Consider the following 55786-nt stretch of genomic DNA (forward strand, 5'->3'; position numbering starts at 1 on the left):
TTTTCTTTTCTGCTACAGCGCCGTTTCCGACGCTCCCTTTTGCTCAGCAACGAGTGCCATTCATCGGGGAGGCGTATCATATCAAAGACCGTCGAACTTTGGCAAGCGCTTTTCCAGGAACGCTTGCATGCCTTCTTTCTGGGCCGGCGTACCGAAAGCGGCGTGAAATAAACGGCGCTCGTAAGCGACGCCTTCGGTCAGCGTGGTGTCGAAGGCGCGGTTGACGCAATCCTTGATCATCATCGCCACCGACGTCGGCATCGCGGCGATGGTGGCCGCGGCGGCCAGGGTTTCTTCGATCAGCTTGTCTGCAGGCACCACCCGCGACACCAGGCCGATGCGTTCCGCCTCGGCCGCGTCGATGGTGCGGGCGGTCAGCAGCAAGTCCATCGCCTTGGCCTTGCCGATGGCGCGCGGCAAACGTTGCGTGCCGCCGGCGCCCGGCGTGACGCCGACCTTGATTTCCGGCTGGCCGAATTTGGCGTTGTCGGCGGCGATCAGGAAGTCGCACATCATCGCCAGTTCGCAGCCGCCGCCCAGCGCATAACCGGCGACCGCGCCGATCACCGGCTTGCGCACGCGCAGGATATGTTCCCAGTTGCGGGTGATATAACCATCCTTATAGGTATCCGGATAAGTGTAGTCGACCATCGCCGCGATGTCGGCGCCGGCCGCGAACGCTTTTTCGCTGCCGGTCAGCACGATGCAGCCGATATTGTCGTCGGCATCGAAGGCATGCAAGGCGTGGCCCAGCTCATTCATCATATTGTCGTTCAGCGCATTCAGCGCCTTCGGACGATTCAGGCGTATCAGTGCGACCTTGTCGTGGATGGCGATGATCAGATCTTCATATTGCATGTCAGTCTCCTATGGATGGAACACGGTGTGGGCGATTGTAGCGTTTATCTCAGCCATGCCCACTATATGGAGTCAAGCGCCGCTGTTATTATTGGTGGCCTAAACCTGCCTTGATAGCGAGCACCTTATTCTTGCCTCCCTGCGTACCTACTGGATAACCAAGCTGAGCGGCGACCGCCTGCTGGCCAGCGCCGACTTCCGCCGCTTCTGGTTCAGCAGCGCGCTCCATGGCTTCGGCGCGCAAATCACCACCCTCGCCTTGCCGCTGTGCGCGGTGTTGCTGCTGCATGCGACGCCGGAACAGATGGGCATGCTGGTCGCCTTGCAGGCGGTGCCGTTCGCGCTGTTCGGCTTGCCGGTCGGCGTGTTGCTCGACCGGCGCAGCAAATTACCGATCATGCTGTTCAGCGAATCGATGTCCGGCATCGCGCTGGCCAGCGTGGCACTCGCGTACTGGTGCGGCGTATTGTCGATGCCGTGGCTGTATGTGGTCGGCTTCTTGATCGGCACCGGTTTTGTCGTCGGCGGCAGCGCTGAACAGGTATTCCTGACCTTCCTGGTCGGACGCGAAGGCTTGATCGATGCACAAGCCAAGTTTGCCACCACCGATTCGGCGTCGCGGCTGGTCGGCCCCGGCATTGCCGGTTTGCTGGTGCAATTGCTGAGCGCGCCGGTGGCGATCCTGGTGACGGCGTGCGGCTATCTGGTGTCGATACTAAATTTGCGGCGCATGAGCGTGCGCGATCCGCGCCCGCCGCCATCGAACCGGCATCCGCTGCGCGAAATCAAGGATGGCCTCGTGTTTGTCTGGAACCATCCGCTGCTGCGTCCGCTAGCCTGGGGTGTCGGTGCCTGGCATTTGCTGTTTTACGCCAGCGCGGCGTTGACGATCTTATTTGCCACCCGCGTACTGGGCATGACACCGGGCATGCTGGGCATGGCGCAAATGCTGGGCGGCGCCGGCATTTTCGCCAGCTCGTTGCTGGTCAAGCCATTGACCCGGCGCTACGGCACCGGCCCGACCATCCTGATCGGCCTGGTCGCCACCACGCTCGGCTTCATGCTGACGCCGGCGATTCCAGCGGCACTGTTCGGCAGCCGGACCAATAGCGCGATCGCCTATGCCGTGCTGATATTCTTTTTCGATTGCGGCGTGATGCTATTCTTCATACCGTATATGGGCTTGCGCCAAAAAGTCACGCCGGACGCCTTTCTCGGCCGCATGACATCGACCATGCGGTTCCTGACGGTGGCAACCGCGCCGCTGGGCGCGCTGGCGGCCGGCTTCATCGCCGAACATTTCGGCGTACGCAGCGGCATGGCCTGCGTCGCCGCCGGCAGTGTCGCCCTGACACTGGGAATGATCTTCGGCTCGCCGTTGCGTAGCGTGCGCACCTGAATCGGCGAAGGCGTCTACACTGTTTGTTGACACATCAGCAAAACATACGTTGAGTTTGATTTATATCAAGGTTTTTATTGACCTGTATCCATAAGCTGGATGACTACATCAACCGGAGAACGCCATGTTTACCAAGATCTTATTGCCTACCGATGGTTCGCCTTTATCGGACAGCGCCACAGTCACCGTCATCGAATTCGCCAAACTGAATCAAGCCGCCATCGTCGCCGTCAGCGTGGTGCAGCCGCTGCCATTTGCGCCGCTCGGCGATGGCAGCATCGTGCTCGACGCCAGTGAATATGAGCACCAGATGCGGGTATCGGCGCAGCACAACCTGGATAAAGTGCAGGCCGCCGCGCGCGCCGCCGACGTGCCGTTCGACGGCGTGGTGGCGCTGTCGCCCAGCCCGTATGAAGAAATCGTCGCCGCCGCCAGCAAGTTTAATTGCGACATCATCATCATGGCGTCGCATGGCCGCAAAGGCTTGAATAAGTTGTTTATCGGCAGCGAGACGCAAAAAGTGCTGGCGCACACCACCTTGCCGGTGATGGTCTTGCGCTGACCAGGATCACCGCGCCGGCCGTATCATGCCGGCGCGGCGCATCGCGTGACTTACCGCGATCAGCGGGCCGGAGTCTGCTTCGGCAATAACACCCACACCATGCCGCTCTGTTTCATGCGGCCGGCGTTTTCGGCCGCCTCGGTACCAAATCCAAAGAAATAATCGACCCGGATAGCACCGCGAATCGCACCGCCGGTATCTTGCGCCATCACCAGCCGCTGCATCGGGATATCGCTGAACGGTTGGGTGGTCGCCAGGAATACCGGCGTTCCCAGCGGCACGTAACGAGCGTCGACCGCGACCGAGCGCTGCGGCGTCAACGGCACGCCCAGCGCGCCTTTCGGACCGACTTTCGGGTCCGGCAAGCGTTCTTCCTTGAAGAACACATAACTCGGATTCGCGTTGAACAATTCATTCTGGCGTGTAGGATGGCCGGCGATCCACGCCTTGATGCCTTGCGCCGACGCCTGGCTCGCCGTCAGCTCGCCCTTCTCGACCAGGTAGCGGCCAATCGACTTGTACGGATAACCGTTCTGGTCGGCATAGGCGACGCGCACGGTTTCCTGGCTATCCGTCAATTGCACGCGGCCGGAACCCTGCACTTGCAGGAAAAACGCCTCGACCGCATCGTCGACCCACATCAATTCCTTGCCGCTCACGTCGGCGCGCTCAATCTCGGCACGGGTCGAATACGGTACCACTTTCTTGCCGCTCAGGCGGCCGCGCAAACGCATGCCTTTCAATTCCGGATACACGCTGGCCAGGTCGACGGTCAGCAAATCGTCCGGCACGCGATACAACGGGGTCTGGTACGGACCGCCGCGCTTGCGCGCGCCATGCAGCAGCGGTTCGTAATAACCGGTGACCAGGCCAGTGCTGGCGCCATCCGGCGCGATGACCTGGTTCGGCACGAAGAAACTTTCAAAGAATAAACGAATCGCCTTGTCGTCGCTGCTCTTGACTTGCTTGGCGATCATGCACGGCTCTTTCCAGTCCGCCCGTTTGCTCAAGGCATTACAGGACGCCATGAACGCCGGCCAGGCGGCGCGTAAATCGTCTTTTTGCCAGCCCGGCAAGCTGGAAAAACTGACCGGCGCGAATTGCGGCTTCTCGGCGGCGGCCGCGTCAGGCTTAACGGCCGGCTCCGCAGGTTTCGATGGCGTGGGTTTGACAGGCGGCGTGGCCGGCAATACCGGTGCCGGCGGCAACGGCGTGCTGGTACAGGCGGCCAGCGAAAGTGCGACGACGGTCAATGAAACGAGTAGACTACTGCGTGTGAATAACATAAGGAATCGGTATGTGGGTATTAATCATTGAAGCGTTGGTAGCGTTTTTCCTGCTGGTATTCATCGTGTGGTGGACCATGTATTCGGGCAAGAAGCCGACACCACCGATCCAAAAGAAACAATTGACGGATCAACAGTCCGAGCAAGACAAGCTGAAGTGACGCAATGGCGGCGCACGTCATGGCCATGCGATGCAGGCGCCACTATATAACGTATGGCTTAGAAGCTATCCCAGTAGATGAATACGCCCTCTTCTGGCGCTCGCTACTGGGATAGGTCCTTAATGCAGCGTGCGCGGTAGCGACAGCATGAATTCCGGGATCTCGGCCTCGAAGCGGTGACCGTCTTCCGCCACGCAGAAATATTCGCCGCGCATGGCGCCTTGCGGCGTCGCCAGCGCGGTGCCGCTGGTGTATTCGAATTGCTCGCCCGGCTGCAGCAGCGGCTGATGGCCGACCACGCCGAGGCCGCGTACTTCTTCCTTGCCGTTATTGGCGTCGGTGATGACCCAATGGCGCGAAATCAGTTGCGCGGCTACCGTGCCGGTATTCTTGATGCGGATCGTGTACGTGAAAACATGCTTGCCGCGCTCGGGGTCCGACTGTTCCGGCAGGTACTGCGTTTTGACCGTGACCGTAAATTCATAAGATGCCATCGAAATTCCTCAAATTAGCTGTAATGATGGCTGGCGCGCGGCACGCGTTCACCGGAGTTTTTGTTGTCGTGCCCCACAGTTTATGCCAAATAATGGATTTCAAAAAAGCGTGGCGTGAACGGCAAGCGTAAAATGGCGCATCTTTTTTAATCGCAAGCCCATATCATGACAACATTCCGCATCGCTCCCAGCATCCTGTCTGCCGATTTCGCCCGTCTCGGCGAAGAAGTGCGCAATGTCGTCGCCGCCGGCGCCGACATCATCCACTTCGACGTGATGGATAACCATTATGTTCCCAACCTCACCATCGGCCCGCTGGTCTGCGAAGCGATCCGCCCGCACGTCCAAGTGCCGATCGACGTGCACCTGATGGTCAAGCCGGTCGACCGCATTATCCCGGATTTCGCCAAGGTCGGCGCGAACATCATCACCTTCCATCCGGAAGCGTCGGAACATCTCGATCGTTCGCTGCAATTGATACGCGACAACGGCTGCAAGGCCGGCCTGGTGTTCAATCCCGGCACGCCGCTGCATTTCCTCGACCACGTGATGGACAAGATCGACATCATCCTGATCATGTCGGTCAATCCCGGTTTCGGCGGCCAGTCCTTCATTCCCGAAGCGCTGAAAAAAATCGCCGCGGCGCGCCGCCTGATCGATGAATCCGGCCGCGACATCATGCTGGAAGTCGATGGCGGCATCAAGATCGACAACATCGCGGCGGCGGCAAAGGCCGGCGCCGACACCTTTGTCGCCGGTTCGGCGATCTTCGGCAAACCGGACTACAAGGCCGTGATCGACGCGATGCGCGCAGAATTGGCAGGCGTTTAAGATGGCCGACAGCACCGTGTTGCGCGGCGTACGAGCCGCAATTATCGACCTGGACGGCACTATGCTCGACACCGTGCCCGACTTCCATATCGCGATCAACCGCATGCGCGCAGAATTCGAACTGGAACCAATCAGCGCGGAACGCATCCAACTAATGGTCGGCAAGGGTTCGGAAAACCTGATCCGCGCGGTGCTGGCCCTCGATTTCGAACCAGCCGGCGTGGCCAGCCGCTTCGAGGCGGCGATGGAGGCCTACCAGCGCCATTACCTGGCCATCAACGGCGACGGCAGCACGCTGTATCCGGACGTGGTCGCCGGACTGGAAGCAATGAAGGCGGCCGGCTTGCGGCTGGCGTGCGTCACCAACAAGCCGGTCGCCTTCGCTGTACCGCTGTTGCAACAAAAAGGGTTGTACGGGTTTTTCGAGATTATTTATGGAGGCGATTCACTGGCCAGGAAAAAACCGGACCCGTTGCCGCTGCAGCAAGTGTGCCGCGACTTCGGCCTGGCGCCAGCCCAGGTGGTGGCCATCGGCGACTCGTCGAATGACGCGCAAGCGGCACGGGCTGCGGCTTGCCCGGTGTTGACGGTGCCTTATGGGTACAATCACGGACACTCTATACACGAAACCGATTCCGATGGTATAGTTGACACGCTGCTTCAAGCGGCCAACCTTATTAGCATGCACAATTAAACAGCATACTGACCAAACTAATCATGTTTCCCAACGAAAAACACAATGTTAACCAAACCGGCTCGATTGAGGCCTGGCTTTGGCGACGCTGGCAATCCTGGGCTAAGTAACCCAAGTAGTGATTGCTGCCGGCGGCTTGCACGCATCCGGCAGGTTTTTTGAAAACCCTCCGCCATCCAAACTGGCGGCATGGAGAGAAACATGACCGAACTCGAATTCAAATCCCTGGCCACCCAAGGTTTCAACCGCATCCCTTTGATCGCGGAAGCCTTCGCCGACCTCGAAACCCCGCTGACGCTATACCTCAAGCTGGCGCAGAGCCAGAATGGCGGCAAGAATACCTTCTTGCTGGAATCGGTCGTCGGCGGCGAGCGTTTCGGCCGCTTTTCCTTCATCGGCCTGCCCGCCAAGACCGTATTGCGCAGCTTCGGCAGCCGCACCGAGATCGTCAGGAACGGCGCCGTGATCGAAACCCACAACGGCAATCCGCTCGACTTCATCGAACAATACCAGGCCCGCTTCAAGGTTGCGCTACGTCCTGGCATGCCGCGTTTTTGCGGCGGCCTGGCCGGTTATTTCGGTTACGACACGGTGCGCCACATCGAGAAAAAACTGGCCGCCAGCGCGCCGAAGGATGACCTGGGCTTGCCCGACATCCAGCTGATGGTGACCGAAGAACTGGCGGTGATCGATAACCTGTCCGGCAAGCTGTATCTGATCGTGTACGCCGACAGCGGCGCGCCGGAAGCCTACGCGAAAGCCCGCCACCGCCTCAAGGATTTGCGGATGATGCTGCGCCGCGGCCTCGATGCGCCGGTCACATCGAGCTCGGTGCGTACCGAAACCATCCGCGATTTCAGCAAGGAAGACTACCTGAAGGCGGTCGCCAAGGCCCATGAATACGTGATGGCCGGCGACTTGATGCAGGTGCAGATCGGCCAGCGCATCCGCAAGCCCTACGTCGATTCGCCGCTGACGCTGTATCGCGCGCTGCGTTCGCTGAACCCGTCGCCGTATATGTACTTCTACAATTTCGGCGACATGCAAATCATCGGCGCGTCGCCGGAAATCCTGGTGCGCAATGAAAGCGTCAGCAACGCCGATGGCGAAGACAGCAAGAAAGTCACGCTGCGGCCGATCGCCGGCACCCGTCCGCGCGGCTCGACGCCGGAACGCGACGCCGAACTGTCGGCCGAACTGCTGGCCGATCCGAAGGAAATCGCCGAACACGTGATGCTGATCGACCTGGCACGCAACGACATCGGCCGCATCGCCGAAACCGGCAGCGTCAAGGTCACCGACCGCATGGTCATCGAAAAATACTCGCATGTGCAGCACATCGTGTCGAACGTCGAAGGCACGCTGGAGGCGGGCCTGTCGAATCTCGACGTGCTGCGCGCCACCTTCCCGGCCGGCACCCTGACCGGGGCGCCGAAAGTGCGCGCCATGGAGGTGATCGACGAGCTGGAAATCAGCAAGCGCGGCATCTACGGCGGCGCCTGCGGCTACCTGTCGTTTGGCGGCGAAATGGACGTGGCGATCGCGATCCGCACCGGCGTCATCAAGGACGGCATGCTGTACGTGCAGGCTGCGGCCGGCATCGTCGCCGACTCGATCCCGGAAATGGAATGGCAAGAAACTGAAAACAAGGCGCGCGCCGTATTGCGCGCCGCCGAACAAGTGCAAGATGGCCTGGATGGGGAGTTCTGAGATGCTGCTGATGATCGACAATTATGACTCCTTCACCTATAACATCGTGCAGTATTTCGGCGAACTGGGCGAAGACGTCCGCACTGTCCGCAACGATGAAATCACCATCGCGGAAATCGAAGCGCTGAACCCGGACCGCATCTGTATTTCCCCCGGCCCGAAAGCACCGGCGCAAGCCGGTATTTCGATCGAGGTGCTGAAACACTTCGCCGGCAAGAAGCCGATACTCGGCGTCTGCCTCGGCCACCAGGCCATCGGCGAAGCATTCGGCGGCAAAGTCATCCGCGCCAAGCAAGTCATGCATGGCAAAACTTCATTAATCGCGCATACCGGCGTGGGCGTCTTCAAGGACCTGCCCAGCCCCTTCACAGTGATCCGCTACCACTCCCTGGCGATCGAACGCGCCTCGTTTCCGGCTTGCCTGGAAGTGACGGCCTGGACCGACGACGGCGAGATCATGGGCGTGCGCCACAAGGAATTCGATATCGAGGGCGTGCAATTCCACCCCGAGTCGATCCTGTCGGAACACGGCCACGCACTGCTGAAGAATTTCCTCGACCGCTGAGATGTGAACGGCGCGCCCGCGCCCCTGCCACATTCCGGTTTCGTCCTGCGCCATTACTGAAGAAGGAAGCATCATGCCGATCACCCCACAAGAAGCCCTGCTGCGCTGCATCGAACACCGTGAAATTTTTCACGACGAAATGCTGTACCTGTTCCGCCAGATCATGTCCGGGCAAATGTCCCCGACCATGATCGCCGCCCTGACCATGGGCTTGCGCGTCAAGAAGGAAACCATCGGCGAAATCGCCGCCGCCGCGCAAGTGATGCGCGAATTCTCGACCAAGGTGCCGATGGCGAACACCGCCGGCCTGCTCGACATCGTCGGCACCGGCGGCGACGGCGCGCACACCTTCAATATCTCGACCGCCTCGATGTTCGTCGCCGCCGCGGCCGGCGCGCGCGTCGCCAAGCATGGCGGACGCAGCGTGTCGTCATCGTCCGGCAGCGCCGACGTGCTCGAATCGCTGGGCGCCAACATCAACCTGAAGCCGGAACAGATCGCCCAGTCGATCGCGCAAACCGGCATCGGCTTCATGTTCGCACCGAACCACCACGCGGCGATGAAACACGCGTCGCCGGTGCGCCGCGAACTGGGCGTGCGCACCATTTTCAACATCCTCGGACCGCTGACCAATCCGGCCGGCGCGCCGAACATCCTGATGGGCGTCTTCCACGCCGACCTGGTCGGCATCCAGGTGCGCGTGCTGCAACGCCTCGGCGCGCAGCATGCGGTGGTGGTGTGGGGCCGCGACAATATGGATGAAGTGTCGCTCGGCGCCGGCACCATGGTCGGCGAACTGGTCAACGGCGAAATCCGCGAATACGAAATCCATCCGGAAGACTTCGGCCTGCACATGATCGCCAGCCGCAACCTGAAGGTGGCCGACGCCATCGAGTCGAAAGACAAGATGATGGAAGCGCTGCACGGCGTGCCCGGCGCGGCGTCCGACATCGTCGCGCTCAACGCCGGCACCGCGCTGTATGCGGCCGGCGTGGCCAGTTCGATCGCCGATGGGCTGGAAAAGGCCCGGCTGGCGGTATCGTCCGGCGCGGCCATCGCCAAGCTGAACCAGTTTGTGCAAGTGACGCAGCAACTGGGCAGCAATTAACCGTAGCAACAATGTCATGTCCGGCATCCACGATTTCATCTTGATCTTCTTTGCCGGTATATCTCATTTTCAAGGCATGTTCTGATGCCATTTCCAAGCCTTGCACAATCAAGGCTGGCTCCCACAACTTCTTTACCTGAATCCCATCATGTCCGATATCCTGAATAAAATCCTGGCCGTCAAGGCCGACGAAGTCGCTACCGCGAAAAAGCACCGCAGCCTGGCCAGCCTGCGCAGCGACGTTGAAAACAATCCCGGACTGCGCAAGGACATGCGCGGTTTTGAGGCCAGCCTGCGCAGCCATATCGCGGCCGGTTCGGCCGGCATCATCGCCGAAGTCAAGAAAGCATCGCCGTCGAAAGGCGTGATCCGCGCCGACTTCCGCCCGGCCGACATCGCTGCCAGCTACGCCTCGCACGGCGCGGCCTGCCTGTCGGTGCTGACCGACGAACAATTCTTCCAGGGCTCCGCCGAGTACCTGCAACAGGCGCGCGCCGCCTGCAATATCCCGGTGCTGCGCAAGGATTTCATGATCGATATGTACCAGGTCTATGAAGCGCGCGCGATGGGCGCGGACTGCATCTTGCTGATCGTATCGGCGCTGGACCATGGCTTGATGGCAGAACTGGAAGCATGCGCGCACGAACTGGGCATGGGCGTGCTGCTGGAAAGCCATGACGGCGATGAACTGGAAGCGGCGCTGAAATTGAAGAGCGGCCTGATCGGCATCAACAACCGCAACCTGCGCACCTTCGAAACGTCGCTGCAAACCACGCTGGACCTGATGCAGCGCGTACCGCAGGAAAAGCTGGTGATCACCGAATCTGGTATTCTGACGACCGACGACGTGACGCGCATGCGCGAAGCGAATATCCACTCCTTCCTGGTCGGCGAAGCGTTCATGCGCGCGCCGGATCCGGGCGTGGAATTGAAGCGCTTATTCAGCTAACTCAGCTAACAAAAATGACGGTCCCGGTGAAAAAATTTGCACGCTGCGTTACACTGGGATTGGCCAGCCTGATATTGTCACTGTCGGCTTGCCGGAAAACCCCGCCGCACCTGCCATCGGCGCCGGCCGAAACGCCGCCGCAGCCAGGCGCCGCAGTGCCGCCGCCGACACCGCCGCCGATGAACACCATCGACGACTACAAGGCGCTGGTGGCGCAGCAAATCCTCGATGCGAATACCGCCATCACCTTCAGCGGCCGCTTGCCGGCGATGCTGCCGGCGATCGTGGTAGTCAACCTCAGCATGGACCGCGACGGCAAGCTGGTCAATGTCGCCATCAAGCGTTCGCGCGACAGCGCCGCGTCGACAGTGGCGCTGGCGGCGGTGCGCCGCGCCGGACCGGACTTCGCCAAGCCGCGGCATTTACTGCCGCGCGGACGCAAGACGCTGGATTTCTCCGAAACGTTTTTATTCGACGACGCCTACCGCTTCCAGTTGCGCAGCCTTGCCGGGCCGCAGTAACATCCGTCAAATTCCATCGATTTCAATCCGGTCGCGGCCATTTTCCTTGGCCCGGTACAGCGCGTCATCGGCGCGGCGCAGCAAGCCATCGGCATCCTTGCCGAGCAGCGGCTGGCAGGCGATGCCGATGCTGGCGGTGCAAGGCGGCACACCATCCGTGCGCGGCCGGCGCAGCGCCTGCTGGATATCGCGCGCCGTCAGCATCGCCTGCTCCAGCTGCGTATCCGGCAGCAGCACGATGAATTCCTCGCCGCCGAAACGCGCCAGGTGATCGCCGGCGCGCAGCGTCGCGCCGATCAGGCCGGCCACATGCACCAGCACCCGGTCGCCCATCGCATGGCCATGGCTGTCGTTGATCGCCTTGAACAGGTCGAGGTCGATCGCCATCAACGCCGCCGGCCGCGCGCTGGCGGCTTCCTTGTCCAGCGCGTCGGCAAAGCCGCGCCGGTTCAATACCTGCGTCAGCGGATCGCGGTGGGCGCGCTGCTCCAGCACGACTTGCAGGCGCCGCGTGGCCACCGCCATGAATCCGACCGGCAGCAGCAAGGTCATGAAATTGGTCATCGCCAGATACAGGCTGTGATACGGCCCGCCATGCGACAGGTCGGTGCCGGCGCCGCCATCGGTCAGCGCCATCAGGCCGCGATGCAGCATGCTGGCCGATTGCAGCAATATCATCAAGCCGAAAAACCAGGTCGACAAATGGCGTTCGCCATGGCGCACGATGGTCAGCAGCATGGCCACATGCAAGGACATCATCAGGAAGGAAAAGGCCGCGACGCGGGCCGGGAAGTCGGCAGAAAGATACAGCCAGCGCACCATGCAAGCGAGTCCCAGCAGCCAGGCCAGGTGGAACAGCCGCCAGTCGGGCCGCACGCCATAAAAGCGCTGGGTACCGATCAACAGCAAACCGCCGCCCCACAACAGCACCGAGTTAGCCAATGGCAGCAGGATGATGGGTGCGACCTTGCCGTTCAGGGCGAACAGCGCGCTGGCCAGAATCAGCAGGACCAGCCCCAGCGACCAGTGGCCGATGCCGCGCACGCTGGCGGGAAAACTGCGCCATGCGGCGAACAGCACCAGCGACATCGCTCCCGCCATCAGGGTCGACATCAGGATAACGGTGGCGGGATCGAGTTTCAAGGATGGAGGTGGCAGAAACAGCGCATCTGGCCGGCAAAGAATTACGAGCCGGAAATTGTATCTTGAAACCGCGCGGCGGCGGCACAGGGCCGCCCGCCGGCGCGATGAGGATTACATCAAGATGCCGTAGGACGCTTCAGTCCGGCCGCTTTTTTACCAGCCGGCAACACGCTGAGGGTCACGCCCGGCACCCGGTCGCCCTGCAGCTTGACGCTAAAGGTCATCAATTCGTCGCGCCGGAACGCGTGCACGGCGATGTCGGCGCCGACCTTGTAGCGGCCCAGCAGGGTTTCCAGGTTGTACGGATTGCCCGACACGCGCAAGCCGTCGAACGCCACCAGCACGTCGCCCGCCGACAAGCCGGCCAGGTGCGCCGCGCCGCCCTGGTGTACCTGCGCCAGCTTGGCGTCGTTGCCGTCGCGGCCCAGGCCGACGTCGAGGCTGGGCTTGGCCGGCTTGCGTTCATCCGCATACTTGACGCCGAACGGGGCCAGCAATTTCGCCAGCGGCACGTCGTCGGTGCCACGGATATAACGTTCGAAGAACGGCTTCATCTTGATGCCGCTGATTTCGTCGAACAGCGCCTCGACTTCGGCCGGCGTCACGCCACGGCCCTTGCTCGGATAAAAATCGCGGCCGTAACGCTGCCACAACGCGGCCATCACATCGTCCAGCGATTTCTTGCCGCCGGTCTTGCTGCGGATGGTCAGGTCGAACGCCAGCGCGATCAGCGAACCCTTGGTGTAATAACTGACGATGGCGTTCGGCGCGTTTTCATCCTGGCGGTAGTATTTTGTCCACGCGTCGAAACTGGAATCGGCCACGCTTTGCTTGTTGCGGCCGCTGCCGCGCAACACGCTGTTGACGGTCTTGGACAGCAGCTTGAAGTACGCGTCTTCATCGATCAGGCCGGCCCGCACCAGCATCACGTCGTCGTAATAACTGGTGAAACCTTCGAACAGCCACAGCAGCGGGGTATAACTTTCCGCTTCCAGCTTGTATGGCGCGAACGCGGCCGGCTTGATGCGCTTGACGTTCCAGGTGTGGAAATATTCGTGGCTGCACAAGCCGAGGAATTTCAGGTAGCCGTCGCTCAATTCCTGGTTCGGTGCGGCGGTGCTCGGCAAATCGGCGCGCGCGCACACCAGCGCGGTCGACGCGCGGTGCTCCAGGCCGCCGTAGCCGTCGCCGACCACCATCGTCATGAACACATAACGGTCCATCGGCGCGCGCCTGGTTTTCGGTTCGAAGAATTCGATCTGGGTTTCGCAAATCGCCTTCAGGTCGGCCGACAGGCGGGCCAGGTCCAGGTTCGGCACGCGGCCGGTAAACACGATATCGTGCGGCACGCCATGCGCCTTGAAGGTCGCCAGCGCAAAGTCACCCAGCTCGACCGGATGGTCCATCAATTCATCGTAATTCGACGCCAGGTAAGTGCCGAAGCCGTAGCGCCTGGCGCCCAGTTCCGGCAACGAGGTGGCCACGCGCCAAGTCTTGCAGGCGGCGTCCAGCGGACGCTGGATATCGACCTGGTGCGGTTCGGACTCCTGGCCCAGCACGCGCAGGAACACGCTGCTGCCGTTGAAGAAACCGTGGGTCTGGTCGAGGTGGGCGGCGCGCACCGACAAATCCCACGCATAGACTTCATACAAGACCGTCAGCGGCTCCTTGCATGGCGCGGCTTGCCAGGAATGTTTATCGAGCTTGGTCAGCGCGACGCTCTTGCCATTCGATTCGGCGCTGATGCGCACGATGTTGCGCGAGAATTCGCGGATCATGTAGCTGCCCGGTATCCATGCCGGCAGCGAGAAAATCTGTCCCTGCGCAGCCGGCGACTGCACCGTCAGCGAGACCTGGAACATATGGCCGGCCAGGTCGCTGGCGACGATGGCATACGCGATGCCGGCGGTTTTCTTTACTGGTTTCTTCATTATCATCCTCAGTGTGGAACGCGTCTTTTGATGGATTACAAATCCGCGCGCGTGTCGATGTCTCGTAAAATTCCCATGTCGTCCACGGCCACTTCAACGCTCGCATGGCTCTTGATGATATTGCGCGCGCCCTGGTCGCCATCGAGCGCCAGCAGCAGCGGCAAGTAGACATGGCTGAAGGCGACCGGATTGCCGCGCTTGCCCTGGAAGACAGGCACGGCAATATCGGCGCCGCGCCCTATCGCGGCCGACAAGCCAAGGATTGTAGCCGGTTCCACATGCGGCATGTCGCCCAGCGCGATCAGCCAGCCCGGCGCGCCGCGCGTGTAATCGATCGCATGCGTCAGCGACGCCGCCATGCCGGTGTCGGCATCCGGACAGACCCGGACTTCGCAGCCAAGCGCGCCCAGCGCCTGCGCCACCCGGTCGTCGCCGGGGCGCACCACCGCGACTACCCGGGGCAGCGCGGCCAGCAGATTCCTGGCGCTGGCGACCACCACCGCGTCGCCGTTGGCCAGCGGCTGCAACAGCTTGTTTTGCACACCGGAAGGGTCGAAACGCCTGCCCCTTCCGGCTGCCAGCAAGATTCCTACCGTGCTCACTGGATTACTCACCGCGCTCCCGTCATGCCGTCGCCAGGTCGAACGGCAGCTTGCGCAGCCGCTTGCCGGTCAAGGTGAATACGGCGTTGGCCAGCGCCGGCGCCAGCGGCGGGAAGCCCGGCTCGCCCATGCCGGTCGGCGCGTCGGCCGACGGCACCAGGTGCACCGCGACCAGCGGCATGTCCGGCAGGCGCGCGACCGGGTAGTCGCCGAAGTTTTGCTGCTCCACCACGCCATCCTTCAGCGTGATGGCGGCGCCCGGCAGGGTGGTGCCGAGCGCCATCAGGATCGCGCCCTGCACTTGCGCCTCGATCGTCAGCGGGTTGACGGCCTGGTTGCAATGCACGCCGGCGGTCACCGTGTGCAGCTTCGGCACGCCATCCGTCACCGATGCGGTGACCACGTAGGCGACCACCGAATTGAACGATTCGTGCATCGCCACGCCCCAGGCCTGGCCTTTCGGCAGCGCCGTCTTGCCATAACCGGACTTGGCCACCGCCAGGTCGAGCGCCGCGATATGCCGCACATGCCTGGCGCCCAGCAGCTGCTTGCGGTACGCCACCGGGTCGACGCCGGCCGCGTGCGCCGCCTCGTCGATCAGGGTTTCCATGACAAACGCGGTGTGGGTCGAACCGACCGAGCGCCACCACAGCACCGGCACGTTGTCGGCGGCATTGTGCACCGACAGGTTCAGCGGCACGTCATACGGCTCGCCCATGCCTTCGATCATGGTGCCGTCGATGCCGTTCTTGACCATGAAACCGGCCAGCGGGGTGTTCGAGGTGATCGACTGGCCGACGATGGTGTGGTCCCAGGCCAGGATCTTGCCCTTGCCATCGAGCCCGATCTCGGCGCGGTGCACATGGGCCGGACGGTAGTAGCCGCCCTTGATATCGTCTTCGCGGCTCCACATCACCTTGACCGGGCCGCTGTGGCCGGCCGCGCGGTAAGCCTTGGCCACATTGACCGCCTCGACGATGTAGTCCGAGGTCGGGATCGCGCGGCGGCCGAAACCGCCGCCGGCGGTCATCGTGTGCAAGGTCACCTGCTCCGCCTTCAGGCCGGAGGTGGCGACGATCGCCGCATGGTCGAAGGTTTGCATCTGGGTGCCGGCCCATACGGTGCAGGAATCGGCCTTCAGGTCGACCACGCAGTTCAGCGGCTCCATCGGCGCATGCGCCAGGTAAGGGAATTCATAGACCGCGCTGATTTTCTTCGGCGCCGCCGCCAGCGCCGAAATATCGGCCTTTTTGGCGACCAGGCCGGGAGTCGCCGCCAGCGCCTTGTAGGCCGCCAGCTGCTTGACGCTGTCGGTCTTTTCGACGGCGCTGCTGTCCCAGTCGATCAGCAAGGCGTCGCGGCCCTGCTTGGCCGGCCAGTAGCCGTCGGCGATCACCGCCACGCCGCGTCCGCCGCGGTCGGTCGCCACTTCAACCACTTGCAGCACGCCCTTGATGGCCTTGGCCTTGCTGGCGTCCAGCCTGGCCACCTTGGCGCCGAACACCGGCGGCCGCGCCACCACCGCGACCTTGGTGCCGGCCGGCTTGAAGTCCAGGCCGAATTGCTGCGTGCCGTTCGACTTGGCGCGCGCATCCAGGCGCTTGGTCGGCTTGCCGATGAAATTGAAATCCTTACTGTCCTTGAGCTTGACGCTGGCCGGCACCGGCTGTTTCATCGCCGCGTCGGCGAACGAACCGTAGCTGGCCTGTTGTCCGGCCGGGCCGATCAGCATGCCTTTCGAGGTCTTGACCTGGTCCGGCTTGACCTTCCACTGCTGCGCGGCGGCGGCCACCAGCATGGCGCGGGCGCGCGCGCCGATTTCGCGGTACTGGGTGTACGAGTGGGCGATGGTGCCGGAACCGCCGGTGATCTGCATGCCGAACGCCGGGTCCTTGTAGGCGTCGCCGGCCGGCGCCAGTTCGCCGCGCATTTGCGACCAGTCGGCGTCGAGCTCCTCGGCCAGTATCATCGGCAGCGCGGTTTGCACGCCCTGGCCGAATTCGAGCCGGTTGATGATCACGGTGACGCTATTGTCCGGCGCAATGCGCAGGAAGGCGTTGGGCTGGTACACCGCCGCCTTGGCATCCTGGGCGCGCGCCATGCGGTTGGCGCCGGGGATGAAAAAGCCCAGCACCAGGCCGCCGCCGAGAGCGGCGCCGGCCTTCATGAAACTGCGGCGCGACACGCCGCCGCTGGAGGCGGCCGCGGCGGCGATTGCATCTTGATTGATCCATTCGATACGCATGTCGGTCCCCTTAAGCGAGCGTGCTGGCGGCGTCTTTGATGGCCGCGCGGATACGTTGATAGGTACCGCAGCGGCAGATATTACCGCTCATGGCGCCGTCGATGTCGGCGTCGCTCGGTGTCTTGTTGGTTTTCAGCAGCGCCGTGGCGCTCATCACCTGGCCGCTTTGACAGTAGCCGCATTGCGGCACGTCGTGGCGCACCCACGCATCCTGCACCGCCTTGCCGACATGGTCGCCTTGCATCGCCTCGATGGTGGTGATCTTTTGTCCGGCCGCCGCCGAAATCGGCGTGATGCAGGAACGGATAGGCGCGCCGTCCAGGTGCACGGTGCAAGCGCCGCACAGCGCCGCGCCGCAGCCGAACTTGGTGCCGGTCATGTTCAGGTTGTCGCGCAAGGCCCACAGGATCGGGGTCGAAGGGTCGGCGTCGACCTGTGTGTCGCGCCCGTTGATATTCAGGGTAATCATCTGATGCTCCTCTTTGTTGACTGCGTTTTTGCGGGTGAAAACGGTGGGGGAATCCCGGGTACAACTGCATAACTGTGTGCTGATATAAAAACGGCGCGCCGGATGCGGGCGCGCCGTGCTGCACTGGCGACTGCCCAGGATGTTATTGCTTGATCGAAGACAGCTTCGCTTCCAGTCCCTTCAGGTCGATCGCGCCCGGAATGCGGCTGCCGTCGCTGAAGAAAATCGTCGGCGTGCCGTTGACGCGCAATTTCTGGCCCAGCGCCAGGATCTTGTCGTTCGGCGTGGCGCAAGCGGCCGGTGCGGGCGGCACGACTTTACCGTTCAACATCCAGTCATCCCAGGCCTTGTTGCGGTCGGCCGCACACCAGATGTTTTTCGACTTGACGAAGGAATCGTCCGACAGGATGTTGTACAGGAAGGTGTAGACGGTGACGTTGTCGATGTCTTTCAGCGTGGTCTGGCGGAAGCGCTTGCAATAACCGCAATTCGGATCTTCGAACACCGCGATGACGCGCTTGCCATTGCCCTTGACCAGCTTGAGCGCCTGGTCGAACGGCAGGTCGGAGAACTTGATGCGGTTGACTTCGTCGATCCGTTCCTTGGTCAAGTCTTGCGAGGTCCTGGCGTCGAACACGTGGCCGACGATCAGGTATTGCGCATTCTTGTCGGTGTACAGGATGTCGCCGCCGGTGCGCACCTCGAACAGGCCAGCGTACGGGGTTTCCTTGACCGAGTCGACCTTGGCGCCTTCGCCCAGGCGCGGTTCGATCAATTTCTTGATATTCGCTTCCAGCGGCGTTTCCGCACCGGCGCACGACATCAGCAACCCCGAAAACAGCAGCAACGCGATCTTACTTTTCTTCATAACCTCTCCGGTGACTTCTTTGAAAGAGGATCGCCGCACGTCGCGACGGCAATCCGGTATTGGCATGCGGGATCGGGCTCAGGCCAGTTTCCCCAGGGCGTGGGAAATCAGGCGGCGCTTCAATACAGGTAATTTATCCAGCAAGTTTAATCCCAAATTGCGGACCACGCGCAGCGGCTCCAGATCGGCGCCGAACAGGCGCGCCAGACCGTCGGTGGCGATCTGCATCAGCAGCACGTCTTCCTTCCGCGCACGGGCGTAGCGGGCCAGCACGCGCGTGTCGCCGATGCCCCGATGGGATTCGCGCCGGGTGACGGTCTGGATCAGTTGCGCGACGTCGGCAAAGCCGAGGTTCATGCCGTGGCCAGCCAGCGGATGCACCACGTGCGCCGCATCGCCGACCAATGCCACGCGCGGGCCGACCAGCGCATGGGGACGCATCAGGGAGAGGGGAAAAGCGCGCACCAGTTCCGGCAGCAACGGCGTCAGCGCGCCCAGCGTATCGCCGCAAAACACGGCCAGCCGGTGCGCCAGCTGCTGCGCCGATTCGCGCAGCAAGGTCTCGGCCAGCACCTCCGGCGCCGACCAGACCAGCGACACTTGATTGTCCGGCAGCGGCAGCAAGGCGATGACGCCTTCGGCGCCGGCAAACCATTGATGTGCCGCGCCATGGTGCGGCTTTTCGCAGCTGAAGTTGGCGACCACGCCGCGCTGGCCATACGAGCGGTAATCGTAGCCGATGTCGCACTGGCCGCGCACCCACGATTGCGCGCCGTCGGCGCCGACCACCAGCGACGCCGTCACCGCATCGCCGCTATCCAGGTGGACCGTGGCCTGTTCATCACCGTTTTCAAGGCGCTGCGCCCGGCCTTGCACCAGGTTGACGTTTTGCGCGAACTTCAGCGCGGCGTCCAATGCCTGGTTCAGGTTGCGGTCTTCGACGATCCAGGCCAGCGTGCCGACATGGGCGCCATACGCGTCGAAACCGAGGCCGCCGGCTTGCGCGCCGTCGCCATGGACCAGCATCGCATCGACCGGCTGCAGACGGGCCGCGTCGAGCGCGCCCCATACCTTCAGCGACGACAGCAGATTGTGCGCGGTGTGATTCAGCGCGAACACCCGCACATCCCAGCCCGGGACGGCGGGCGCCGGCGATGGCGGCGAGGCGGGACTGAGCAAGGTGACGCTCTGGCCAGCCTGGGCGAACGCCAGCGCGGTGGTTTTTGCGATGGCGCCGTTGCCAACGATGCAAACGTCGCTGTGACTATGCATGAAGCGCCGCATGGTTGGGGATGATGGACTGTTCATCCGACCATTATAGCGTTTGCGGGCAAAATGCTGCGGCAGCCGCCTTGCTTTCCTGGTAAGTTAGCGGGCCGGCAGCGCCGCATGAAAATCCGGCCAGACAAATGCGGCGACTTCCCGCATCGTCTTGCTCAACGTCTTGTGCATGGCATTAATCCCACACTGGCGCCAAGCCGTCCGGATTGACCAGGCGGTCATTCGCGTCCAGCGCCGCGATACGCGCCATTTCGTCGGCGCTCAAGACGATACGCGGCAGGTGGAAATTACTTTCCAGGTTAGCCCGCCTGGTCGACGACGGGATCGCCGCAAAACCTTGCTGCAGCGACCAGACCAGGGCGACTTGCGCCGGCGTCACTTGGTGCGCGGCCGCGATCCGCAGCATCACCGGATCGCTGATCACCTTGCCGTAGGCCAGCGGCATGTACGCGGTGACATGGATGCCCTGGCTGCGCACGAAATCGACCACCTTGCGGTTTTGCAGGAAAGGATGGATTTCCACTTGCTGGGTGGCGATTTGCGCCGCGCCGACGGTATCGATCGCCTGCTTCAATTGCGCATTAGTAAAGTTCGACACGCCGATCAGTTTGGTCAAGCCTTGCGCCTTGGCTTCGGCCAGCGCCGCCATGTATTCGGCGACCGGGATGGCGTCCTTCGGCGACGGCCAGTGGATCAGCGTCAAGTCCAGCTGTTCCAGGCGCAGCTTGTGCAGACTATCTTTCAGGCTGGGAATCAGCTTGTCGCGCTGCAAATTCTCGATCCATATCTTGGTCGTGACAAACAATTCGCTGCGGGCCACGCCGGATTCGGCGATGGCCTGGCCGACTTCAGCTTCATTGCCATAAATTTGTGCCGTGTCGATATGGCGGTAGCCGACCTCGATGCCGTTCCTGACCGAATCGATGACGACCTGGCCTTGCAGGCGGAAAGTGCCGAGGCCGATAGCAGGAATAGTGCTGCTCATGATGTAATCCTTTGGAGAAGAGGAATGACAAGGGTTCATGCCTGCCGACGCCGCTCTGTACGCGGTGCGGCAAGCCCATGAACAACACTATGCGCCGATAATTTGTTGAAAAAAATACTCGTGCGATCAAATAATATTTGAGTGAGGAGCAAGAATTTAGCCGCTGAACAGGAAAATTCCTACCCTGCCCTTGCAATTCGATTTTGGTCTGCTATAATTCGCCACCTTGGCCTGGTAGCTCAGTCGGTAGAGCAGAGGATTGAAAATCCTTGTGTCGGTGGTTCGATTCCGCCCCGGGCCACCAAGAACAGTGTCAAACAGAACGCCAACCGATGCCGGTTGGCGTTTTCGCTTCTGAAATCAGAAGTTCTCATACGGGTCTCTTTCCGATTTTTCGTTCCCCGTGTTCAGTCAGCGACCGGTTCGAAACGCAGCTCAGCCCACATCGACCTCGTGGACGTGGATGGATACCAGTACTCGCTCCAGAATCGGTTTGTTATCGGCGCCAATCGAATACACACGCCGGTTGGTAGGAAACACCATACCGCCGAACGACTTATGCTCGTCCGAATAATGGGCGCTAGTCGTACCGCTACCAATGATGTCGACACGGTAGTCGTTACGCCGCAGCAAACCTTTTGAATCGTAGTAAAACACTTGCTCACTGCAGTGCGCATGGATCTCAGCCGGGAAGGTAACTTTAAGGCGGCGCCAGATTTCTCCATTCTCATCCCAAGGTTCAATCTCTTGCGCGTGGAAACCTGGGTAAGCAAACAGGTAGGGGGCCGTGAGATATCCCCACATCGCATAGCCGCTGAAATAGGCCAGGTGCAGCGCGTCCCAGGGAGTCTGAATACTGTGGCCTTCAAACGCCTGGCGGGGTGAACCGCGCTGTTCGATAATATTTCCGTCCGTTGCCACGATGGCGACGCGATCCGGCTCCACCAGAATGTGCTGGCCCAGGTTACCAAAAGGTGAAAATTCGATGTGCTGACGACGCGGATTGATGACAACGTTCGCATCAGTGAAGACGCCAGGCCAGCCTTTCAGGTGCCAGATGCCGCCGCCGATCGAAACATGTGCGTTCAGTTTAGTAACCTTTTGCCACCGCTCCCAGCCCCCATGAGCCTTGATGACTGTCTTTAGAAGATTGTCCATATGAAAATTCCTTTCAAATCGTATTGGTTTATCTTTGCAACCATTCGACAATTTAGAGCAAATGGTTTAAATTTGCAACTTCAAGATTCGATAGAGTTGGGAGATGCGCAATGAAGGGAAAGAGGATCGACCTCACGGAGGCGAACTGCGGCATTGCTCGCTCACTGCAGATCATTGGCGATTGGTGGTCGCTGTTGATACTGCGCGAGGCCTTTAGCGGCAAGGAGCGCTTTAGCGAGTTTCAGAAAAGCCTAGGGCTGGCGAAGAACATCCTTTCGTCCCGGCTGAAGAAGCTCGTCGACGCAGGCATTTTCGCAACGGTGCAGGATGCCGGCATGTCCACGCGCAGCCGCTATGTCATGACAAGCAAGGGCGAAGAGCTCTATATTGTCTTAATTGCCTTGTGGCAGTGGGGCGAACGGAACTGTTTTGAAGCGGATGAATTGCAGTATGCAATGGTGGACCGCGACCAACAGCTTCCGCTTACCCAGCTGGAATTGCATGCGCAGGATGGCCGCCCCCTGGGGCCACGCGACTTTCGCACGGTGACCAAGGGTTGTTAAACCTCAGGCCGGCTTTGCGGCTTGGCTTTTGTGCGTGTGGCATAGCGTCCATTCCAGCAAGTTCATGCCAGCTTGCCGCCACCACGTCCCAGCGACTTACTGGCCGCCATCGACACCACCCGGCTGCGCTTGGCAACCGCGCCCCGCCCGCTTGACACCGCTCCGCGCCACCTGGCCCGCGCTTGCTGGCCAGTAAAGGGCACCGGCGCAAGCGCATGCCGGCGCGGCGCCTGCATCGGCACATCCGCATATTCCGCGCCATACTCCGGCACAGGCAGCGCCGCCGGCCGCACCTTGAACAGTTCCGCCTGCAAATCGATGCCAGCCTCATGGGCAGACGACAGGTAATTGTCCGGCAATGCCTCTTTCACGCTGTCGAGCGCCGCATCGACGCCGGCCTGCAATTGCCCCGCATGCTGGCGCACGGTGCGGTCAACCATGTTTTGCACATTGGCCACTTCCTGTTCGATATCGCCCTTCATCTTGCGCAATTCGTCGAGCTTGATTTGCTCGGCGACTTCCGCCTGCACGCTATGGAGGTAGCGCTGCGCGCGCCCCAGCAGCGTGCCCAGGGTACGCGCGACACGGGGCAGCCGCTCGGGACCGAGCACCACCAGCGCCACCGTGCCGATGACGGCCATTTTGGAAATGTCGAAGTCAAACATGACTCCCCTCCCTTCAAATTATTGCGGTATCAATCCTGTGCAGGCGTCACTGTTTCGGCGCGGCGTGGACATCCTGCGCATCGATCAGCGCGGCAGCCGGCTTCACATTGGCGCCATTGGCAATATTTGCGGCGCTATCGGCTGGCGCCGGGTCGGTTTCGCGCATGCCATCCTTGAAACCCTTGATCGCTCCGCCAAGGTCGGCGCCAAAGCTGCTGATCTTCTTGGTGCCGAAAACCAGCGCGACGATTACCAGGACTATCACCCAGTGCATAGTGCTAAAGCTACCCATGGTCCATCTCCTTTTCATGTATCAGAATAATTAACTTGGCAATAAGTTGCTCGAAGTTATGCGCTGATCTTAACGACATTGGCAGGCGCCGTGTATCAGAGCTTCTTATGGTTTCCCCAAAGAAATACTGAATATGCGTTTGGGCCGCCCGGCCCTACGATTCACGGACTGGAGCGGCTGGCGATATCCACGGTATCCCACGGTACCGGCCACGCCGGCTCCTGCTCATACCTGCGTCATCCAGGGTTCACCCTGACCAGCGGGGATTTTCGTAAGACCATTTAGGAGAAGCAACCATGACTGACATGAAACGTCGCAGCGTCCTCGCCGGCGCGGCCGCCGGAGCCGCCGCACTCGGTGCAACGGTGGCTGCCAAGGCGGCCGAATTCGGCAACCCGGACCGTCCGCCGCAAGGCGCGATCAATTCGACCCCGATCGCCAATGCCGAACCCGGCCCGCAAAACCCGCAACTGCGAGACGTCCTGCCATCGTTCAACAATCCGCCGCCAACCGACGTCGGCGGCATGCCGATTCCATGGGCCTCGTTCAACCTGGCGCACAAGCGTATCCAGGATGGCGGCTGGGCGCGCGAAGTGACCACCAAGGCGTTCCCGGTATCGAAGGATATCGCCGGCGTCAACATGCGTCTCGGACCTGGCGGCGTGCGCGAATTGCACTGGCATCAGCAAGCCGAATGGGCCATGATGGTCAGCGGCGAAGTGCGCATCACCACCATCGACAGCAAGGGCCGCGCCGAAGTCTCCGACGTGCAAGCCGGCGACATCTGGTACTTCCCGCCAGGCTTGCCGCACTCGCTGCAAGGCCTGGGGCCGAATGGCGGCGAATTCATCCTGGCGTTCGACAATGGCGCGGCCGGCGAATTCAATACGCTGATGGTGTCCGACTGGATGGCCCATACGCCACCGGAAATCCTGGCGCAAAACTTCGGCGTCCCGGCCGACAAGTTCAAGAACATCCCGCTCGATCAATTGTGGATTTACCAGGGCGCCAAGGCCGGCCCGCTGGCGGCCGAGCAAGCCTATGTCGCGTCGAAGGACGGCCGTCCGGACCATCCATTCATCTTCCGCATGGGTTCGATGACGCCGACGCTGGCCCAGCCGGGCGGCGAAGTGCGCATCGTCGACAGCAACAACTTCCCGATTTCCAAAACCGTGGCGGCCGCGATGGTCACGCTGCGTCCGGGCGGCTTGCGCGAGATGCACTGGCATCCGGATGCGGATGAATGGCAGTACTTCATCCAGGGTACCGGCCGCATGACGGTGTTCAACAGCGGTCCGGCAGCGCAGACGGTCGACTTCAATCCGGGCGACGTCGGTTACGTCGAGAAGAACCTGGGCCACTACATCAAGAATACCGGCACCACCGACCTGGTGTTCCTGGAACTGTTCAAGTCGGACCACTTCTCCGAAGTGACGCTGTCGCAGTGGCTGGCCAACACGCCGCGCCAACTGGTGCGCGAGCACCTGCGCGTCGACGACGCCACGCTCGATGTGATCCATAAATTGAAAAACCGCCGCGATGTAATCGCGTAAGCGAAGCAGCACGCATGGCGCGCCGTGTGCAACCGTGCACGCGGCGCACTATCCAGTTTCAATCAATACCATCCAGCAGTCTGAAGGGACCCCTTCCATGTTCGCAGCCATCAAACGCGGCGCCAGCTACGCGCTGTCCGAGGACGCCACCACCGACACCGTCGCGGCGATGCGCGACGCGCTCGACAACCAGCGCGGCAGCGTCCGCTCATTGCTGTCGTTCGCCGGTCCGGCGGTGGTGGCCTCGGTCGCTTACATGGACCCCGGCAATTTCGCCACCAATATCCAGGCCGGTTCGACCTATGGTTACGAACTGCTGTGGGTGGTGCTGCTATCGAGCCTGGTGGCCATGCTGTTCCAGGCGATGTCGGCAAAACTCGGCATCGTGACCGGCCGCAACCTGGCGGAAATCTGCCGCGACGAGTTTCCCCGTCCGCTGGTGATACTCATGTGGATCGGTTCCGAAATCGCCGCCATCGCGACCGACCTGGCCGAATTCATGGGCGGCGCGATCGGCATTTCGCTGTTGTTCGACCTGGCGATCGGCTGGGGCTTGCTGATCACCGGCATCATCACCTTCGGCATCCTGTCGCTCGATAAAAAAGGCTTTCGCCCGCTCGAAATCGTGATCGCGGCGCTGGTCGCCGTGATCGGCCTGAGCTACCTGGCCGAGCTGCTGATTGCGCCGCCGGACTGGCACGCCGCCATTTTTCATACCTTCGTGCCGCATTTGCATGGCAACGATGCGCTGATGCTGGCCGTCAGCATCGTCGGCGCCACCATCATGCCGCACTCGATTTACCTGCATTCGGGCCTGACCCAACACCGCGCAATGGCGCGCAACAACCAGCAGCGCCGCAAGCTGGTGCGGTTTTCGAACCGTGAAGTGGTGATCGCGCTGGGACTGGCGGGGCTGGTCAATATGGCGATGGTGGCCATGTCCGCCTCGGTGTTCAGCAAGACGGCGCCGGGCATCGCCGACATCGCCACCGCGTATCACACGCTGGCGCCCGCGCTGGGCGCCGGAGCGGCCGCCGTGTTTCTCATTTCGCTGCTGGCGTCGGGCATTTCCAGCTCGGTGGTCGGCACCATGGCCGGCCAAAATATCATGCAGGGCTTTGTCGGCTTCAAGATACCCGTGCTGGTGCGCCGCCTGATCACGATGGTGCCGGCGGTGCTGGTGTGCATGATGACCAACCCGATGAAGGCGATGGTCGACAGCCAGATCATCCTCAGCATCATCTTGCCGATGCCGCTGATCGCGCTGGTGGTGCTGTCGTCGCGCCGCTCGGTGATGGGCCGTTTCACCGCATGCCGCAAACTGACCGGCGCGGCGGTGATCGCCACCGCCGCGATTGTCGCGCTGAATTTAGCGCTTATCTGGCAGGCTCTGGCCGCGTAACGGCGCCGGCGGGCGCAGCGCGAGGTCGTAAGGGACGTCGCCGGCGCCGATCATGCCGCCTCCCAGGTCGTCGTCGTCATGCAGCGGCCGGTCCCTGCAAATACCTTCGATACCCGTGAAATGCGCCAGCCAGGCACCGGCCTCGGTCAACAGGAATTGCTGGAAATCGCGCGCCGCCGGCGGCAACGGACGGTCTGCGCGATGCACCACATTCCAATGCCGCTTCAACGGAAAACCCTGCACGTCGAGCACCTTCAGCAGGCCGGCGCGCACTTCGGACTGCACCTCTTGCGCGGCCAGCAGGCTGATGCCCATGCCGGCAATCACCGATTGCTTGATCGCCTCGGCGCAGCCCAGCTCCATGAAACGGGGCGACGCTTCCTGGCTGCGGAACGTTTCGTCGGCGACGCCGCGGGTGTCGGTACCGCCCTCGCGCACGATCAGGCATTCGGACGCAATCCGCGCATACGCAATATTGTGTTCGAGGGCCAGCGGATGCGAGGCGGAAGCAACCAGTACGAAGGGATTGGCGCCGAACGGCCGTGCGGCGATGTTGGGGAATTCCGGCGGGTGCACCATCACGGCGAGATCGATCTGCTCGTCGCGCAGCATGGTCAGCAACTGATCGCGGCTGCGCACCTTCATGTCGAGATCGATGGTGGTCTTGCCTTGCATGAAAGAATGTATCAGGTGCGGAAAAAAATGGCTGCCCGAAGTAATCAGTCCCACCCGCAGGCGCTGGATGCCGCCAGCCATCAGGTCGGCCAGTGATTGTTCTGCGGCGTTCAGATCGGCAAGAATCACACGACAGTGACGCAGGATCAGGCTGCCGCCCTCGGTCAGCGTTATCCGCTTGCCGTGATGCTGGAACAGCGGCAAGCCGGCCTGCCCTTCCATCTGCTTGATCTGCATCGATACCGCTGGCTGGGTCAGGTGCAGATCCTCAGCCGCGCGGGAAAAACTCAGGTTGCGCGCCACACTTTCGAAAATCTTAATTTGGCGAATTGTTATATGTTTCATATGAAGCAGTGTCTCCCTTGACGAACCCAACAACGTCGACGAAAAGTTGGGGACTCACCAGCATGGCGTTCCTATCGTCTGCTGAATCGAACTGTCCGGCCCCACTTGATCATATACGCGTTTAACAAACCACTTTGCACTCCAGCTCCCATCATCTTATTATTCCCTTAATATTTCCTTAGGGAATCAATATATTCCCTAGCAATATGGTTTATGTGTGGTGCGATGTGGTTTTTAGTTCTTCGAACCTATCCCCACACTTGAGATACCAGGCTGATGCCGGACTGATGAAAAAGTTCTTGAATATAGTCTTATATGAGACTATATTGACAGCCATCGATCTGACTACCGCAAAAATAATGGCAACTCCAGCAGCTACCTTAGCTCCCGCTCATGATGAACAGCCTGGCCGCTGCAACAATACCGCGATCCGCAAGGCGGCGCGCCACCTGACCCGGTTTTACGATGCATGCCTGGCCAAGGTCGGACTGCGCGCGACCCAGTACGTGATCTTGAACTTGCTGGCCCAGCATGGCCCCGCCACGATGGCGGCGCTGGCGGCGCGCCTGACGATGGACCGGGCCACCATGGGACATAATTTGCGCCCGCTGGAACGCGACGGCTTGATCACGATCCGGGTCGGCCAGGCCGACCGGCGCGAGCGCGAAGTCGACTTGTCGGAGCTCGGAAGACAGCGCGAACTGGAAGGCCGCTCCGAGTGGAGCACCGCGCAAAAGCTGTTCGAGCAAGCGTTCGGCGTCGACGATGCGCTGGCGATGCGGCGTGTCATGAGCCGCATCGCGCGGATCGAGTTCCCTGCCGTGTAGAGACGAGACATTGGCTGAGTAAAACACGCGCCCCGGTCATGCCGGGGTAAAAAATAGCAAATACGGGCATATAAGCTCATATCAAAGGAAAACATCATGAAAACTTATTGTAAGAACCTCGCTATTGCCGCCGCTGCCATCGGCACGGTATTGGCCGCCACGCCAGCGATGGCCGCGGCGCAAGTCGACGCCAGGGACTTGCAGGAAATCCGCGCCCTGTTCCTGCGCCAGGCGGCCGGCGAACGCGCGCATGACATCGGCGTGCTCGACAGCGTACTGGCCCATGCGGCGCCGGGCCAGCCGGACCCGGTCAGCTTTGTCGCGCGCGCCTACCGCTTCTGGGGGCGCGATGCGGTGCTGGATCATTTCCGCGCGACCTACAAGGGTACCTGGGATTTCGAGGTCGAGCCCGATAGCATCCGCATCATCCCGCTGGGCCCGGATACCGCACAGATTTACGCCCCCGTTCGCATTACGCTGGGCGCCGCCGGCCAGCCGCCAAAAACGGCGCCGTACCTGATCAATGAATTTGCCATCCGCACCAGCGAAGGCTGGCGCATTTCCGCCATCATTCCAGTGCCGGCGCAGTGAGTTTCCATTTTAAACAAGGTGAGATATGAAGCGTCGTGAAATGATGAAGTTGGCATCGCTGGCCATGGTTCCGCTGTTGCCGGGACTGGCCCGCGCGGCCGTGGACAGCCAGCCGTCAATGTTGCAATACAAGGTGATGACCGTAAAACGGCCCGGGCTGAACCGTGATGTGCCGCCGGGCAAGGAGTCGCTGAACTGGGTCGCCAATTCGTCGACGCTGATTTATGGCCGGCGCGACGCGGTGCTGGTCGATACCTTCCTGACGATTGAACAGAGCCATGGCCTGGCGGATGCGATTATTGCCAGCGGCAAGACGCTGAAAACCATCTACATTACCCACGCCCATGGCGATCACTTCTTTGGCTTGAAAATCCTGCAAGACCGCTTCCCCGACGTCCAGGCGCTGGCGACGCCGGTGGTGGCCGAGAAAATGACGTCGCAAATCACGCCCGATAAATTGAACAGCCGCTGGCGCAAGCTGTTCCCAAACCAGATTCCCGACATCATTTCCACCGCCGACGCGATGCAAGGCGATCATTTCGAGCTGGAAGGCAATCCACTGATACCGATCAGCGTCGGCCATACCGACACCGACGATTCCACTTGCCTGCATGTGCCGTCGATCGGCCTGCTGCTGGCCGGCGACGCCGTGTATAACGGCATCCACCCGTTCCTGAACGAATCGAACCGGCAAACCCGGCTCGAATGGATCGCCGCGCTGGACCGGATCGATGCGCTGAAACCGCGCGCGGTGGTGGCGGGGCACAAGATTCCCGAGAACGACGACAATCCGGAAATCGTCGCAGAAACCCGGCAATACCTGCGCGACTTCATCCGCCTGAACGACAGCACCGGCACCGCCCGTGCACTGTACGACCAGATGCTGGCGCTGTATCCGGAGCGCGCCAATCCTGGCTCGCTGTGGAGCGCCGCCAATACCGCCAAGTCGCAAGCCTAAAACCCGCAGCCACGGCATGGGCGCCGTCCAGCGCACCCATGCCGCCCCCCGCCCCTATACAGGTGCAGACCGGCACCGCCATCCCCTTCTCCGCACACGCCGGCCAAACACCGTCATGGCCCACGCAGGGTCATTCGACAGAGCTTTATTGCATCATTAAGGATAAGGAAATCGAATAAAACAGAGGTTTTTTTCGCTCCCGGCATCTCGTCAAAACGAGCTGTTTTCTTCAGTTTTTTTGTGCAAAATTTGGTGGTAGAGTGGCGCCGGAATCATGCATGGCAATGCACATCCATAACCCCGATCGATTCCATCCCTTGCGAAGCCGCATGACAAGCCGCTTCCGCACACCCGGTGTCCGCACGATCCCTGTTTTTCTTGAACCTTTGATGGTTCGGACAGTATCAACGGACAGAACAACACACTGACACAATTAAATTCAACCGCACCCGGAATGCGTCCGATGACAACAATCAGCGACAACGGAAAGCGAACATGAAACTGGTATCGGCAACCATCAGACCCGGTGCACTGGACGATGTTTATCGGACGCTGCTGCGCATCGGTATCGATGACATGAACGCAACCATGATCAAGACCGCCGGCTGCCAGCCGGCAAAGGCTGAACGATACGGTGACGACGCCTATCTGGTGGGCGACACCGATGCCGTCAGGCTGGACATCGAAGTCAGCGGCTGGCAAGTGCGGCAAGTGATCGACGCCATTGCCGTTGCGGCAGGTGCAAGCCAGTGTGTGGTGCATGACTTGATGCGCAGCGCCGGCATCGACATCGACATCGACATCAACGGCGGCACTGATGCAATCCTGCCTCCCATTCAATCCATGATAGAAGAAAGCACCTTGAGTATATGTTAAGTAAATTTTTCTCCGCTTGCGGCTTGCTGATTCTGATGAATCTGATGTCGCCGGCAAGCGCCGCGGATACTGCCGCCCCGCCGGCCAGCGCCAGCGTCACCGCGGCGGCGGCGGCGACACCGCTGGTCACGCCGGCCGCGCCCGTTGCGGACACAGTCAGCGTTGCCCAACCATCCGCGCCCACGCCAAACAAGGGCGACACCGCCTGGATGATGGTCGCCACGATACTGGTGATCTTGATGACCATCCCCGGTCTGGCGCTGTTCTACGGCGGCCTGGTGCGCTCCAAAAACATGCTGTCGGTGCTGATGCAGGTATTCATGATTTTCGCCCTGATCGTGGTGCTGTGGTGCTTGTATGGTTATTCGCTGGCTTTCACCGAGGGCAATGCGTTTTACGGCACGTTCGACCGCGCCTTCCTGAACGGCATCTGGGATCCGGCCAAGGCCACCTTCTCGACCGCCGCTACTTTCAGCAAGGGCGTGGTGCTGCCTGAATTCGTCTATGCCGCGTTCCAGGCCACCTTTGCGGCCATCACTTGCGGCCTGATCGTCGGCGCCTTCGCCGAGCGCGCCCGCTTCGGCGCCGTGCTGGCTTTCGTGGTGCTGTGGTTCACCTTCGCCTACCTGCCGGTGGCGCACATGGTCTGGTTCTGGACCGGCCCCGACGCCATCAAGGATGCGACCAGCGCCGCGATCGAAGGCGCCAAGGCCGGCTGGCTGTTCCAGAAAGGCGCGCTCGATTTCGCCGGCGGCACCGTGGTGCATATCAACGCCGCGGTGGCCGGCCTGGTCGGCGCCGTGATGATCGGCAAACGCATCGGCTACGGCCGCGAAGCCATGGCGCCGCATTCGCTGACCATGACCATGGTCGGCGCGTCGCTGCTGTGGGTCGGCTGGTTCGGCTTCAACGCCGGCTCGGCGCTGGAAGCGGGCGACATCGCCGCGCTGGCTTTCATCAATACCCTGCTGGCGACCGCCGCCGCAGTGATCTCGTGGGTCACGGTCGAATGGGGCAGCAAAGGCAAGGCGTCGATGCTCGGCGGCGCGTCCGGCGCCGTCGCCGGACTGGTGGCGATCACCCCGGCCTGCGGCTTTGTCGGTCCGATGGGCGCACTGGCCATCGGCTTGCTCGCTGGCGTGGTATGCCTGTGGGGCGTGAATGGCTTGAAACGCCTGATCGGCGCCGACGATACGCTGGACGTGTTCGGCGTGCATGGCGTGGGCGGCATCCTGGGCGCCTTGCTGACCGGCGTATTCGCGTCGCCGGCCCTGGGCGGCCAGGGCGTGTTCGATTACGTCACGAACAAAATCTCGGTCGATCCGTATTCGATTCCCCATCAAGTATGGGTGCAGGCCCAGGCCGTCGGCACCACCGTGCTGTGGTCCGGCATCGTCTCGCTGATCGCCTACAAGCTGGTCGACCTGGTCATCGGCTTGCGCGTGCCGCAGGAAGAGGAACGCGAAGGACTGGATATCGCCAGCCATGGCGAGTCGGCCTACCACCCGTAACAAATCGGCCATCAGAAATCAGCAACAGCAACGCAACATCATTCCGGCGCATTGCGTGCGCCCCATCTTGAAGGAGTTTTACATGGCAATCACAGCCGTAGAAGTAATGAAAATGGTACAAGATCATGAAGTCAAGTTCGTCGACTTCCGTTTCGCCGATACCCGCGGCAAGGAGCAGCACGTGACGGTTCCCGTGTCGCACTTCGACATGGACAAATTCGTTTCCGGCCACGCCTTCGACGGTTCGTCGATCGCCGGCTGGAAGGGCATCGAAGCGTCGGACATGCTGTTGCTGCCGGATCCGAATACCGCCAACATCGACCCGTTCATGGAACAAACCACGCTGTTCATGCAGTGCGACGTGATCGAACCGGCGGACGGCAAGGGTTACGACCGCGATCCGCGCTCGATCGCCAAACGCGCCGAAGCGTACCTGAAATCGTCCGGCATCGGCGACACCGCCTACTTCGGCCCGGAGCCGGAATTCTTCATCTTCGACAGCGTGCGCTGGAACATCGGCATGGATGGCTGCTTCGTCAAGATCGGCTCCAACGAAGCTTCCTGGTCGACCGGCAAGCATATCGAAGGAGGCAACAGCGGCCACCGCCCTGCCGTCAAGGGCGGCTACTTCCCGGTGCCGCCAGTCGACAGCTTTCAGGACATGCGTTCCGAAATGTGCCTGCTGCTCGAAGCGCTGGGCATCCCGGTCGAAGTGCACCACCACGAAGTGGCCGGCGCCGGCCAGAATGAAATCGGCACCAGGTTCTCGACGCTGGTCGAGCGCGCCGACTGGACCCAGAACCTGAAATACGTGGTGTTGAACGTGGCCCACAGCTACGGCAAGACCGCCACCTTCATGCCGAAACCTGTGGTCGGCGACAACGGTTCCGGCATGCACGTGCACCAGTCGATCTGGAAGGACGGCGTCAACCTGTTCGCCGGCGACGGTTACGCCGGCCTGTCGGAAACCGCGCTGTTCTACATCGGCGGCATCATCAAGCACGCCAAGGCCCTGAACGCGATCACCAATCCCGGCACCAACTCCTATAAACGGCTGGTGCCGGGCTTCGAGGCGCCCGTGAAACTGGCGTACTCGGCGAAAAACCGCTCGGCGTCGATCCGCATTCCCTACGTCGCCAATCCGAAGGGCCGCCGCATCGAAACCCGTTTCCCGGACCCGCTGGCCAACGTCTACCTGTGCTTCGCCGCGCTGCTGATGGCCGGCCTGGACGGCATCCGCAACCGCATCCATCCGGGCGAAGCCGCGACCAAGGACTTGTACCACTTGCCGCCGGAAGAAGACGCGCTGATCCCGACCGTCTGCTCGTCGCTGGAAGAGGCGCTGGACAACCTGGATAAGGACCGCGCCTTCCTGACCCGCGGCGGCGTGTTCAGCGATGCGATGATCGACGCCTACATCGAATTGAAGATGCAGGACGTGCAGCGCATGCGCATGACCACCCACCCTGCCGAATTCGATATGTATTACTCGCTGTAGAGCCATCATGAAGAAGACCGATCACCATCCCGCTCCTCCGGGCCCGGCGTCGAAAGACGCCGGGGCGGCACTCAACTCGATCGAGGCGATCCTGTTCAACTCGCTGGACATGAGCAAGAAAGACTTGATCTCGAAAAACACCCTGATCGAGCATTTGCATCAGGCCGGCATAGAAAAGGACGATCCGCGGATTGCGCAATTGATGCGGCGCCTGAACGATGCGCTGGACAACCGGCCGGAAATCGATCTGGCCTACTTCGTCGAGCTGACCCAAAGCTGTTCCGTGCTGCTGCAAAAAGCATTGCAGGGCCGCCTGGCGATTCCCGATTTCGCCGCCTTTTGCGCCAGGCTGGCCGAGATCTTCGACACCGTCAAAAACAATCATGGCGGCCAGGTCGCCAGTTACATCCCGCAACTGGCCAAGGTGCCCGCCGAAAAATTCGGCGTCGCCATTTGCAGTGTCGACGGCCAGCGCTTTTCGCTCGGCGATGCGAAAGAACATTTCAGTATTCAATCGATTTCCAAGACTGTCGGCTACTGCCTGGCGCTGGAAGAGTTTGGCGAAGAAGTGGTGCACCGCCATGTCGGCCGGGAAGCGAGCGGCAGCGGCTTCAACGCCATCACCCTCGATGCGCAAGGCCGGCCGCACAATCCGATGATCAATGCCGGCGCCATCATGGCGTGTTCGCTGATCAAGCCGCAAGCCAAGCCGGCCGAGCGTTTCGATTATGTGCTGTCGATGTGGGAAAGGCTCGCCGGCCACATCAAGCCGATCTTCAACAACGCCGTGTACCTGTCCGAAAAGCAGACCGCCGACCGCAACTTCGCGCTGGCTTATTTCATGAGCGAGAAAAAGAAATTCCCGCTCAATACCAATCTGCTGGAAACGCTGGACCTGTATTTCCAGTGCTGTTCGATTGAAATGACATGCGACGCGATGTCGCTGCTGGCCGGCACCCTGGCCAAGGGCGGCGTGCACCCGCTGACCGGCGAACGCATCTTCCAGCCGAATACCGTCAAGAACTGCCTGTCGCTGATGAATTCCTGCGGCATGTACGATTTCTCCGGCGAATTTGCGTTCACCATCGGCTTGCCGGCCAAATCCGGCGTCGGCGGCGGCCTGATGGTGGTGATCCCCAAAGTGATGGGGATCTGCATCTGGTCGCCGGCACTGGACCAGAACGGCAACAGCGTGCGGGGCATCGACTTTTGCCGCGAGCTGGTACGCTCATTCAACTTCCACAATTACGACAGCCTGGTGGTCAGCGACACCACCAAGACCGATCCCCGCAAAAAGCCGCTGCAAGCGAAACTCGACGGCGTGGTCGCCTTGTGCTGGGCCGCGTCGCAAGGCGATGTCAGCGAGATGCGGCAACTGCTGGCGGCCGGCGTCAACCTCAACGACGCCGACTACGACGGCCGCACGCCGCTGCACCTGGCGTCGTCGGAAGGACATGTCAAGGCGGTCGAATTCCTGATCCGCCATGGGGCGCTGACGGATGCCCGCGACCGCTGGGGCAACCGGCCGGTCGACGATGCGGCACGGGGTAAATATGGGGCGATCGAGGCATTGCTGGCCGCCGCCTGAGCCAGTTGTGCGACGCAAATCCAGGGCATCAACGGTAATTCCAGTGTGACATGAACAAAACACACTGGTATTCCTGCCAGCGGGGGCTAGCCAGGCCGCTTTCCTGTCTGCTATAATTGTCCGCCTTGGCCTGGTAGCTCAGTCGGTAGAGCAGAGGATTGAAAATCCTTGTGTCGGTGGTTCGATTCCGCCCCGGGCCACCAAGAATAAGCAAACGCAACCTTTAGGTTGCGTTTTTTTTCAGTGCGTCACCTCCTCTCACACGCTTCATTTTCGGCTGGTCCATGCATCCCGATGCCCGGCTGAGTATTAATTGCTGAGCCTTGGACTGGATTGCGACAAGTTTCTCAGACAGCAGCGAGCCGTTCAAAATGCGTGCGCTCGAACTCAGTTAGCGAAAGCCTGCGATTGAATCCGTGATGGCGCTGCGGATTGAAAAATATCTCGTGTAATCACGTATATCCTGCATTGCACTTTCAACGACGGCATTATTGTGGCAGTTTCCGTGGCAATTTCCGCGCCGGCTCATGCCTGGCTCGATTCGATGCTCCCTTCAGAAGTCGCGCCAAACCTTGCTCATGAACTGCGCCTCCCTGATCGGAGATCAATTCTTAGTGTCCGATCACGACTTTGCCAAAGAGCTTGCGTTGATAAAAATGAGACCAAGCGACTTTGATGTCGTCCAAAGAATAGACGCTGTCGATAATGGGCTGGATATTGTGCTGAGACATTACCTTGATCATATCTTCCAGGTCGCGCCGGCTGCCGACAGCCACCGGCCTGAAGCTAGCCTGGCTCATGAACATGGACATAAAGTCGATATTGCCGGCCACGCCCGCCAGCACGCCAACCAAGGCCACCTGTCCCCCCAGCGCTACTGCCTTGATCGATTGACTCAGGGTATTCGGTCCGCCAACTTCGACGACCAGGTCGACGCCCCGGCCATTGGTCAGTGCGCGCGCTTTGTCCCCCCAATCGGAGGTGGCACGATAGTCGATGACGTGATCCGCACCTAGCGCAAGCAGTCGCTCCGCCTTTTCCTTGCTGGAAGTCGTGGCGATCACGCGAGCCCCGAGCGCTTTGGCTAACTGCACGGCAAACAACGATACGCCACCCGTCCCTTGAGTCAAAACAGTGTCGCCCGCGCCGACACCTGCGAGCGCTGACCATGCCGTCACACCCGCACAAGGCAAGGTGGCAGCTGCCTCGAAAGAGAGGTGGCCGGGTATCGCAACCAGCGCTTCCGCATCGACAACTTTATATTCTGTCAGCCAGCCGTCCTGGTCGGCGACATATTGCTGCGGCATGCTGTTGAACGTGCCGCCAAACCAATTGGGAAAGAAGCTGTTGACGACCCGATCGCCAGCCTTGAATCGGCTCACACCCGCCCCCACCGCCTCGACTTCGCCAGCCGCATCGGAGAGCGGAACAACGCCAGGCTTGACCGGAATCGGATACCAGCCATCGAGGATGGCGATGTCTCGGAAATTGAGGGAACTGGCACGAATACGCACCAGTACTTGGCCGGCTCCCGGTGCCGGAACCGATTCCTGGTTCAAGGCAAGGCCGTCGACACTGCCAAATTGTTCAATACGATAGGTACGCATAACTTTTTCCTTAAAATTCTGGTGAGAGAAATTAAGTGTAAGGATCAGTCAATTGATTGACAATACTGAACATTCTGAACAATATATGTAGATGAACTTACCAATTAACAAAACTTATCTGGACGGCCTGGTGACATTTACCACTGTGGCCGAGCAACGCAGCTTCAGGGCGGCGGCAAAAATTCTTGGCGTCACGCCATCGGCGATCAGCCAGGCGATCCGCGCGCTGGAGCTGCGCGTCGGTGCACCCCTATTTTTCCGCACCACGCGCAATGTCAACCTGTCTGAAGCGGGAGAGCATCTGTTAGCTCATATGCGGCCGGCAATGGAACTACTGACGGCGGGCTTGAACGCAGCCACTGGCCTGGGCAGCAAGGCCAGTGGACGCTTGCGCATCAACGTGCCGCGATCGGCGCTGCCGCTGCTGTCCAATCGTTTATTGCCTGATTTTTTTTTGTTGTATCCGGAAGTCGAACTCGAACTGATAGCAGACGATGACCTGGTCAATATTGTGGAGCACGGATTCGATGCAGGAATCCGCCTCGGAGAACTTGTGCAGCAGGACATGGTGGCGGTGCGCCTGACGCCGCCGCTGCGTTTTGTGGTGGTGGGAACCCCGACGCTCTTTGCGCAGCACGGCCGGCCGGTCGAACCACAGGACTTGTTACGCTATCCCTGCATTCGGCTGCGCCAGACGGCGCATAGGACACGTCCCTGGGAGTTCGTGGTCCAGGGACAGCGTATGGAAGTCGATGTGAATGGGCCGCTGATTGTCAACGATGTCGGCATGTGTGTCAGTGCCGCGTTGCGTGGGACTGGTTTGTTCCAGATGCCACTGCCGCAGGCAATGCGCCATGTGGAGAGCGGCGAGCTGGTGACTGTGCTGGATAATTTTGGCATGGAAACTGCCGGCCTGTCGCTCTACTATCCCGGCCACAGCCAGTGTTTGCCCAAATTGCGGGCATTCGTCGATTTTGCTCGCGACAGAATGCGCCGCGCTTTCGAGGCCGCCGACTATTTCCCCTAGAGCGCAATATCCCAGTCACGCCGGCGGAAATCAGATCGGATTGGTGACATACTAATACCTGGCATTAACAAGCTGCCACCGGCATCACCACATCAAATCATCCGGAATCTGGAACGCCGCATACGGATCGTCCTCGTCGACCTCGGTGCTGGCTTTTTTGTTGACCCGCACCACCAGCGACGCATCGCGCTCGGCGATCTTGTCGGCGATCACTCGCGGCACCAGTTCGGTAACGCCGCCCAGGCAAACGATCACCAGGCGCCCTGCCATCAAGTGCTCCTGCACCGCCGCCGACACATAGATCCGTTCGATCTTGCTGCCGTGGGTGTAGTTATAGGCGATATCGCCGGCGCCCTTGTTTTGCCGGTTCTGCTGCACCATCTGGGTAATTTGCGCCACGATCGCCTTCTGGGTCGCGGCCGCGTCGCGCTGCGCATTCAGTTCGCGGGCCCGCTCGGCATTCTTGCGCTGCACATCGAGCGCGGCCAGCTTCGCTTCATCGACACTTTGCGTGCCGGTGCGGCGCTCGACCTTCTTTTGCTTGCTCTTGTCCTGGTTGACCAGCTTGGCCTTGGTTTTGTCGACCAGGCCGGATTTCAAAAACTGTTCTTGTAAAGACGCCATCTGCGCTACTCCGTAAATAGGATGCGCCGGTCGATGCGGTATCGGCCGGTGCAAAAACGCTAGCATAGCAAACCGGCAGCGCCGCGACGAAATTAGTTTGCATTGAACCTAGGACAGTTTCCAAGTATTAACAGGCTGGGCAAGGCCGCCGTCACGAGCCGGCAGACAGCCGGCTGCGGCAAGCTCACCAATGGGATAGTTAGTCTATATAAAAAGGTAAAACATGAACAATATAACAATACAAGAGGCGGCGGCGCCGGTGACCCCGACCGCCCTCAAGGAACGCACTTTCAGTATCGATGTGCTGCGCGGCATGGCCTTGCTGGGCATTCTGATGGCCAATATCGAAGTTTTCGGCACGCCCACGGCGATGCATGCGATTCCCATCGGCATGCCCATCCCGGCGTTCGAAGGCCCGCATCGCTGGATCCACGTGGTGATACTCACGCTTAAATGGATTGTTATCGAAGGCAAAATGCGCGGCCTGTTTTCACTGCTGTTCGGCGCCGGTGTGATGCTGATGACCAGCCGCGCCGAACGGCGCGGTATCGATGGCGGCCGCATCGCTGAAACTTTTATGCGCCGCAATCTGTGGCTGATGCTGTTCGGCTTGCTGCATTGCTGCCTGATCTGGGACGGCGATATCCTCTTGTACTACGGCATGATCGCCTTGCTGTTTTTATACCCTTGCCGCAAGCTGAAACCAAAAACCTTGCTGGTGGCCGGCACCCTGATCGGACTGACCTTCGGCACGTTCTCGTTTTTGAATTTCTTGGGCGCCCCCCGTGATATTTACCTCGACAAGCAGGTCACGGCCATCAGCGCCGCGCAACATGCAGGCAAAACCATCACCGACCAAGACAAGCAGGTATTAAAAGCGTGGGATGAACGGATGAAATCGAGGGTCATCACCAGGGATGGCCCGCAAGAGGCCATCGCCGAGGCAACCAAAGACTATTTTTCGGCGATGGGCGACCGCTTGCAAATCTATCTCGGTCCGATAGCGGGCGCTTACCTGTTCCTGAACATTGCGGATGAAGTCGGCATGATGCTGATCGGCATGGGCTTGTACCAGCTCGGTTTCCTCAGCGCGGCAAAACCGTATGCGACGTATGCCTGGACCGCCGCGGCCGGCTTGTTGTGCTCGGTTCCGCTGTATTTGCTGGGTATGTGGCAAGTAGTGAAGAGTGGATTTGATTTCCTGACGATTGAAAAATGGCTGTTCATCCCGTATTACCTGACCCGCGAGATGAGTACGCTGGCCATCGTATCGCTGGCATTGCTGGTCGTTAAGAGCGGCCGCTTCGGCCGCTTGCAGCGCGGCTTGGCGGCGGTCGGCAAAACCGCGCTCAGCAATTATCTGATGACCAGCCTGATTTGCCAGTTCGTTTTCGTCTGGGGACCGTGGCAGTTGTATGGCAAGCTGGAATACTATCAGTTGCATTATGTGGTGTTCGGCGTCTGGGCAGTCAACCTGATCGCCAGCCCGCTGTGGCTGCGCGCCTTTCAATTCGGTCCGATGGAATGGGTATGGCGTTCGCTGACCTACAGGAAGGCGCAAGCGATGCGACTGCACCAGGTCGCCGCCTGAGACCGGACGCAATCCAAGCAAGTGATTCTTACGGGGAAAGCTGGCTAGCGTTGCGGTAATGTTTGGGAGAACTGCCGGTGCTGCGCTTGAAGGCATTGCTGAATGCGCTCTCCGAGCTGTAACCCAGCGAGTGCGCCAGCACCGCCACCGGCGTGGCGCCCTCGCGCAGCAGGCGTTGCGCGAGGCGCATGCGCCATTCGGTCAGGTAAGCCACCGGGGCAATCCCGGCCACCTTCTTGAAATAAGCGGCAAACGCCGCGCGCGACATCGCGGCGGCCTTGGCGAGTTCGCCCAGTTCCCAGGCCCTTCCCGGTTCGCCATGCATCAGCCGCAGCGCCGGCGCCACCCGCTTGTCGGCGACCGCGCGCAACCATCCGGGCGACTGCGGCGCCGCGCTTTCAAAATGGGCCCGCAAGATCTGGATGAACAGCAAATGCGCCAGTTGCGACGACACCACGGCGGCACCCGGCAAGATATCGTCGCGTTCGCGCACCAACTGTTGCAGCAGCCAATGCAGGATGGGCGCCTGGCGCGAGGCGGCGTGGATATGTATCAACGGAACCAGCGCATCGGACAGCAGCCGGGCGCAATCGGGGCTCAATTCAACCTTGCCGCCGATCATGAAAAAATCGTCGCCAGCGCCATGCTGAACGACCGCGCCGGTGCGTCCGTCCAGCACGTCCGACAGCGCGACCGGCGTGGCCGACAAATCGCTGGCCAGCAGCAATGGACGCGCCCGCGACAGCAAAAATACATCGCCCTCGGCGATCCGCACCGGCGTCTCGGCGCCTTCCATCAGCAGCCAGCAACTGCCGCGCATGACGCCCCAGAATTTGACCCGCTCCGACGGCGGAAAATTGATCGCCCATGATCCGCCCGCGACCAGGCCGCCGGACATGATCGAGCGCGCGTCCATGATTTGAAGAAAATCTGAAAAAGGGTCATTCATCATGACTGGATTTTTACGCATGAAAACAAGACTGTCAATCATTCAAAGTCTTGTTTTCTTCTTTTATGATGGATGCATTGGCGGACAATACCGCCATCCACCTTGAAAGGATATAACCATGCAACAACGTACCTGGCTGATCACTGGAGCGAACAGCGGTTTCGGCCGCCACATGACGGAACAATTGCTGGCGCGCGGCGACCGCGTCGCGGCCACCGTGCGCCAACTGGCGGCCATGGACGACTTGAAAGCCCTATACGGCGACCGCTTATGGCTCGCCAGCCTCGACCTGACGGACCTGCCGGCCATCCGCCCGCTGGTCGACCGGGCGTTCAGCGAACTGGGCAAGATCGATGTGGTGGTCAGCAATGCCGGTTATGGTTTGTTCGGCGTCGCCGAAGAAGCGACCGATGCACAGATGCTGCATCAACTCGGCACCAACCTGACCGGTTCGATGCAACTGGTGCGGAGCGCGCTGCCGCATTTGCGCCAGCTCGGCGGCGGACGCATCCTCCAGCTATCGACCATGGGTGGCCAGGCGGCGTTTCCGGCCGGTTCGATGTATCACGCAGGCAAGTGGGGCATCGAAGGTTTCATCGATTCGGTGGCGCAGGAAGTCGCGGTCTTCAATATCGGCTGCACCCTGGTCGAGCCAGGCAGCGCGCGCACCGGTTTCCGCTACCGCGGTGCGCGCTGGACCCCGAAGATCGACGCCTACGATGCATCGCCGGCCGGCATGGCGCGCCGCATGATCGAAGCTGGTAACAGCGTGCAGATCGGCGATCCCGCCAAAATGGCCGCCATCATCATCGCCAGCGTCGAGCAGCACCCGGCGCCGAAGCGCATTGCACTCGGCAGCGATGCCTACAACATCATGCACAAGCAGTTGAGCGAACGGCTGGCGGCGCTCGAAGCGCAAAAGGAACTGGCATTTTCGACCGACTTTCCGCTCGACGCATAAGCAAACTGCCCACGGCATTGCCAGCGCCGCGGCCGTGCCATGAGGACGCGCGGCCGATCCGCTACCCGGATTGGCCGGCAACAAGGATCGCCTGTCACGGCACACCACGCTGTTCGGCCATGCGTGTAAATGGAGGCAATACTTTGACGAGGCACCGCTCGGCAAAAAAGTGACATCCGTAACCGGTTCGGCAGGATTTTTGGTCAAAAATGTCATATAGTTAGTTACGCACCGCATATTGATTGCAGACATTAATTTCCATTTACCCACAATCGCTCTCTATAAGGACTTGTCATGAAACAACTCTTCGCCGCCTGTGCCGCTGCCTCGCTCCTTAGCTGTGCGTTTGCCGCCGCCCCCGATGCGGCGCCCGTTGCGAAAACGGCGCAGCAAACCAGGATGACCACTTGCAACGCCGATGCCACCGGCAAGAAAGGCGATGAACGCAAAGCCTTCATGAAGGAATGCCTGAGCGCCAAGCCGGCCCTGGCCGCCGCGCCTAGCCAGCAAACCAAGATGAAGACGTGTAACGCCGATGCCGCCGGCAAAAAGGGCGATGAGCGCAAAGCCTTCATGAAAAGCTGCTTGAGCGCCGCCAAGTAAGCAGCGCCAGCCCGATCCGACGCCAGCAGATGCTGGCGTTTTTTTTGCCTGAAAAAAAGGCTATGGCAAAAATTACTTAAAAGAGAATTATTTGAAACAAGAAACATTTTATTAATTTCCCTGACGAAATCTGTGCGCTAGAATAATGCCTCGCCAGCTCTCACCCTGCTGTTTTTCCACCTCGTCAAAGTGATACCGATGCGTCTGGTTCTTACGCTGCTCGCCAGCCTGTTATGCGCCCATGCCGCCCTGCCGGCACTGGCCCATGCCGCTACTCCCACCCCGATCACGCTGGACCAGGCCATGGCCCAGCCCGACTGGATCGGCACGCCCGTCGAGTCCGCATGGTGGGGCTGGAATGGGCAGGTTTTCTATCAACAAAAACGCAGCGCCTCGCCGCTGCGCGATATCTACCAGGTCGCCCATGGCGGCGCCAAGGTGGTCGGCGACGCCCAGTTGTCGAAGCTGGACGGCCCGGACGTGATCTATAACCAGGCGCGCACGCGCGGCATCCTGCTGCGCAATGGTGACCTGTTCGAACGCGATTTGAAAAGCGGCGCCTTGACGCAAATTACCCGCAGCAATAACAAAGTCAGCGATGCGCAATATTCAGCCGATGGCGACGCGGTGCAATTTCGCAGCGGCAGCGACTGGTTCAGCTGGAACCGGGCCGAGCGCCTGGTTTCGCCGGTGGCCTTGCTGGTCTTGAAAAAAGATCCGGACGCGGTGCCCGACGACGATAGCCAGCGCGACTTGCAGTTGCGCCTGATCTCGACGCTGGCGCGCCAGAAGGACGAGCGCGACATCCGCCGCGAACGCAGCCGGCAGGAACGCCGCCTCGATCCGACCCGCGCGCCGGAACCGCTCTACCTCGGCGACAAAGTCACGCTGGAAGGCAGCTCGCTGTCGCCGGATGGCCGCTGGCTGCTGGTCGTCACGCAAGACAAGGCTGGCGACAAGGGCAAGATCGGCAAGCTGGCGCGTTATGTGACCGAGTCCGGTTATCCGGAAGGCGAAGACGAGCGCACCCGCGTGGCGCGCAACATGCCGCTGCCGCAAAGCTTGAAACTGGTCGATTTGCAGACCGGCAAGATCAGCGAACTGAGTTATGACGTGCTGCCGGGCATCGCCACCGATCCGCTGGCGGCGCTGCGCGCGGCGCAAAAATTGCCTGCGCTGAAGGGCAACCGCGGCGTGCGCATCGATGCCGACCGCGACGGTATCAGCTGGAGCGCCAACGGCGTCCAAGTCGCGCTGCAAATCCATGCCATCGATAACAAGGATATGTGGTTTGTCGGCATCGATTTGCCAAAAGCCAGCCTGACGCCGCTGCACCGCATCAGCGACGAAGCCTGGGTCAACCGCCGCTACACCGATTTCGGCTGGCTGCCGGACAATCAAACCTTGTGGTATCTGTCGGAAGAAAGCGGCTATTCGCACCTGTACCTGCGCGACGCGGCCGGCCAGACCCGTGCGCTGACCGCAGGCTCCTGGGAAACCAGCGCGGTGCAATGGTCGGCCGATGGCAAGACCGCCTATTTCATGTGCAACCGGGAAGCGCCGGGCACTTATGAAGTGTGCGCGGTCCCGGCCAGCGGCGGCACGGTGCGCGAATTGACGTCGCTCAAGGGTGTGGAAGATTTCAGCGTGTCGCCGGATGGCGGCAAATTGCTGCTGCGCTATTCGGCCAGCTACCTGCCGGCCCAGGCCGCCACCGTCGATATCAAGGGCGGCAAGGCGGCCATCCTGACCGACACCCGCACGCCGGCATTCAAGGCGCGCAACTGGATCATGCCGCAACTGGTGCAAATTCCATCGACCCATGGCGCGGCGCCGATCTGGGCCAAGCTATACCGCCCGGCGCAACTGCAAGAGGGTAAAAAATATCCTATCGTGATGTTCGCCCACGGCGCCGGCTACCTGCAAAATGTGACCCAGCGTTATCCGGTATATTTCCGTGAACAAATGTTCCACAACCTGCTGGTGGAACAAGGCTACCTCGTGCTCGACGTCGATTACCGCGCCTCGCAGGGTTACGGCCGCGCCTGGCGCACGGCGATTTACCGCCAGATGGGCCATCCGGAACTGGAAGACTACCTCGACGGCGTGCAGTGGCTGGCCGCGCAGCACCAGGGCGACAGCAAGAATGTCGGCATTTATGGCGGCAGCTACGGCGGTTTCATGAGCCTGATGGCGCTGATGCGCGCGCCGGATGTGTTCAAGTCCGGCGCGGCCTTGCGCCCGGTGACCGACTGGACCACCTACAACCACGGCTACACGGCCAATATCCTGAACACGCCGGACCTGGATCCGGAAGCGTACCGGGTATCGTCGCCGATCGAATATGCCGACAAATTGAAAGGCAACTTGCTGATCGCCCACGGCATGATCGACGACAACGTGTTTTACCAGGACTCGGTGCGCCTGGCGCAGCGCCTGATCGAATTGAAAAAAGACCACTGGGAACTGGCCAGTTATCCACTGGAACGGCATGGCTTTGTTCAGCCAGAAAGCTGGTATGACGAATTCCGCCGGATTGATCAATTGTTTGAACGTACCTTGAAGTAGCCGTAGCAACGGCGAAATCAACAGAAATGTGAAAAGAGTCGGTGACAAGTCATTCAAGCGCAAAATCGCAGTATAATTTGCGCTTGAATCACATGAATTTACAGTAGCGATTCGGTCTGCACTGAACCTATCAACGTCACCACGTTTCGGCAACGGGTTTTTTCAGGGAATACATCATGACACGAATGACTGTGGATCTCACCAGCGAAATCGACGATAGGTTGAACGACATTGCCAAGCGCAAGGGTGTAACGAAAGCGGAAATCATGCGCAGGGCTTTCGCCTTGCTGTCCGTGGCCGATAGTGAAATTGAAAAAGGCAATACGCTGGCTGTGGTCAAAGAAGGGCCGAATCAGGAATTACAGACAGTAGCGCGCCTGGTTGGTATTTTCTGATGTCGCAGGCAGCTCATGCCGTGCCTGATATCAATGTCGGCCAAGAACTTGGCTTGGTGAACGATGTCAAGGAAGTGACTGGTACCGATCGCCTGAAATTTGCCCGTCAAATCCTGTTTTATCTTTTCCTGACTTGTTTGCTGGTGTTCGGTGCTTACATACTCCAACCCGATAACAAAGGTACGGCGGAGATTTTTGAATTAGTGAAGGTGGGCGTGCTGCCCCTGGTGACCTTGGTCATCGGGTTTTACTTTCCAAATAGCAACAGCAAATAAATATCCCGAAGCGCCTCAAGAACGCACCGGGGTATCGTATCAAGCTTGCCATGTCGCCTCGATTGCAGCATCATGAGGCATGAATCCATCTATTTTCCCCACGCTATTACGCCCCCTGTTGCGCGGTACTTGCGCGGCCCTGTCGCTGCTGTTGCTGGGCGCCTGCGGCAGTGCGCCCGCAGAGCCGGCAACGCCGGTACCGGAAGTTTCGAGCGCCCAATTGCTGCAGAAAATCCAGGACCAGGCGGCCAACACCGATTGCGATGGCCCCCAGCAATGCCATACCGTGGCGCTGGGCGCCAAGGCGTGCGGCGGACCGGATATGTACCTGGCCTGGTCGTCCAAAAACAATGACGGCAAAACGCTGCGCGAACTGGCGGCCCGCTACGCCGAGGCGAGCCGGCTGGCCAATCAGACTGGCGGCATGCTGTCGACTTGCGCTATCGTCAGCGACCCGGGCGCCACTTGCCAGGCCGGCCATTGCGTCTTGCTGAAAGCGGGACCGGGCGGCGTGCCGGCGGTGTAATCGTGCGCATCAACCATGGCGCTGCGTCTTGCTGCGCAAAAAAGCCAGCGCCATCTCGCTGAGCAAGGCCAGCGCCAGGCCCACTGCGGCAATCAGGAATAACAGACGGTAATTGCCGCCGCTGGCATTGAAAATCGCCGAATACGCATACCCGACCAGCGCCTGGGACGCGGCGAAGATGACCGTGATCCGGCTCCATCCCCGATTTTGCGCCGCCACGTCATGCGGCAACATGCCATGCATACGCGCCAGCATCAATGGCACTATGCCTGGCGGGAAAGAACCGATGATGATCGTCAAAGCGCCAATCAGTACATAATTGCTGGACAGATAAATACCGGCCAGCGCCAGCACTTGCACCAGCAACACCAGCCGCATGCCGTCGCGCGGGCCAAGCCGGTCGCCCAGCCAACCGTACGACAGCGGGCCGGCGATCGCGCCGACGCCATACACAATCCAGAACAGCGAAGCAAGGTGCGCGCCGGCGCCTAGCCCGCGCGCAATAAAGTCGACCAGGAACACCATTGTCGGCACCAGCCCGACCGCCATCAGCGCATATTGGAGGTACAAAATGGCGACCGATGGCGCAGCCCGGCCAGCCGTCCCGGCCGGCGGCTGGCCGGGCGCGGCAGCCGCCATGGGCCAGCCCGACCAACTGGCGGCCGTCAATAGCAGCGCCAATATCCCGAGTCCGATCCAGGTTGCCCGCAAACCCAGATTAAGCAATAGCGGCACCAGCGTGCCGGACGCGGCGATGCCGAGCCCCAGGCCGAAAAAAATCGCGCCGCTGGCCATGCCCCGGCGGGCCGGCGCAATATGCGGCAACAGCGTCGCCGCGACCAGCACCATGATCGAACCGCCGGCCACCCCGGACAAGAAGCGCCAGCCGAAAAACCAGCTGACCGATACCGGAAACGCGCATGCCAGGAAGGACGCGCAGACCAGCAGCATCATCAGGCGCAAGGTGTGGCGGTTCGACAGGCGCGCAGCGATGGGCCGGCCGAGCAGCGCGCCAACCAGATAACCGGCCAGGTTGGCGGCGCCCAGATACACCACGGCGGCGGCGGCAAACCAGTGCGCCTGGATCAGCGGCGGAATCAGCGGCGTGTAGGCAAAACGGGCCAGCCCGATACCGACCAGGCTGGCGCACAGCCCGGCGAAGACCGGATACCAGAACGAACTGGGGCTGGAAGAGGATGCAATTGGCGAAGCTTGGTCGGCAGACATCATGGATACCTTGTAAGTCCGGCCCAACAGCCGGTCGTGAATGGATGACGGGTAGCCGGCACATTCTTGACACACCCGTCAAATTTGACAGTGTAGTCAAACTTGACAGCTGTGACAAGAATAATTTACAGTGAGCCGTCTGCACCAACTACGGAGTAAAGAAATGGCCGGAATACGTCAGTTCGACGAGGAAGCGGCGCTGGACAAGGCGCTGGCCCTGTTCTGGGCCCAGGGTTTTGAAGAAACCACGATGCCGCAATTGGCCGCCGCGACCGGCGTCCAGCGCGGTTCGCTGTATCACGCCTATCAAGGCAAGGAAACATTGTTCCTGCGCGTCTTCGAGGTTTACCGCGAGCGTTTCCTCGGCGGCATGCGGCAGGCGCTGAGCGCGCCCCGGCTACCGCAGGCATTGCAGGATTTCTTCGATTTCGCGATCGACTCGATGACCACCGGCTTGCCGACCCGCGGCTGCCTGTCGACCAAGACGGCGCTCGGCGGCGGCGATATCGACCAGCCGGTCCGGCAAGCGCTGCAAGCGATGCTCGACGGCCTGGAAAACATCCTGACCGAACGCCTGGAACAGCCGGAAGCAGGCGTATCGCTGACGCTGGCGCCGCGCGACGCGGCCAGAATGATCGTCACCTTCACCCGCGGTCTGGTGGTGATCGAACGCGTGTACCAGGACAAGGCGCGCTTGCAGGCCAGTGCCGGGATGCTGGTCAAGTTGCTGTTGCCGACGGCTGAATGAAAAATCAGCGCTGCAACGGCAGATAACTTTGCTTCAGCTGGCGCAGCACAAAGCTCGATTTGCTGTGGCGGATGCCTGGAATTTTATACAGCCGCTCGCGCAGCAGGCGTTCGTAGTCGCGCGTGTCGCTGACCGCGATGCGGAGATAATAATCGTAGTCGCCGGACACCAGGAACGCTTCCAGCACTTCCGGGATCATCGCCAGCGCGTGGCCGAATTCGAACAGGGCCTGGTCGGAATGGTCGTCCAGCGTCACTTGCACGATGACGGTATCGGCCAGCCCGACCTTGGCCGCGTTGACGCGCACCGTGTAGCCCTCGATGACGCCGTTTTCTTCCATGCGTTTGACGCGCGCCCAGCACGGCGACGAGGTCAGCCCGACCTTGGCGCTCAATTCATTGAGGCTGATGCGCGCGTCGAGTTGCAGCGCGGCCAGGATGGCAAGGTCGAATTTATCGAGTTTCATATCGGACTTTGATTCTTTCGCAGCAAATTTTGCTGAATGTTGGCTTTTTAACGAGAAATATGGAAGCCTTTTCTCTGTATTATCCAACAAAATCGATGTCATGAATACTACTGCCACCGCCACCGCCCCTGCCGCCTCCAGCGCCACACCGCCCGCCCCCTACGTCGCTCCGCGCAACGGCGCGGCAGTGCTGATCGAAACCTTGCTGGCGCTCGGCGTCGACACCGTGTTCGGCTATCCGGGCGGCGCCGTCCTGCCGCTGTACGACGCGCTGCACGCCGAACCGCGCTTGCGCCATGTGCTGGTGCGCCACGAACAGGCCGCCGTGCACGCCGCCGAAGGCTACGCGCGCACCACCGGCCGGCCCGGCGTGGTGTTCGTCACGTCCGGGCCCGGCATGAGCAATACCACCACCGGCTTGCTGGATGCGTTTTGCGATTCGATTTCAGTGATCTGCATCAGCGGCCAGGTCGCCACCGTATCGATCGGCACCGCCGCCTTCCAGGAGTGCGACGCGATCGGCATTTCGCGCCCGGTCACCAAGTGGAACCGCCAGATCCGCGACGCCGAAGAAGTCGGCCCGACCGTGCTGCAGGCTTACCGCATGGCGACCCAGGGACGGCCCGGCCCGGTCTTGATCGACTTCCCCAAGGATTTGCAATTGACCCCGGTACGGGCCGCGCCCTGCGTGCCGCAGCCGCTGCCGAATAGCTGGGCGACGATACGCTACGACCTGGTGCGGCAAGCCGCGCAATTGATCGCGGCGGCGCGCCGGCCGGTGTTTTACGGCGGCGGCGGCTTGATCAATTCCGGTCCGGCCTCGTGCGCCATCTTCCGCGAGCTGGTACGGGCCAGCCAGGCGCCGTGCACGCTGACCTTGCTGGGCCTGGGCGCCTTCCCCGCGTCCGATCCGCAATTTGTCGGCATGCTGGGCATGCACGGCACGCTGGAAGCGAACCTGGCGATGCACCATGCCGACCTGGTCATTTGCGTCGGCGCGCGTTTCGACGACCGCGTCACCGGCCGGCTGGACACCTTCTGCCCCGGCGCCAAGGTGATCCATGTCGATATCGATCCGGCCTCGATCAATAAAGTGGTCAAGGCCGACGTCGCCTTGCGCGGCGATTGCGGACAAATCCTGGTCGCGCTGCAACAGGCGATGACGGCGCCGGCCGACCTGGCGCCCTGGTGGGAACGCATCGCCACATGGCGCGCCAAACAATCGCTGGCTTTCGTCGACTCCCCGGAGCATATCGCGCCGCAAGCGCTGATGCAGCGCCTGAACGCCGCCATCAGCGGCCTCGACGCGATCGTCGCTACCGATGTCGGCCAGCACCAGATGTGGGCCGCACAGCACATGGCCATCGAACAGCCGGGCCGCTGGCTGACCTCGGGCGGCGCCGGCACCATGGGTTACGGCTTGCCGGCCGCGATAGGCGCGCAAATCGGCCAGCCGGACAAGCTGGTGGTGTGCATCAGCGGCGACGCGTCGATCCTGATGAATATCCAGGAACTGGCGACCGCCACCCAGCACCGCACGCCGGTCAAGGTGGTGCTGTCGAATAACGGCTACATGGGCATGGTGCGCCAGTGGCAAGAGCTGATCCACGGCGGGCGCTACAGCCACAGCTACACCGAGGCGCTGCCGGATTTCGTCGCGCTGGCGCGCGCCTTCGGCTGGCAAGCCCGTTCCGTGAGCAAGCGCGAAGAGCTCGACGCGGCGCTGCGGGAATGTCTGCAAGCCGATGGCCCGTTCTTCCTGGACGTGCACGTATTTGCCGAAGAAAACTGCTTCCCGATGATCGCACCGGGCGCGGGCCATCATCAGATGATGCTGGCCAAGGATGTGGCGTATCAAGAGTGACGGTATCAAGAATAACGTTTACGACCAGATGCGGTAGACCCAGTAACTCTCATCCTGCTCGCTGGCCCTGATCAATTCGGTCGGCGTCAGGCCGGTGATTTCGCGGGTTTCGCGGCACAGGTGCGCCTGGTCGGCATAAGCGCTGCGGGCCGCGATCTCGGTCCACGCCACCTTGCCGCCGATGCTCTCGGTGCGCGATGCGAAGAACGCCTGTTCGGCGCGGCTCATGCGGCGCAGCGTGCGCATCGGCTGGCCGGCCCAGGCCTTGATGCGCCGCTCGATACTGCGCGCGCCATTGCCCAAGCCGCTGGCGGCCGCCTGTACGCCGAGCCGGCGCACCCAGTCCGCGACCCGGCCGCCATCGTCGCCGGTGCGCACGGCGGCCCACAACGGGTCGAGGAAATCCTCGATCAGGGCGACCCGCGCGGCATCGTCCGGTGCGGCGGCCACGGCCTGGAACATGGCCAGCCACGACGCATCGAAAACCTCTTCCGGCAGATAAAATTGATCGAGCTGGGTCGAGATATCGATACCGGTCAGGCGGTGCAGCGCCGAGGGGAAAAACAGCAGAAAAAAACTGCGCACAGGACCGGGGTTGTAGCTGACCATTGGCTTCGATTGCGGCCCGTTGTACAAGATCGCCGGCATCTTGATGTCCAGCCCCAGGCCCGGCGCCGCCACTTCCGACTCGCCCTGCAGCACCCAGCCGATGCCGCACAGCGGCGTGGCCGGAAAACGGTTCAGCCGCTGGCCCGGCGGCAGCAAGGGACTATCGATGGTGCTGCGTCCCAGATAGGCGCGCACGCAGGAAGCGAGCGACAGGCGCGGCGCGATCAAACGCGTGATGGGTAAACTCGGCATGCTCGAATCCCGTATGAAATTACAAACATTGTACCGAATGTCGGAAACGTTCAATACCGATAACATGCAGCGCTCTACAGTTGCCGGCATAGAGGTCAAACCACTTTGCCATCCGGAGATCGTCATGCATACCGATACGCCCGACACCACCGCTGACCAGCCCTTGCGCCGCATCAAGGACTTGCCGGGGCCGCGCCCGCTGCCCTTGATCGGCAACGGCCATCAAATCAAGCCGCAGCGCATCCACCAGCATGTCGAACGCTGGTCTCTCCAGTACGGCCCGCTGATGCGCATGTATTTCGGTGCGACGCCGATCCTGGTGGTGGCCGACCATGAAATGGTCGGTGCGGTGCTGCGCGACCGGCCCGACGGTTTCCGCCGGCCCAGCATCAGCGCGACAATTTCCAATGAAATGGGCGGCATCCCCGGCCTGTTCCTGGCCGAGGGCGCCGACTGGCGCAACCAGCGTCGGATGGTGATGGCCGGTTTTGCGCCGACCGCGATCAAGGCCTATTTCCCGGCACTGGTCGCGGTAGCGCTGCGCTTGCGGCGGCGCTGGCAAGCCGCCGCAAGCGCACGCAAGGCGATCGACCTGGAGTCGGACCTGAAGCGCTACACCGTCGATATCATCGCCGGGCTGGCCTTCGGCAGCGACGTCAACACGCTGGAATCGGGCGAGGACGTGATCCAGCGCCACCTGGACGACATCTTGCCGGCGGTGGCGCGGCGCAGCCTGGCGCTGGTGCCGTACTGGCGTTATGTGAAGCTGCCGGCGGACCGCCGCCTGGACCGCAGCGTGGCGGTGCTGCGGACGGCCGTGCAAGACCTGATCGGCCAAGCCCGCCAGCGCATGCTGGACAATCCGGCGCGGCGCGAGCGGCCGCCCAACCTGCTGGAAGCGATGATCGCCGCCGCCGACCAGAGCGGCAGCGGCGTGACCGACCTGAATGTGGCCGGCAATGTGACCAACATGCTGCTGGCCGGCGAAGACACCACCGCCAATACGATTTCGTGGATGATTTATCTGCTGCAGCGCCATCCGCACACGCTGCAAAAGGCGCGCGACGAAGTACGCCGCAACGCGCCGGACGCGGCCCGCTTCACCATCGAGCAGCTCGACAGCCTGGACTATCTCGGCGCGTGCGCCAACGAAGCGATGCGGCTGAAGCCGGTGGCGCCGTACCTTCCGCTCGAAGCGCTGCGCGACACGGTGATCGGCGATGTCGCGGTGCCGGCCGGCACCATGATCTGGTGCGTGCTGCGGCATGACAGTGTCGCCGAAAAACACTTCCCGGATCCGCTGCTGTTCGATCCGCAGCGCTGGCTGCAGGCCGACGGCAAGCCGAACAGCGACAAGCGCGTGACGATGCCGTTCGGCGCCGGTCTGCGCACCTGTCCGGGACGTTATCTGGCGCTGTTGGAAATCAAGATCGCGATGGCCATGCTGCTCGGCTCTTTCGACATCGCCGGCGTCGATACGCCGGACGGCAAGGAAGCGCAAGAGTTGATGGGTTTTGTCATGTCGCCGGTCGGATTGTCGCTGCGGCTGGAGTGAAGTGATACCATGGCGCATGCGCCGCGCTCTGGTGTCGCGGCGCCACTTCTGCCAACGTGAACTGACATGACTATTCAACTTGAATCCCCCGACCAGGCCGACGTGATCGACTTGATCGATGCCCTGCACGCCTACCAGCTGACCTTGTATCCGCCGGAATCGATGTACTCGCTCGACCTGGACGCGCTGATGGAGCCGAACGTGCTGTTCGCCGTCGCGCGCGACCAGGCCGGCCTGGCCATCGCTTGCGGTGCGCTGGTGCTGACGCCGGCATTCGGCGAAATCAAGAGCATGTACGTGCGGCCTGAACACCGCGGCCAGGGATGGGCGCGCAAGATCCTGATCCTGCTGGAAAACCAGGCCGTCGCCAGGGGCTGCCAGCAGATCAACCTGGAAACCGGCCATGAACAGCCGGAAGCGATCGCACTGTACAGCAGCCTTGGCTACCGCCGGCGCGGTCCATTCGGCGATTATGACGACGATCCGCTGAGCTTCTTCATGCACAAATGGGTAGGCGCACAAGAAATCCAGCAGCAGCAGCAGCAGCAGCAGTAACCGGAGGGGAGATGGACAGCCTGATCGAATTACGCGACCTGATCCGCCAGTTTTCCAGCGAGCGCGACTGGCAGCAATTCCATACGCCGAAAAACCTGGCGATGGCGCTGTCGGTCGAAGTCGCCGAACTGGTCGAGCATTACCAGTGGCTGCCGACCGGCGCCGAGCATGAACTCGATGAACAAAAACGCACCGGCATCCGGCATGAAATCGCCGACGTGCTGGTGTACCTGATCCAGCTGGCCGACAAGAACCAGGTCGACTTGCGCAGCGCGGTGCTGGAAAAGATGGAGCTGAACCGCACCAAATATCCGCTCGAACCAGTGCGCGGCGACGCCCGCAAATATAATCAGTACTGATCGGCCTCACGGCCCAGCCGCCGTATCGTATCGCACGGTCCAGCCGCCGTATCGTATCGCACGGTCCAGCCGTGCGAGGCGCAAAACGGCATCGGTATAAGATTGCCGCATGCCTTATTCTTTTGTTCACTTGACGGCCTGGCTGCGCTGTTCCGGCGTGCTGATCTTTGCCGGCCTGTGCACGCCGCTGCACGCCCAACAAGCCGGCATCCCGACCGTCACCGTGCAATCGACGCGCGACCCGGTCGATAAATCCTATCGCAAGATGGTCAAGGGCATGGATCGTTTCGAGCGCGACCATGCGTACGCGCCGAACGCCAGCCTGCGCTTCCGGCTGCTGCCGCGCCAGCCCGGCATCGACATGCATGGCATCGCCCTGAAAATCGTCGGCGACACCCTCAGCGTGCCGGTGCCGCTGGCGCCCGACAACAGCTTTGCGCCGCCGCGCAACGCCCAGGCGCTGCGCGAGGATGCGGCGCTGGTGGCCAACCGCAAAGCCACCAGCATGAGCTGGCGCGCACAGGTCGTTACGCCGGGCCTGCCGCCCGATACGCGGCGTCTCGGCGACTTGCGCCTCGAATGCCGGGCCGGCATGGATTCCGGCCTGATTTCGAACGATCCGGAAATCATCGCGTGGCTGGCAAACATGTTTTACGACACTGACAAAATCTGTTCCACGCCGGATGGCAATTACCTGTTCTTTACCGACCGGCCACTGTTCGGCGTGACGCTGCATGACGGCGAACGGCGCGCGGCGCTGCCGTTCAAGCTGCTGTACGCCGGCGGCGAACAAACTCCGGCCTCGCTGGTGTATTGCGATTGCCAGGTCATGCTCGACAAGACGTATTACGCGCCGTTGTGGGATAAAAGCTGGCCCGACGACACCTTGCTGGAATTCGAGTACATGGACGATGCGCCAGCCGAACCGGAGGCGCAATGAAGAACCTGCTGCCGATATTGCCGCTGCTGATGCTGGCCGCGTGCGGCACGCGCGCGCCGCTGGCCGCCAGGACCATCCCGTACGCCACGCTGGAACACAACGTCATCGTCGGGCAAAGCACCAGGGCGCAAGTGCTGGCGGCGCTGGGGCCGAGCACGGCGCTGGTATTCGACAGCGGTTATCAAGTGTGGATGTATGCGTATCCGCTCGGCTCGGACGGACACGGAGAATATGTGATCTTGTTCGATCCGGATGGCCGGGTCAAAAAGACCCGGCGCAGGGAATCGGCAACGGACTAGCGAGCCTGAACGTTGATTAACGAGCTTTCAACGCCGGCCGCAATTTCAGCCCCGCCGCGCGCGCGGCGCCGCCCGCCTTGTGCTTCGGCACCGATTTCAATTTGAAGATGCCGATCGATTTGGCCACGCTGTCGGTGCGCTGCGCCAGGCTGGTCGCGGCCGCGGCCGCTTCCTCGACCAGCGCGGCATTTTGCTGGGTGATGCCGTCCATGTGGATCACCGCCTGGTTGACCTGGCCGATGCCCAGGTTTTGCTCGCGCGTGGTCGAGGAAATCTCATCCATCACTTGCGTCACGCGCGCCACCGAGGCGATCACTTCCGTCATCGTCGCGCCGGCGTTGCTGGTCAGGACGGTGCCGGCGTTGACGGTGGCGATCGAATGGTCGATCAGTTGCTTGACTTCCTTGGCGGCCGTCGCCGAACGTTGCGCCAGGCTGCGCACCTCGCCCGCCACCACCGCGAAACCACGGCCGTGTTCGCCGGCCCGCGCCGCTTCGACGGCGGCGTTCAGCGCCAGGATATTGGTCTGGAACGCGATGCCGTCGATCAAGCCGATGATGTCCAGGATCTTGCGCGACGAAGTGCTGATTTCATCCATCGTCGTCACCACTTGCGTCACGAT

General features: G+C 61.2%; 58 protein-coding genes and 2 tRNA genes (1 of these 60 only partly in view). 38 read left to right on the forward strand and 22 right to left on the reverse strand.

Annotated features, from left to right (window positions below; translation table 11 throughout):
* Window positions 1-81: 81 nt before the first annotated feature.
* Window positions 82-858 (reverse strand): enoyl-CoA hydratase, encoded by a 777-nt coding sequence (locus tag GJA_RS21765; protein ID WP_038496515.1) that lies wholly within the window; start codon window positions 856-858, stop codon window positions 82-84.
* A 181-nt stretch (window positions 859-1039) separates the two neighbouring features.
* Here GJA_RS21765 and GJA_RS21770 point away from each other — a divergent pair, with 181 nt between their 5' ends.
* Both GJA_RS21770 and GJA_RS21775 read left to right on the forward strand, forming a co-directional pair.
* A complete protein-coding gene (locus GJA_RS21770) occupies window positions 1040-2257 on the forward strand; it encodes an MFS transporter (RefSeq protein ID WP_242404684.1) in 1218 nt (405 codons plus the stop codon).
* Between the two features lie 124 nt (window positions 2258-2381).
* Window positions 2382-2819: a universal stress protein gene (locus tag GJA_RS21775; RefSeq protein WP_038496518.1), complete on the forward strand. Its 438-nt coding sequence runs from the start codon at window positions 2382-2384 to the stop codon at window positions 2817-2819.
* Between the two features lie 59 nt (window positions 2820-2878).
* On the opposite strand, the gene mltA is transcribed toward GJA_RS21775, so the two are convergent.
* A complete protein-coding gene (mltA, locus tag GJA_RS21780; protein WP_242404685.1) occupies window positions 2879-3895 on the reverse strand; it encodes a murein transglycosylase A in 1017 nt (338 codons plus the stop codon).
* Between mltA and GJA_RS28365 the strand changes: the two genes are divergently transcribed.
* A complete protein-coding gene (locus GJA_RS28365; protein WP_242404693.1) occupies window positions 3795-4136 on the forward strand; it encodes a hypothetical protein in 342 nt (113 codons plus the stop codon). The two genes, mltA and GJA_RS28365, sit on opposite strands and share 101 nt — an antisense overlap.
* Window positions 4117-4266, forward strand: a complete 150-nt coding sequence (locus GJA_RS27885) for a hypothetical protein (RefSeq protein WP_167541140.1) — start codon at window positions 4117-4119, stop codon at window positions 4264-4266. Before GJA_RS28365 ends, GJA_RS27885 begins: the two co-directional genes overlap by 20 nt.
* A gap of 119 nt (window positions 4267-4385) precedes the next feature.
* Here the strand turns inward: GJA_RS27885 and apaG are convergent, their stop codons facing one another.
* Complete coding sequence (gene apaG / locus GJA_RS21785) at window positions 4386-4760, reverse strand: Co2+/Mg2+ efflux protein ApaG (RefSeq protein ID WP_038496519.1); 375 nt, start codon at window positions 4758-4760, stop codon at window positions 4386-4388.
* Between the two features lie 165 nt (window positions 4761-4925).
* Between apaG and rpe the strand changes: the two genes are divergently transcribed.
* From rpe to GJA_RS21820, 7 genes are all read left to right on the forward strand, one after another.
* The gene (gene rpe, locus GJA_RS21790) at window positions 4926-5591 is read left to right on the forward strand and encodes a ribulose-phosphate 3-epimerase (RefSeq protein ID WP_038496521.1); all 666 of its coding nucleotides are present in this window, start codon (window positions 4926-4928) and stop codon (window positions 5589-5591) included.
* A gap of 1 nt (window position 5592) precedes the next feature.
* Window positions 5593-6285 carry a phosphoglycolate phosphatase gene (locus GJA_RS21795; RefSeq protein ID WP_038496524.1) on the forward strand — a complete coding sequence of 231 codons (693 nt, stop codon included), beginning with the start codon at window positions 5593-5595 and terminating at the stop codon, window positions 6283-6285.
* A gap of 201 nt (window positions 6286-6486) precedes the next feature.
* Window positions 6487-7995, forward strand: coding sequence for an anthranilate synthase component I (gene trpE, locus GJA_RS21800; RefSeq protein WP_038496527.1), 1509 nt, complete (start codon window positions 6487-6489; stop codon window positions 7993-7995).
* 1 nt (window position 7996) lies between these two features.
* Entirely contained in the window at window positions 7997-8560 is a 564-nt protein-coding gene (locus GJA_RS21805) for an anthranilate synthase component II (protein WP_038496530.1), read from the forward strand.
* 73 nt (window positions 8561-8633) lie between these two features.
* Window positions 8634-9668 (forward strand): anthranilate phosphoribosyltransferase, encoded by a 1035-nt coding sequence (gene trpD / locus GJA_RS21810; protein ID WP_038496533.1) that lies wholly within the window; start codon window positions 8634-8636, stop codon window positions 9666-9668.
* Window positions 9669-9816: 148 nt separating this feature from the next.
* The gene (trpC, locus tag GJA_RS21815) at window positions 9817-10617 is read left to right on the forward strand and encodes an indole-3-glycerol phosphate synthase TrpC (RefSeq protein ID WP_038496536.1); all 801 of its coding nucleotides are present in this window, start codon (window positions 9817-9819) and stop codon (window positions 10615-10617) included.
* Window positions 10618-10643: 26 nt separating this feature from the next.
* Window positions 10644-11138 (forward strand): energy transducer TonB, encoded by a 495-nt coding sequence (locus GJA_RS21820; RefSeq protein ID WP_144241618.1) that lies wholly within the window; start codon window positions 10644-10646, stop codon window positions 11136-11138.
* 6 nt (window positions 11139-11144) lie between these two features.
* Here the strand turns inward: GJA_RS21820 and GJA_RS21825 are convergent, their stop codons facing one another.
* From GJA_RS21825 to dkgB, 8 genes are all read right to left on the reverse strand, one after another.
* Entirely contained in the window at window positions 11145-12281 is a 1137-nt protein-coding gene (locus tag GJA_RS21825; RefSeq protein WP_242404598.1) for a GGDEF domain-containing protein, read from the reverse strand.
* A gap of 116 nt (window positions 12282-12397) precedes the next feature.
* Entirely contained in the window at window positions 12398-14212 is a 1815-nt protein-coding gene (locus GJA_RS21830) for a M61 family metallopeptidase (protein ID WP_038496545.1), read from the reverse strand.
* A 35-nt stretch (window positions 14213-14247) separates the two neighbouring features.
* Entirely contained in the window at window positions 14248-14814 is a 567-nt protein-coding gene (locus GJA_RS21835) for a nucleotidyltransferase family protein (RefSeq protein ID WP_038496548.1), read from the reverse strand.
* 22 nt (window positions 14815-14836) lie between these two features.
* Window positions 14837-17059 (reverse strand): xanthine dehydrogenase family protein molybdopterin-binding subunit, encoded by a 2223-nt coding sequence (locus tag GJA_RS21840; protein ID WP_038496552.1) that lies wholly within the window; start codon window positions 17057-17059, stop codon window positions 14837-14839.
* A 10-nt stretch (window positions 17060-17069) separates the two neighbouring features.
* Window positions 17070-17528, reverse strand: a complete 459-nt coding sequence (locus tag GJA_RS21845) for a (2Fe-2S)-binding protein (protein WP_038496553.1) — start codon at window positions 17526-17528, stop codon at window positions 17070-17072.
* Between the two features lie 142 nt (window positions 17529-17670).
* Window positions 17671-18396 (reverse strand): DsbC family protein, encoded by a 726-nt coding sequence (locus GJA_RS21850; RefSeq protein WP_038496555.1) that lies wholly within the window; start codon window positions 18394-18396, stop codon window positions 17671-17673.
* A gap of 78 nt (window positions 18397-18474) precedes the next feature.
* Window positions 18475-19668 carry an FAD-dependent monooxygenase gene (locus tag GJA_RS21855; RefSeq protein ID WP_242404599.1) on the reverse strand — a complete coding sequence of 398 codons (1194 nt, stop codon included), beginning with the start codon at window positions 19666-19668 and terminating at the stop codon, window positions 18475-18477.
* Between the two features lie 184 nt (window positions 19669-19852).
* Window positions 19853-20662 (reverse strand): 2,5-didehydrogluconate reductase DkgB, encoded by an 810-nt coding sequence (dkgB, locus tag GJA_RS21860; protein WP_038496559.1) that lies wholly within the window; start codon window positions 20660-20662, stop codon window positions 19853-19855.
* 228 nt (window positions 20663-20890) lie between these two features.
* On the opposite strand from dkgB, the gene GJA_RS21865 reads away from it, so the two are divergent.
* Window positions 20891-20966: transfer RNA gene (locus tag GJA_RS21865), tRNA-Phe, on the forward strand.
* Window positions 20967-21097: 131 nt separating this feature from the next.
* On the opposite strand, the gene GJA_RS21870 is transcribed toward GJA_RS21865, so the two are convergent.
* Entirely contained in the window at window positions 21098-21820 is a 723-nt protein-coding gene (locus tag GJA_RS21870; protein WP_038496562.1) for a hypothetical protein, read from the reverse strand.
* Window positions 21821-21930: 110 nt separating this feature from the next.
* On the opposite strand from GJA_RS21870, the gene GJA_RS21875 reads away from it, so the two are divergent.
* Window positions 21931-22383, forward strand: a complete 453-nt coding sequence (locus GJA_RS21875; protein ID WP_038496565.1) for a winged helix-turn-helix transcriptional regulator — start codon at window positions 21931-21933, stop codon at window positions 22381-22383.
* Between the two features lie 62 nt (window positions 22384-22445).
* On the opposite strand, the gene tatB is transcribed toward GJA_RS21875, so the two are convergent.
* Both tatB and tatA read right to left on the reverse strand, forming a co-directional pair.
* The gene (tatB, locus tag GJA_RS26345; RefSeq protein ID WP_051781235.1) at window positions 22446-23048 is read right to left on the reverse strand and encodes a Sec-independent protein translocase protein TatB; all 603 of its coding nucleotides are present in this window, start codon (window positions 23046-23048) and stop codon (window positions 22446-22448) included.
* A gap of 46 nt (window positions 23049-23094) precedes the next feature.
* Complete coding sequence (tatA, locus tag GJA_RS21885; RefSeq protein WP_038496568.1) at window positions 23095-23340, reverse strand: Sec-independent protein translocase subunit TatA; 246 nt, start codon at window positions 23338-23340, stop codon at window positions 23095-23097.
* A 296-nt stretch (window positions 23341-23636) separates the two neighbouring features.
* Here tatA and GJA_RS21890 point away from each other — a divergent pair, with 296 nt between their 5' ends.
* Both GJA_RS21890 and GJA_RS21895 read left to right on the forward strand, forming a co-directional pair.
* A complete protein-coding gene (locus GJA_RS21890) occupies window positions 23637-24893 on the forward strand; it encodes a cupin domain-containing protein (protein WP_038496571.1) in 1257 nt (418 codons plus the stop codon).
* Between the two features lie 97 nt (window positions 24894-24990).
* The gene (locus GJA_RS21895; RefSeq protein WP_038496574.1) at window positions 24991-26295 is read left to right on the forward strand and encodes an Nramp family divalent metal transporter; all 1305 of its coding nucleotides are present in this window, start codon (window positions 24991-24993) and stop codon (window positions 26293-26295) included.
* On the opposite strand, the gene GJA_RS21900 is transcribed toward GJA_RS21895, so the two are convergent.
* Window positions 26263-27315 carry a LysR substrate-binding domain-containing protein gene (locus tag GJA_RS21900; protein ID WP_081905527.1) on the reverse strand — a complete coding sequence of 351 codons (1053 nt, stop codon included), beginning with the start codon at window positions 27313-27315 and terminating at the stop codon, window positions 26263-26265. The genes GJA_RS21895 and GJA_RS21900 overlap by 33 nt on opposite strands.
* A 359-nt stretch (window positions 27316-27674) precedes the next feature.
* Here GJA_RS21900 and GJA_RS21905 point away from each other — a divergent pair, with 359 nt between their 5' ends.
* From GJA_RS21905 to GJA_RS21940, 8 genes are all read left to right on the forward strand, one after another.
* The gene (locus GJA_RS21905; protein WP_038496579.1) at window positions 27675-28142 is read left to right on the forward strand and encodes a MarR family winged helix-turn-helix transcriptional regulator; all 468 of its coding nucleotides are present in this window, start codon (window positions 27675-27677) and stop codon (window positions 28140-28142) included.
* 96 nt (window positions 28143-28238) lie between these two features.
* Entirely contained in the window at window positions 28239-28733 is a 495-nt protein-coding gene (locus tag GJA_RS21910; protein ID WP_051781237.1) for a YybH family protein, read from the forward strand.
* Window positions 28734-28758: 25 nt separating this feature from the next.
* A complete protein-coding gene (locus GJA_RS21915; RefSeq protein WP_197539807.1) occupies window positions 28759-29691 on the forward strand; it encodes an MBL fold metallo-hydrolase in 933 nt (310 codons plus the stop codon).
* Window positions 29692-30186: 495 nt separating this feature from the next.
* Entirely contained in the window at window positions 30187-30567 is a 381-nt protein-coding gene (locus tag GJA_RS21920; protein ID WP_038496582.1) for a P-II family nitrogen regulator, read from the forward strand.
* A 35-nt stretch (window positions 30568-30602) separates the two neighbouring features.
* On the forward strand, window positions 30603-32078 hold the full coding sequence (locus GJA_RS21925; RefSeq protein ID WP_051781480.1) for an ammonium transporter: 1476 nt from the start codon (window positions 30603-30605) through the stop codon (window positions 32076-32078).
* 82 nt (window positions 32079-32160) lie between these two features.
* Window positions 32161-33576 carry a type I glutamate--ammonia ligase gene (gene glnA / locus GJA_RS21930; protein WP_038500742.1) on the forward strand — a complete coding sequence of 472 codons (1416 nt, stop codon included), beginning with the start codon at window positions 32161-32163 and terminating at the stop codon, window positions 33574-33576.
* Window positions 33577-33583: 7 nt separating this feature from the next.
* The gene (gene glsA / locus GJA_RS21935) at window positions 33584-35164 is read left to right on the forward strand and encodes a glutaminase A (protein WP_051781238.1); all 1581 of its coding nucleotides are present in this window, start codon (window positions 33584-33586) and stop codon (window positions 35162-35164) included.
* A gap of 127 nt (window positions 35165-35291) precedes the next feature.
* Window positions 35292-35367 (forward strand) — tRNA-Phe (locus tag GJA_RS21940).
* Window positions 35368-35775: 408 nt separating this feature from the next.
* Here the strand turns inward: GJA_RS21940 and GJA_RS21945 are convergent.
* Complete coding sequence (locus tag GJA_RS21945; RefSeq protein WP_038496585.1) at window positions 35776-36771, reverse strand: zinc-dependent alcohol dehydrogenase family protein; 996 nt, start codon at window positions 36769-36771, stop codon at window positions 35776-35778.
* Between the two features lie 91 nt (window positions 36772-36862).
* Here GJA_RS21945 and GJA_RS21950 point away from each other — a divergent pair, with 91 nt between their 5' ends.
* Window positions 36863-37798, forward strand: coding sequence for a LysR family transcriptional regulator (locus tag GJA_RS21950; protein WP_038496588.1), 936 nt, complete (start codon window positions 36863-36865; stop codon window positions 37796-37798).
* 84 nt (window positions 37799-37882) lie between these two features.
* Here GJA_RS21950 and GJA_RS21955 read toward each other — a convergent pair whose 3' ends face one another.
* Window positions 37883-38422 (reverse strand): DUF2058 domain-containing protein, encoded by a 540-nt coding sequence (locus GJA_RS21955; RefSeq protein ID WP_038496591.1) that lies wholly within the window; start codon window positions 38420-38422, stop codon window positions 37883-37885.
* Between the two features lie 223 nt (window positions 38423-38645).
* Here GJA_RS21955 and GJA_RS21960 point away from each other — a divergent pair, with 223 nt between their 5' ends.
* Entirely contained in the window at window positions 38646-40013 is a 1368-nt protein-coding gene (locus GJA_RS21960) for a DUF418 domain-containing protein (protein WP_061301620.1), read from the forward strand.
* Window positions 40014-40041: 28 nt separating this feature from the next.
* Here the strand turns inward: GJA_RS21960 and GJA_RS21965 are convergent, their stop codons facing one another.
* Window positions 40042-40965: an AraC family transcriptional regulator gene (locus GJA_RS21965; RefSeq protein WP_051781481.1), complete on the reverse strand. Its 924-nt coding sequence runs from the start codon at window positions 40963-40965 to the stop codon at window positions 40042-40044.
* Window positions 40966-41080: 115 nt separating this feature from the next.
* Between GJA_RS21965 and GJA_RS21970 the strand changes: the two genes are divergently transcribed.
* The 6 genes from GJA_RS21970 to GJA_RS21995 all read left to right on the forward strand — a co-directional run bounded on the left by GJA_RS21970 (window position 41081) and on the right by GJA_RS21995 (window position 46290).
* Window positions 41081-41923 carry an SDR family oxidoreductase gene (locus GJA_RS21970; RefSeq protein ID WP_038496593.1) on the forward strand — a complete coding sequence of 281 codons (843 nt, stop codon included), beginning with the start codon at window positions 41081-41083 and terminating at the stop codon, window positions 41921-41923.
* Between the two features lie 294 nt (window positions 41924-42217).
* Window positions 42218-42526, forward strand: a complete 309-nt coding sequence (locus GJA_RS21975; RefSeq protein WP_038496596.1) for a PsiF family protein — start codon at window positions 42218-42220, stop codon at window positions 42524-42526.
* A gap of 198 nt (window positions 42527-42724) precedes the next feature.
* Window positions 42725-45094: a S9 family peptidase gene (locus GJA_RS21980; protein WP_038496599.1), complete on the forward strand. Its 2370-nt coding sequence runs from the start codon at window positions 42725-42727 to the stop codon at window positions 45092-45094.
* 176 nt (window positions 45095-45270) lie between these two features.
* The gene (locus GJA_RS21985) at window positions 45271-45489 is read left to right on the forward strand and encodes a ribbon-helix-helix domain-containing protein (RefSeq protein WP_038496602.1); all 219 of its coding nucleotides are present in this window, start codon (window positions 45271-45273) and stop codon (window positions 45487-45489) included.
* Entirely contained in the window at window positions 45489-45764 is a 276-nt protein-coding gene (locus tag GJA_RS21990) for a hypothetical protein (protein ID WP_038496605.1), read from the forward strand. The genes GJA_RS21985 and GJA_RS21990 overlap by 1 nt, the downstream gene beginning before the upstream one ends.
* 79 nt (window positions 45765-45843) lie before the next feature.
* Entirely contained in the window at window positions 45844-46290 is a 447-nt protein-coding gene (locus GJA_RS21995; RefSeq protein WP_051781242.1) for a hypothetical protein, read from the forward strand.
* A gap of 9 nt (window positions 46291-46299) precedes the next feature.
* Here the strand turns inward: GJA_RS21995 and GJA_RS22000 are convergent, their stop codons facing one another.
* On the reverse strand, window positions 46300-47520 hold the full coding sequence (locus tag GJA_RS22000) for a YbfB/YjiJ family MFS transporter (RefSeq protein WP_197539809.1): 1221 nt from the start codon (window positions 47518-47520) through the stop codon (window positions 46300-46302).
* A gap of 160 nt (window positions 47521-47680) precedes the next feature.
* On the opposite strand from GJA_RS22000, the gene GJA_RS22005 reads away from it, so the two are divergent.
* A complete protein-coding gene (locus GJA_RS22005; protein ID WP_038496608.1) occupies window positions 47681-48265 on the forward strand; it encodes a TetR/AcrR family transcriptional regulator in 585 nt (194 codons plus the stop codon).
* 4 nt (window positions 48266-48269) lie between these two features.
* On the opposite strand, the gene GJA_RS22010 is transcribed toward GJA_RS22005, so the two are convergent.
* On the reverse strand, window positions 48270-48731 hold the full coding sequence (locus GJA_RS22010; RefSeq protein ID WP_038496612.1) for an Lrp/AsnC family transcriptional regulator: 462 nt from the start codon (window positions 48729-48731) through the stop codon (window positions 48270-48272).
* Between the two features lie 100 nt (window positions 48732-48831).
* Here GJA_RS22010 and ilvB point away from each other — a divergent pair, with 100 nt between their 5' ends.
* Window positions 48832-50595, forward strand: coding sequence for a biosynthetic-type acetolactate synthase large subunit (gene ilvB, locus GJA_RS22015; protein WP_038496615.1), 1764 nt, complete (start codon window positions 48832-48834; stop codon window positions 50593-50595).
* A gap of 18 nt (window positions 50596-50613) precedes the next feature.
* Here ilvB and GJA_RS22020 read toward each other — a convergent pair whose 3' ends face one another.
* Window positions 50614-51456 (reverse strand): helix-turn-helix domain-containing protein, encoded by an 843-nt coding sequence (locus GJA_RS22020; protein WP_038496619.1) that lies wholly within the window; start codon window positions 51454-51456, stop codon window positions 50614-50616.
* A gap of 124 nt (window positions 51457-51580) precedes the next feature.
* Here GJA_RS22020 and GJA_RS22025 point away from each other — a divergent pair, with 124 nt between their 5' ends.
* The 5 genes from GJA_RS22025 (at window position 51581) to GJA_RS22045 (ending at window position 55164) form a co-directional block, all read left to right on the forward strand.
* Window positions 51581-53011 (forward strand): cytochrome P450, encoded by a 1431-nt coding sequence (locus GJA_RS22025; protein WP_038496622.1) that lies wholly within the window; start codon window positions 51581-51583, stop codon window positions 53009-53011.
* A 66-nt stretch (window positions 53012-53077) separates the two neighbouring features.
* The gene (locus tag GJA_RS22030; protein WP_051781243.1) at window positions 53078-53566 is read left to right on the forward strand and encodes a GNAT family N-acetyltransferase; all 489 of its coding nucleotides are present in this window, start codon (window positions 53078-53080) and stop codon (window positions 53564-53566) included.
* Between the two features lie 11 nt (window positions 53567-53577).
* Window positions 53578-53925: a nucleotide pyrophosphohydrolase gene (locus GJA_RS22035; protein ID WP_038496625.1), complete on the forward strand. Its 348-nt coding sequence runs from the start codon at window positions 53578-53580 to the stop codon at window positions 53923-53925.
* A 109-nt stretch (window positions 53926-54034) separates the two neighbouring features.
* Window positions 54035-54865 carry a hypothetical protein gene (locus tag GJA_RS22040; protein ID WP_144241619.1) on the forward strand — a complete coding sequence of 277 codons (831 nt, stop codon included), beginning with the start codon at window positions 54035-54037 and terminating at the stop codon, window positions 54863-54865.
* Window positions 54862-55164, forward strand: a complete 303-nt coding sequence (locus GJA_RS22045) for a hypothetical protein (RefSeq protein WP_038496628.1) — start codon at window positions 54862-54864, stop codon at window positions 55162-55164. The genes GJA_RS22040 and GJA_RS22045 overlap by 4 nt, the downstream gene beginning before the upstream one ends.
* Window positions 55165-55180: 16 nt before the next feature.
* Here GJA_RS22045 and GJA_RS22050 read toward each other — a convergent pair whose 3' ends face one another.
* Window positions 55181-55786: the final stretch of a methyl-accepting chemotaxis protein gene (locus GJA_RS22050; protein ID WP_038496631.1), read on the reverse strand. Its footprint extends 1044 nt past the window's final position; only the last 606 of its 1650 coding nucleotides appear in the window; its start codon lies off the right edge, out of view; the stop codon is at window positions 55181-55183.

Source organism: Janthinobacterium agaricidamnosum NBRC 102515 = DSM 9628, from assembly GCF_000723165.1.
Taxonomy (GTDB): domain Bacteria; phylum Pseudomonadota; class Gammaproteobacteria; order Burkholderiales; family Burkholderiaceae_D; genus Janthinobacterium; species Janthinobacterium agaricidamnosum.

What these genes read in the sequence shown, in the direction of transcription:
- GJA_RS21765 (WP_038496515.1), bottom strand. Translation starts at nt 858, where the DNA reads ATGCAATATGAAGATCTGATCATCGCCATCCACGACAAGGTCGCACTG.
- GJA_RS21775 (WP_038496518.1), top strand. Translation starts at nt 2,382, where the DNA reads ATGTTTACCAAGATCTTATTGCCTACCGATGGTTCGCCTTTATCGGAC.
- GJA_RS28365 (WP_242404693.1), top strand. Translation starts at nt 3,795, where the DNA reads ATGCACGGCTCTTTCCAGTCCGCCCGTTTGCTCAAGGCATTACAGGAC.
- GJA_RS27885 (WP_167541140.1), top strand. Translation starts at nt 4,117, where the DNA reads ATGTGGGTATTAATCATTGAAGCGTTGGTAGCGTTTTTCCTGCTGGTA.
- apaG (WP_038496519.1), bottom strand. Translation starts at nt 4,760, where the DNA reads ATGGCATCTTATGAATTTACGGTCACGGTCAAAACGCAGTACCTGCCG.
- rpe (WP_038496521.1), top strand. Translation starts at nt 4,926, where the DNA reads ATGACAACATTCCGCATCGCTCCCAGCATCCTGTCTGCCGATTTCGCC.
- GJA_RS21795 (WP_038496524.1), top strand. Translation starts at nt 5,593, where the DNA reads ATGGCCGACAGCACCGTGTTGCGCGGCGTACGAGCCGCAATTATCGAC.
- trpE (WP_038496527.1), top strand. Translation starts at nt 6,487, where the DNA reads ATGACCGAACTCGAATTCAAATCCCTGGCCACCCAAGGTTTCAACCGC.
- GJA_RS21805 (WP_038496530.1), top strand. Translation starts at nt 7,997, where the DNA reads ATGCTGCTGATGATCGACAATTATGACTCCTTCACCTATAACATCGTG.
- trpD (WP_038496533.1), top strand. Translation starts at nt 8,634, where the DNA reads ATGCCGATCACCCCACAAGAAGCCCTGCTGCGCTGCATCGAACACCGT.
- trpC (WP_038496536.1), top strand. Translation starts at nt 9,817, where the DNA reads ATGTCCGATATCCTGAATAAAATCCTGGCCGTCAAGGCCGACGAAGTC.
- GJA_RS21830 (WP_038496545.1), bottom strand. Translation starts at nt 14,212, where the DNA reads ATGAAGAAACCAGTAAAGAAAACCGCCGGCATCGCGTATGCCATCGTC.
- GJA_RS21840 (WP_038496552.1), bottom strand. Translation starts at nt 17,059, where the DNA reads ATGCGTATCGAATGGATCAATCAAGATGCAATCGCCGCCGCGGCCGCC.
- GJA_RS21845 (WP_038496553.1), bottom strand. Translation starts at nt 17,528, where the DNA reads ATGATTACCCTGAATATCAACGGGCGCGACACACAGGTCGACGCCGAC.
- GJA_RS21850 (WP_038496555.1), bottom strand. Translation starts at nt 18,396, where the DNA reads ATGAAGAAAAGTAAGATCGCGTTGCTGCTGTTTTCGGGGTTGCTGATG.
- GJA_RS21855 (WP_242404599.1), bottom strand. Translation starts at nt 19,668, where the DNA reads ATGCATAGTCACAGCGACGTTTGCATCGTTGGCAACGGCGCCATCGCA.
- dkgB (WP_038496559.1), bottom strand. Translation starts at nt 20,662, where the DNA reads ATGAGCAGCACTATTCCTGCTATCGGCCTCGGCACTTTCCGCCTGCAA.
- GJA_RS21870 (WP_038496562.1), bottom strand. Translation starts at nt 21,820, where the DNA reads ATGGACAATCTTCTAAAGACAGTCATCAAGGCTCATGGGGGCTGGGAG.
- GJA_RS21875 (WP_038496565.1), top strand. Translation starts at nt 21,931, where the DNA reads ATGAAGGGAAAGAGGATCGACCTCACGGAGGCGAACTGCGGCATTGCT.
- tatB (WP_051781235.1), bottom strand. Translation starts at nt 23,048, where the DNA reads ATGTTTGACTTCGACATTTCCAAAATGGCCGTCATCGGCACGGTGGCG.
- tatA (WP_038496568.1), bottom strand. Translation starts at nt 23,340, where the DNA reads ATGGGTAGCTTTAGCACTATGCACTGGGTGATAGTCCTGGTAATCGTC.
- GJA_RS21890 (WP_038496571.1), top strand. Translation starts at nt 23,637, where the DNA reads ATGACTGACATGAAACGTCGCAGCGTCCTCGCCGGCGCGGCCGCCGGA.
- GJA_RS21895 (WP_038496574.1), top strand. Translation starts at nt 24,991, where the DNA reads ATGTTCGCAGCCATCAAACGCGGCGCCAGCTACGCGCTGTCCGAGGAC.
- GJA_RS21900 (WP_081905527.1), bottom strand. Translation starts at nt 27,315, where the DNA reads ATGAAACATATAACAATTCGCCAAATTAAGATTTTCGAAAGTGTGGCG.
- GJA_RS21905 (WP_038496579.1), top strand. Translation starts at nt 27,675, where the DNA reads ATGGCAACTCCAGCAGCTACCTTAGCTCCCGCTCATGATGAACAGCCT.
- GJA_RS21910 (WP_051781237.1), top strand. Translation starts at nt 28,239, where the DNA reads ATGAAAACTTATTGTAAGAACCTCGCTATTGCCGCCGCTGCCATCGGC.
- GJA_RS21915 (WP_197539807.1), top strand. Translation starts at nt 28,759, where the DNA reads ATGAAGCGTCGTGAAATGATGAAGTTGGCATCGCTGGCCATGGTTCCG.
- GJA_RS21920 (WP_038496582.1), top strand. Translation starts at nt 30,187, where the DNA reads ATGAAACTGGTATCGGCAACCATCAGACCCGGTGCACTGGACGATGTT.
- GJA_RS21925 (WP_051781480.1), top strand. Translation starts at nt 30,603, where the DNA reads ATGAATCTGATGTCGCCGGCAAGCGCCGCGGATACTGCCGCCCCGCCG.
- glnA (WP_038500742.1), top strand. Translation starts at nt 32,161, where the DNA reads ATGGCAATCACAGCCGTAGAAGTAATGAAAATGGTACAAGATCATGAA.
- glsA (WP_051781238.1), top strand. Translation starts at nt 33,584, where the DNA reads ATGAAGAAGACCGATCACCATCCCGCTCCTCCGGGCCCGGCGTCGAAA.
- GJA_RS21945 (WP_038496585.1), bottom strand. Translation starts at nt 36,771, where the DNA reads ATGCGTACCTATCGTATTGAACAATTTGGCAGTGTCGACGGCCTTGCC.
- GJA_RS21950 (WP_038496588.1), top strand. Translation starts at nt 36,863, where the DNA reads ATGAACTTACCAATTAACAAAACTTATCTGGACGGCCTGGTGACATTT.
- GJA_RS21955 (WP_038496591.1), bottom strand. Translation starts at nt 38,422, where the DNA reads ATGGCGTCTTTACAAGAACAGTTTTTGAAATCCGGCCTGGTCGACAAA.
- GJA_RS21960 (WP_061301620.1), top strand. Translation starts at nt 38,646, where the DNA reads ATGAACAATATAACAATACAAGAGGCGGCGGCGCCGGTGACCCCGACC.
- GJA_RS21965 (WP_051781481.1), bottom strand. Translation starts at nt 40,965, where the DNA reads ATGATGAATGACCCTTTTTCAGATTTTCTTCAAATCATGGACGCGCGC.
- GJA_RS21970 (WP_038496593.1), top strand. Translation starts at nt 41,081, where the DNA reads ATGCAACAACGTACCTGGCTGATCACTGGAGCGAACAGCGGTTTCGGC.
- GJA_RS21975 (WP_038496596.1), top strand. Translation starts at nt 42,218, where the DNA reads ATGAAACAACTCTTCGCCGCCTGTGCCGCTGCCTCGCTCCTTAGCTGT.
- GJA_RS21980 (WP_038496599.1), top strand. Translation starts at nt 42,725, where the DNA reads ATGCGTCTGGTTCTTACGCTGCTCGCCAGCCTGTTATGCGCCCATGCC.
- GJA_RS21985 (WP_038496602.1), top strand. Translation starts at nt 45,271, where the DNA reads ATGACACGAATGACTGTGGATCTCACCAGCGAAATCGACGATAGGTTG.
- GJA_RS21990 (WP_038496605.1), top strand. Translation starts at nt 45,489, where the DNA reads ATGTCGCAGGCAGCTCATGCCGTGCCTGATATCAATGTCGGCCAAGAA.
- GJA_RS21995 (WP_051781242.1), top strand. Translation starts at nt 45,844, where the DNA reads ATGAATCCATCTATTTTCCCCACGCTATTACGCCCCCTGTTGCGCGGT.
- GJA_RS22000 (WP_197539809.1), bottom strand. Translation starts at nt 47,520, where the DNA reads ATGATGTCTGCCGACCAAGCTTCGCCAATTGCATCCTCTTCCAGCCCC.
- GJA_RS22005 (WP_038496608.1), top strand. Translation starts at nt 47,681, where the DNA reads ATGGCCGGAATACGTCAGTTCGACGAGGAAGCGGCGCTGGACAAGGCG.
- GJA_RS22010 (WP_038496612.1), bottom strand. Translation starts at nt 48,731, where the DNA reads ATGAAACTCGATAAATTCGACCTTGCCATCCTGGCCGCGCTGCAACTC.
- ilvB (WP_038496615.1), top strand. Translation starts at nt 48,832, where the DNA reads ATGAATACTACTGCCACCGCCACCGCCCCTGCCGCCTCCAGCGCCACA.
- GJA_RS22020 (WP_038496619.1), bottom strand. Translation starts at nt 51,456, where the DNA reads ATGCCGAGTTTACCCATCACGCGTTTGATCGCGCCGCGCCTGTCGCTC.
- GJA_RS22025 (WP_038496622.1), top strand. Translation starts at nt 51,581, where the DNA reads ATGCATACCGATACGCCCGACACCACCGCTGACCAGCCCTTGCGCCGC.
- GJA_RS22030 (WP_051781243.1), top strand. Translation starts at nt 53,078, where the DNA reads ATGACTATTCAACTTGAATCCCCCGACCAGGCCGACGTGATCGACTTG.
- GJA_RS22035 (WP_038496625.1), top strand. Translation starts at nt 53,578, where the DNA reads ATGGACAGCCTGATCGAATTACGCGACCTGATCCGCCAGTTTTCCAGC.
- GJA_RS22040 (WP_144241619.1), top strand. Translation starts at nt 54,035, where the DNA reads ATGCCTTATTCTTTTGTTCACTTGACGGCCTGGCTGCGCTGTTCCGGC.
- GJA_RS22045 (WP_038496628.1), top strand. Translation starts at nt 54,862, where the DNA reads ATGAAGAACCTGCTGCCGATATTGCCGCTGCTGATGCTGGCCGCGTGC.